The 55,050-nt window shown below is 56.6% G+C and carries 43 protein-coding genes, 1 other RNA gene, 3 pseudogenes and 1 other annotated feature; of the genes and pseudogenes, 20 read left to right on the top strand and 27 right to left on the bottom strand.

All coding sequences use genetic code 11. The features are described from left to right. Nucleotides 1-187 precede the first annotated feature (187 nt). From clpB to rluD, 3 genes are all read right to left on the bottom strand, one after another. Nucleotides 188-2,761, bottom strand: a complete 2,574-nt coding sequence (gene clpB / locus DW58_RS15915; RefSeq protein WP_024550525.1) for an ATP-dependent chaperone ClpB — start codon at nucleotides 2,759-2,761, stop codon at nucleotides 188-190. A 129-nt stretch (nucleotides 2,762-2,890) separates the two neighbouring features. Next, on the bottom strand, nucleotides 2,891-3,622 hold the full coding sequence (yfiH, locus tag DW58_RS15910) for a purine nucleoside phosphorylase YfiH (RefSeq protein WP_024562450.1): 732 nt from the start codon (nucleotides 3,620-3,622) through the stop codon (nucleotides 2,891-2,893). Further along, nucleotides 3,619-4,599: a 23S rRNA pseudouridine(1911/1915/1917) synthase RluD gene (rluD, locus tag DW58_RS15905; RefSeq protein ID WP_024549743.1), complete on the bottom strand. Its 981-nt coding sequence runs from the start codon at nucleotides 4,597-4,599 to the stop codon at nucleotides 3,619-3,621. Before rluD ends, yfiH begins: the two co-directional genes overlap by 4 nt. Before the next feature lie 153 nt (nucleotides 4,600-4,752). Here rluD and bamD point away from each other — a divergent pair, with 153 nt between their 5' ends. The 4 genes from bamD (at nucleotide 4,753) to pheA (ending at nucleotide 7,492) form a co-directional block, all read left to right on the top strand. Further along, on the top strand, nucleotides 4,753-5,484 hold the full coding sequence (bamD, locus tag DW58_RS15900; protein ID WP_024549742.1) for an outer membrane protein assembly factor BamD: 732 nt from the start codon (nucleotides 4,753-4,755) through the stop codon (nucleotides 5,482-5,484). Between the two features lie 258 nt (nucleotides 5,485-5,742). Further along, a complete protein-coding gene (gene raiA / locus DW58_RS15895) occupies nucleotides 5,743-6,084 on the top strand; it encodes a ribosome-associated translation inhibitor RaiA (RefSeq protein WP_024549741.1) in 342 nt (113 codons plus the stop codon). A 97-nt stretch (nucleotides 6,085-6,181) separates the two neighbouring features. Beyond that, nucleotides 6,182-6,307: a sequence feature (Phe leader region), on the top strand. Then, a complete protein-coding gene (gene pheL, locus DW58_RS21245; protein WP_121497579.1) occupies nucleotides 6,183-6,230 on the top strand; it encodes a pheA operon leader peptide PheL in 48 nt (15 codons plus the stop codon). It overlaps the preceding feature by 48 nt. Before the next feature lie 24 nt (nucleotides 6,308-6,331). After that, the gene (pheA, locus tag DW58_RS15890) at nucleotides 6,332-7,492 is read left to right on the top strand and encodes a bifunctional chorismate mutase/prephenate dehydratase (protein ID WP_024549740.1); all 1,161 of its coding nucleotides are present in this window, start codon (nucleotides 6,332-6,334) and stop codon (nucleotides 7,490-7,492) included. Here pheA and DW58_RS15885 read toward each other — a convergent pair. From DW58_RS15885 to aroF, 3 genes are all read right to left on the bottom strand, one after another. After that, nucleotides 7,489-8,361 carry an SMP-30/gluconolactonase/LRE family protein gene (locus tag DW58_RS15885; RefSeq protein WP_024549739.1) on the bottom strand — a complete coding sequence of 291 codons (873 nt, stop codon included), beginning with the start codon at nucleotides 8,359-8,361 and terminating at the stop codon, nucleotides 7,489-7,491. The genes pheA and DW58_RS15885 overlap by 4 nt on opposite strands. 72 nt (nucleotides 8,362-8,433) lie before the next feature. Continuing rightward, nucleotides 8,434-9,555 (bottom strand): bifunctional chorismate mutase/prephenate dehydrogenase, encoded by a 1,122-nt coding sequence (tyrA, locus tag DW58_RS15880; protein WP_024549738.1) that lies wholly within the window; start codon nucleotides 9,553-9,555, stop codon nucleotides 8,434-8,436. A gap of 9 nt (nucleotides 9,556-9,564) precedes the next feature. Beyond that, nucleotides 9,565-10,635 (bottom strand): 3-deoxy-7-phosphoheptulonate synthase AroF, encoded by a 1,071-nt coding sequence (gene aroF, locus DW58_RS15875; RefSeq protein ID WP_024549737.1) that lies wholly within the window; start codon nucleotides 10,633-10,635, stop codon nucleotides 9,565-9,567. Between the two features lie 274 nt (nucleotides 10,636-10,909). Here aroF and DW58_RS15870 point away from each other — a divergent pair, with 274 nt between their 5' ends. Next, the gene (locus tag DW58_RS15870) at nucleotides 10,910-11,287 is read left to right on the top strand and encodes a DUF2799 domain-containing protein (protein WP_024549736.1); all 378 of its coding nucleotides are present in this window, start codon (nucleotides 10,910-10,912) and stop codon (nucleotides 11,285-11,287) included. A gap of 21 nt (nucleotides 11,288-11,308) precedes the next feature. On the opposite strand, the gene DW58_RS15865 is transcribed toward DW58_RS15870, so the two are convergent. From DW58_RS15865 to ffh, 7 genes are all read right to left on the bottom strand, one after another. Then, a complete protein-coding gene (locus DW58_RS15865; RefSeq protein ID WP_024549735.1) occupies nucleotides 11,309-12,673 on the bottom strand; it encodes a PepSY-associated TM helix domain-containing protein in 1,365 nt (454 codons plus the stop codon). 60 nt (nucleotides 12,674-12,733) lie between these two features. Then, nucleotides 12,734-13,183, bottom strand: a complete 450-nt coding sequence (locus DW58_RS15860; RefSeq protein ID WP_024549734.1) for a DUF2946 domain-containing protein — start codon at nucleotides 13,181-13,183, stop codon at nucleotides 12,734-12,736. A 186-nt stretch (nucleotides 13,184-13,369) separates the two neighbouring features. Then, the gene (gene rplS / locus DW58_RS15855) at nucleotides 13,370-13,717 is read right to left on the bottom strand and encodes a 50S ribosomal protein L19 (protein ID WP_006178051.1); all 348 of its coding nucleotides are present in this window, start codon (nucleotides 13,715-13,717) and stop codon (nucleotides 13,370-13,372) included. Nucleotides 13,718-13,760: 43 nt separating this feature from the next. Further along, complete coding sequence (gene trmD / locus DW58_RS15850) at nucleotides 13,761-14,528, bottom strand: tRNA (guanosine(37)-N1)-methyltransferase TrmD (RefSeq protein ID WP_024549733.1); 768 nt, start codon at nucleotides 14,526-14,528, stop codon at nucleotides 13,761-13,763. 31 nt (nucleotides 14,529-14,559) lie between these two features. Further along, nucleotides 14,560-15,108, bottom strand: a complete 549-nt coding sequence (gene rimM / locus DW58_RS15845; RefSeq protein WP_024549732.1) for a ribosome maturation factor RimM — start codon at nucleotides 15,106-15,108, stop codon at nucleotides 14,560-14,562. An 18-nt stretch (nucleotides 15,109-15,126) separates the two neighbouring features. Next, the gene (gene rpsP / locus DW58_RS15840; RefSeq protein WP_024549731.1) at nucleotides 15,127-15,375 is read right to left on the bottom strand and encodes a 30S ribosomal protein S16; all 249 of its coding nucleotides are present in this window, start codon (nucleotides 15,373-15,375) and stop codon (nucleotides 15,127-15,129) included. A gap of 258 nt (nucleotides 15,376-15,633) precedes the next feature. Continuing rightward, nucleotides 15,634-16,995, bottom strand: a complete 1,362-nt coding sequence (ffh, locus tag DW58_RS15835) for a signal recognition particle protein (RefSeq protein WP_024549730.1) — start codon at nucleotides 16,993-16,995, stop codon at nucleotides 15,634-15,636. Between the two features lie 171 nt (nucleotides 16,996-17,166). Between ffh and DW58_RS15830 the strand changes: the two genes are divergently transcribed. Next, nucleotides 17,167-17,958, top strand: a complete 792-nt coding sequence (locus DW58_RS15830; protein WP_024549729.1) for a cytochrome C assembly family protein — start codon at nucleotides 17,167-17,169, stop codon at nucleotides 17,956-17,958. 25 nt (nucleotides 17,959-17,983) lie between these two features. Then, a complete protein-coding gene (locus DW58_RS15825) occupies nucleotides 17,984-19,270 on the top strand; it encodes an HlyC/CorC family transporter (protein WP_024549728.1) in 1,287 nt (428 codons plus the stop codon). A gap of 39 nt (nucleotides 19,271-19,309) precedes the next feature. Here DW58_RS15825 and grpE read toward each other — a convergent pair whose 3' ends face one another. Next, nucleotides 19,310-19,903, bottom strand: coding sequence for a nucleotide exchange factor GrpE (grpE, locus tag DW58_RS15820; protein WP_024549727.1), 594 nt, complete (start codon nucleotides 19,901-19,903; stop codon nucleotides 19,310-19,312). A 122-nt stretch (nucleotides 19,904-20,025) separates the two neighbouring features. Between grpE and nadK the strand changes: the two genes are divergently transcribed. The 3 genes from nadK (at nucleotide 20,026) to bamE (ending at nucleotide 23,226) form a co-directional block, all read left to right on the top strand. After that, a complete protein-coding gene (gene nadK, locus DW58_RS15815) occupies nucleotides 20,026-20,904 on the top strand; it encodes an NAD(+) kinase (RefSeq protein WP_024549726.1) in 879 nt (292 codons plus the stop codon). A gap of 86 nt (nucleotides 20,905-20,990) precedes the next feature. Beyond that, nucleotides 20,991-22,652, top strand: a complete 1,662-nt coding sequence (recN, locus tag DW58_RS15810; RefSeq protein WP_024549725.1) for a DNA repair protein RecN — start codon at nucleotides 20,991-20,993, stop codon at nucleotides 22,650-22,652. A 232-nt stretch (nucleotides 22,653-22,884) separates the two neighbouring features. Further along, nucleotides 22,885-23,226 (top strand): outer membrane protein assembly factor BamE, encoded by a 342-nt coding sequence (gene bamE / locus DW58_RS15805; protein ID WP_024550736.1) that lies wholly within the window; start codon nucleotides 22,885-22,887, stop codon nucleotides 23,224-23,226. Nucleotides 23,227-23,364: 138 nt separating this feature from the next. Here the strand turns inward: bamE and DW58_RS15800 are convergent, their stop codons facing one another. Together DW58_RS15800 and DW58_RS15795 are read right to left on the bottom strand one after the other, a co-directional pair. After that, nucleotides 23,365-23,658 carry an RnfH family protein gene (locus DW58_RS15800; RefSeq protein WP_024550735.1) on the bottom strand — a complete coding sequence of 98 codons (294 nt, stop codon included), beginning with the start codon at nucleotides 23,656-23,658 and terminating at the stop codon, nucleotides 23,365-23,367. Continuing rightward, nucleotides 23,648-24,085, bottom strand: a complete 438-nt coding sequence (locus DW58_RS15795; RefSeq protein ID WP_024550734.1) for a type II toxin-antitoxin system RatA family toxin — start codon at nucleotides 24,083-24,085, stop codon at nucleotides 23,648-23,650. Before DW58_RS15795 ends, DW58_RS15800 begins: the two co-directional genes overlap by 11 nt. 152 nt (nucleotides 24,086-24,237) lie before the next feature. On the opposite strand from DW58_RS15795, the gene smpB reads away from it, so the two are divergent. Further along, nucleotides 24,238-24,720, top strand: a complete 483-nt coding sequence (gene smpB, locus DW58_RS15790) for an SsrA-binding protein SmpB (protein WP_024550733.1) — start codon at nucleotides 24,238-24,240, stop codon at nucleotides 24,718-24,720. A 109-nt stretch (nucleotides 24,721-24,829) separates the two neighbouring features. Here the strand turns inward: smpB and DW58_RS15785 are convergent, their stop codons facing one another. The 4 genes from DW58_RS15785 to DW58_RS15770 all read right to left on the bottom strand — a co-directional run bounded on the left by DW58_RS15785 (nucleotide 24,830) and on the right by DW58_RS15770 (nucleotide 41,876). Then, the gene (locus DW58_RS15785; protein WP_024550732.1) at nucleotides 24,830-25,999 is read right to left on the bottom strand and encodes an HlyD family efflux transporter periplasmic adaptor subunit; all 1,170 of its coding nucleotides are present in this window, start codon (nucleotides 25,997-25,999) and stop codon (nucleotides 24,830-24,832) included. 11 nt (nucleotides 26,000-26,010) lie between these two features. Beyond that, nucleotides 26,011-28,146: a type I secretion system permease/ATPase gene (locus DW58_RS15780; RefSeq protein ID WP_024562472.1), complete on the bottom strand. Its 2,136-nt coding sequence runs from the start codon at nucleotides 28,144-28,146 to the stop codon at nucleotides 26,011-26,013. Nucleotides 28,147-28,173: 27 nt separating this feature from the next. After that, nucleotides 28,174-29,478, bottom strand: a complete 1,305-nt coding sequence (locus DW58_RS15775) for a TolC family outer membrane protein (protein ID WP_051195595.1) — start codon at nucleotides 29,476-29,478, stop codon at nucleotides 28,174-28,176. Between the two features lie 170 nt (nucleotides 29,479-29,648). Beyond that, complete coding sequence (locus DW58_RS15770) at nucleotides 29,649-41,876, bottom strand: Ig-like domain-containing protein (RefSeq protein WP_029593084.1); 12,228 nt, start codon at nucleotides 41,874-41,876, stop codon at nucleotides 29,649-29,651. 612 nt (nucleotides 41,877-42,488) lie between these two features. Between DW58_RS15770 and ssrA the strand changes: the two genes are divergently transcribed. Together ssrA and DW58_RS20335 are read left to right on the top strand one after the other, a co-directional pair. Continuing rightward, nucleotides 42,489-42,851: a transfer-messenger RNA gene (gene ssrA / locus DW58_RS20340) on the top strand. A gap of 241 nt (nucleotides 42,852-43,092) precedes the next feature. Continuing rightward, a pseudogene (locus DW58_RS20335) lies at nucleotides 43,093-44,188 on the top strand (tyrosine-type recombinase/integrase). A gap of 36 nt (nucleotides 44,189-44,224) precedes the next feature. On the opposite strand, the gene DW58_RS15760 reads toward DW58_RS20335, so the two are convergent. Further along, a complete protein-coding gene (locus DW58_RS15760; protein ID WP_024550554.1) occupies nucleotides 44,225-46,498 on the bottom strand; it encodes a hypothetical protein in 2,274 nt (757 codons plus the stop codon). A 394-nt stretch (nucleotides 46,499-46,892) separates the two neighbouring features. Continuing rightward, nucleotides 46,893-47,079 (bottom strand): annotated as a pseudogene (locus DW58_RS20705) (phage polarity suppression protein); the annotation flags it as partial. 426 nt (nucleotides 47,080-47,505) lie between these two features. Here DW58_RS20705 and DW58_RS15755 point away from each other — a divergent pair. Then, complete coding sequence (locus tag DW58_RS15755; protein ID WP_024550553.1) at nucleotides 47,506-48,432, top strand: DUF3289 family protein; 927 nt, start codon at nucleotides 47,506-47,508, stop codon at nucleotides 48,430-48,432. Further along, entirely contained in the window at nucleotides 48,425-48,817 is a 393-nt protein-coding gene (locus tag DW58_RS15750; protein WP_024550552.1) for a DUF943 family protein, read from the top strand. The genes DW58_RS15755 and DW58_RS15750 overlap by 8 nt, the downstream gene beginning before the upstream one ends. Nucleotides 48,818-48,907: 90 nt before the next feature. Here the strand turns inward: DW58_RS15750 and DW58_RS15745 are convergent, their stop codons facing one another. After that, nucleotides 48,908-49,156, bottom strand: a complete 249-nt coding sequence (locus DW58_RS15745) for a helix-turn-helix domain-containing protein (protein WP_024550551.1) — start codon at nucleotides 49,154-49,156, stop codon at nucleotides 48,908-48,910. A gap of 107 nt (nucleotides 49,157-49,263) precedes the next feature. Between DW58_RS15745 and DW58_RS15740 the strand changes: the two genes are divergently transcribed. After that, the gene (locus DW58_RS15740) at nucleotides 49,264-49,533 is read left to right on the top strand and encodes a helix-turn-helix domain-containing protein (protein WP_024550550.1); all 270 of its coding nucleotides are present in this window, start codon (nucleotides 49,264-49,266) and stop codon (nucleotides 49,531-49,533) included. Between the two features lie 152 nt (nucleotides 49,534-49,685). Here the strand turns inward: DW58_RS15740 and DW58_RS21445 are convergent. Beyond that, a pseudogene (locus DW58_RS21445) lies at nucleotides 49,686-49,832 on the bottom strand (oxidoreductase); the annotation flags it as partial. Between the two features lie 555 nt (nucleotides 49,833-50,387). Here DW58_RS21445 and DW58_RS21550 point away from each other — a divergent pair. The 3 genes from DW58_RS21550 to DW58_RS15730 all read left to right on the top strand — a co-directional run bounded on the left by DW58_RS21550 (nucleotide 50,388) and on the right by DW58_RS15730 (nucleotide 51,424). Next, a complete protein-coding gene (locus DW58_RS21550) occupies nucleotides 50,388-50,471 on the top strand; it encodes a DUF3289 family protein (protein ID WP_071789306.1) in 84 nt (27 codons plus the stop codon). Further along, nucleotides 50,471-50,926: a DUF943 family protein gene (locus DW58_RS15735; protein ID WP_051195593.1), complete on the top strand. Its 456-nt coding sequence runs from the start codon at nucleotides 50,471-50,473 to the stop codon at nucleotides 50,924-50,926. Before DW58_RS21550 ends, DW58_RS15735 begins: the two co-directional genes overlap by 1 nt. A gap of 96 nt (nucleotides 50,927-51,022) precedes the next feature. After that, nucleotides 51,023-51,424: a DUF943 family protein gene (locus tag DW58_RS15730; protein ID WP_024550548.1), complete on the top strand. Its 402-nt coding sequence runs from the start codon at nucleotides 51,023-51,025 to the stop codon at nucleotides 51,422-51,424. A gap of 114 nt (nucleotides 51,425-51,538) precedes the next feature. Here DW58_RS15730 and DW58_RS15725 read toward each other — a convergent pair whose 3' ends face one another. Both DW58_RS15725 and DW58_RS15720 read right to left on the bottom strand, forming a co-directional pair. Further along, the gene (locus DW58_RS15725; protein ID WP_024550547.1) at nucleotides 51,539-52,429 is read right to left on the bottom strand and encodes an oxidoreductase; all 891 of its coding nucleotides are present in this window, start codon (nucleotides 52,427-52,429) and stop codon (nucleotides 51,539-51,541) included. Between the two features lie 200 nt (nucleotides 52,430-52,629). Continuing rightward, nucleotides 52,630-53,637 carry a saccharopine dehydrogenase gene (locus DW58_RS15720; RefSeq protein WP_024550546.1) on the bottom strand — a complete coding sequence of 336 codons (1,008 nt, stop codon included), beginning with the start codon at nucleotides 53,635-53,637 and terminating at the stop codon, nucleotides 52,630-52,632. Between the two features lie 119 nt (nucleotides 53,638-53,756). Here DW58_RS15720 and DW58_RS15715 point away from each other — a divergent pair, with 119 nt between their 5' ends. Next, nucleotides 53,757-54,362, top strand: coding sequence for a TetR/AcrR family transcriptional regulator (locus tag DW58_RS15715; RefSeq protein WP_024550545.1), 606 nt, complete (start codon nucleotides 53,757-53,759; stop codon nucleotides 54,360-54,362). Between the two features lie 156 nt (nucleotides 54,363-54,518). Here the strand turns inward: DW58_RS15715 and DW58_RS15710 are convergent, their stop codons facing one another. Continuing rightward, nucleotides 54,519-54,977: a DUF943 family protein gene (locus DW58_RS15710; protein WP_024550544.1), complete on the bottom strand. Its 459-nt coding sequence runs from the start codon at nucleotides 54,975-54,977 to the stop codon at nucleotides 54,519-54,521. Between the last annotated feature and the right edge of the window lie 73 nt (nucleotides 54,978-55,050).

Raw genomic sequence — 55,050 nt, 5'->3', positions numbered from 1 at the left:
TGGCCTGTAAGCCGTTGTTCCGTGTCAGTGGAGGCGCATTATAGGGAGTTTTCGGAGGCTGACAAGAGGAAATCACAAATAATTTTTCAGTTGCTCACTTTCCAGGCGTAACGCTGAAAAATGCTACTTTCCAGCCTGGAAAAGATACAAAAACGAGCCCCGCAGGGCTCGTTTTGTCATTTCACGGTTATTGCATGGCAACAATCTGCCCGTCGTTCACCACCAGCTGTACCGTTTTCCCCGGAACCAGCTCGCCAGACAGGATCTGCTGCGCCAGCGGGTTTTCAATCTGCTGCTGAATAGCACGCTTCAACGGCCGCGCACCGTATACCGGGTCGTAACCATTTTCGCCAAGCAGCTTGAGCGCCTCATCAGAGATGGACACGCTGTAGCCCCGCTCTTCCAGACGTTTATACAACCGCTGCAGCTGGATCTGCGCAATAGAAGCAATGTGCGCCTGACCAAGCGGGTGGAACACCACGACTTCATCAATACGGTTGATGAATTCCGGACGGAAGTTCTGGCTTACCACACCCAGCACCAGATCCTTCATGTCGGCGTAGTCCAGCGCGCCAAAGCGTTCCTGAATCAGATCGGAACCCAGGTTTGAGGTCATGATCACCACGGTATTGCGGAAATCGACCGTTCTCCCCTGTCCGTCCGTCAGGCGGCCATCGTCCAGCACCTGCAGCAGGATGTTAAACACGTCCGGATGGGCTTTCTCGACTTCATCGAGCAGGATGACGGAATAAGGACGACGGCGAACCGCTTCCGTTAAATAGCCACCCTCTTCGTAGCCGACGTATCCCGGAGGCGCACCCACCAGCCGTGACACGGAGTGTTTCTCCATAAACTCCGACATATCGATACGCACCATGGCGTCGTCGCTGTCGAACATGAAGTTTGCCAGCGTTTTGCACAGCTCGGTTTTACCTACCCCGGTCGGGCCGAGGAACAGGAATGAACCAATCGGACGGTTCGGGTCAGAGAGGCCAGCACGGCTACGACGGATCGCATTGGATACCGCCTCGACGGCTTCATCCTGACCGATAACGCGGCTGTGAAGATCCTGCTCCATGCGCAGTAGTTTTTCACGTTCGCCCTCCAGCATGCGCGACACCGGAATACCGGTCCAGCGCGCCAGCACTTCTGCGATCTCAGCGTCAGTTACGCGGTTACGCAGCAGACGCATAGTTTTACCTTCGGACTGCGAGGCGGCTTCCAGCTGTTTTTCCAGTTCCGGAATTTTGCCGTACTGCAGCTCGGACATCCGCGCCAGGTCACCTACGCGCCGTGCCTGCTCGATAGCGATTTTCGCCTGTTCGAGTTCGGCTTTCAGCGTCTGGGTACCAGAGAGTGACGCTTTTTCCGCTTTCCACTCTTCTTCTAACTCAGAATACTGACGCTCTTTATCAGACAGCTCGTCGTTGAGCATCTCAAGACGTTTGATACTGGCGTCGTCAGACTCTTTCATCAGGGCCTGCTGTTCCAGCTTGAGCTGAATGATTCGGCGCTCAAGGCGATCCAGCTCTTCAGGCTTAGAGTCGATCTGCATACGAATGCTGGATGCCGCTTCGTCAATCAGGTCGATGGCTTTGTCCGGCAGCTGACGATCGGAGATATAACGATGCGACAGCATGGCGGCGGCAACAATCGCCGGGTCGGTGATCTGCACATGGTGATGCAGCTCATAGCGCTCTTTCAGGCCGCGCAGAATCGCGATGGTGTCTTCGACAGACGGCTCATCGACCAGCACTTTCTGGAAGCGACGCTCCAGGGCAGCATCTTTTTCAATGTACTGACGGTACTCATCGAGGGTGGTCGCCCCTACGCAGTGCAGTTCCCCGCGAGCAAGCGCCGGTTTTAACATGTTCCCGGCATCCATCGCGCCATCGGCTTTCCCAGCGCCCACCATGGTATGCAGCTCATCAATAAACAGGATGACGTTGCCTTCCTGCTTAGAGAGATCGTTCAGTACGCCTTTCAGACGCTCTTCGAACTCACCGCGGTATTTCGCCCCGGCCACCAGCGCGCCCATATCGAGAGCCAGTACGCGACGACCTTTCAGCCCTTCCGGTACTTCCCCGTTGATGATGCGCTGGGCGAGACCTTCCACAATCGCAGTTTTACCCACGCCAGGTTCACCGATCAGCACCGGGTTATTTTTGGTACGCCGTTGCAGTACCTGAATAGTGCGGCGAATCTCTTCATCACGGCCAATCACCGGGTCGAGTTTGCCCTGCTCGGCACGCTCGGTCAGATCGATGGTGTATTTTTTCAGTGCCTGCCGCTGATCTTCAGCGCCCTGGTCGTTCACGCTATCCCCTCCCCTCATCTGTTCAATTGCCTGCGTGATGTTGGCGGTGGTGGCCCCTGCGGATTTCAGAAGGTCGGTCAGGGTGCCGCGTGATTCAAGCGCCGCCAGAACAAACAGTTCGGACGAAATAAAATTGTCGCCGCGTTTTTGCGCCAGCTTGTCGCACAGGTTAAGGACGCGGACCAGGTCCTGCGACGGCTGAACGTCGCCGCCTGTGCCTTCCACCTGAGGTAAACGGCTGAGCGCCTGCTCAACAGCAGTACGCAGCTGGCCGGCATTGATGCCGGCTGACGTTAATAAAGGACGTACCGAACCGCCTTCCTGATTAAGCAGGGCGCTCATAAGATGAAGTGGTTCGATGAATTGGTTGTCTTGCCCCAGCGCGAGAGACTGAGCGTCGGCAAGAGCAAGCTGGAATTTGTTGGTAAGACGATCCAGACGCATAACTCCTCCCATAACAGGTCAAAATTGCTACTGGAGATTAAATGAGGTCATCCCTCGATTATTCAAGGTTTGAGACCTGAATTATGTGTACGGGGAGTTACCCGTACTGGATCGTCTTGATTCTCTAGGTTATATCAGCCAAATGAAACTTGCCAGGCGGCCTGTGGTTCTGTCCCGGCGCCAGGAGAAAAATTCATCCGGCTCGCTGTAGGTGCAGCGGTCGCCGCCGTAAAGCTGCGTGACGCCGACATTGCCCAGACGCTGACGCGCCAGCTCGAAGAGATTGGCCATGTACTTCTCGCCCTTCGGCACAAACGCGCTCACGGCTTGTGCATCACGCGCCATAAAGGCCTCACGCACTTCTGCGCCCACCTCGAAGGCAGTTGGGCCAATGGCAGGGCCCATCCAGGCGATGATATTTTCCGGGGCGTCGCTAAAGCTGGCAACCGTCTCTTCGAGTACGCCATCGCACAGCCCGCGCCAGCCAGCATGGGCAGCGGCGACTTCGGTGCCGGCTTTATTACAAAACAGCACCGGTAAACAATCCGCCGTCATGACGGCGCAGACAGTCCTGCGCTGATTGGTCCAGGCGGCATCGGCGCGCTTAGACGCCGGCAGTTCGCCGGTCAGCTTCAGAATGTCGTGGCCATGAACCTGCTCCAGCCATACCGGCTGCTGCGGAAAGCCCGCCGCCTGATAGAAGCGCGCACGGTTTTCATCGACATCCCCCTGATTGTCACCGCAGTGCGCCCCTAGATTCAGTGAGTCATAGGGTGCCTGGCTTACGCCGCCGATCCGCGTTGAGCTGCAGGCGCGAACGCCCGGCGGTAAAGGCCATTGCGGAACAATCAGTTTGGTCATAGCCAGTCCACGCTCTCTTTATGCTCTTCGTAATCGGCGCGCAGCGCGTCGATCAGTTCCACCATGTCCTGCGGGATAGGGGCATTCCACTCCATCAGGATACCGCTGATAGGGTGATAGAGCCGCAGCATCGTGGCGTGCAATGCCTGACGATCGAACTTACGCAGCGCCTGAATAAAGGCTTCGGACGCCCCCTTCGGTGGACGCGGACGGCCACCGTAGAGCTGATCGCCCACCAGCGGGTGGGTAATGTGCGCCATGTGAACGCGGATCTGGTGCGTGCGACCGGTTTCCAGACGCAGACGCAGGCGGGTATGGATACGGAAATGCTCCATAATCCGATAGTGCGTCACCGCCGGTTTACCCATCGGGTGTACGGACATATGGGTGCGCTTCGTCGGATGGCGGCTGATAGGCTGCTCCACCGTGCCACCGGCCGTCATATGGCCAATCGCTACCGCTTCATACTCACGGGTAATCTCGCGCAGCTGCAGCGCCTCTACCAGACGCGTTTGCGCCGGGACGGTTTTCGCCACCACCATCAGCCCCGTGGTGTCTTTATCGAGACGGTGGACGATACCGGCACGCGGGACGTCTACGATCGGCGGATAGTAGTGCAGCAGCGCGTTAAGCACGGTGCCATCCGGGTTACCGGCGCCAGGGTGCACCACCAGGTCACGCGGTTTGTTGATAACGATAATGTCGTCATCTTCGTAGACGATATTCAGCGGAATATCCTGGGGCTCGAAGCGTGCGTCCTCTTCGATTTCGGCATTAATGGCGACACGCTCGCCGCCGAAGACTTTCTCCTTTGGCGTGCTGCTGACGACGCCGTTTACCAGTACGCACTGGCCAAGGATCCACTCTTTTATGCGTGAGCGTGAATAATCAGGGAACAATTCGGCCAAAGCCTGATCTAAGCGTTGACCGAGTTGATTCTCGGACACCGTTGCGGTGAGTTGTACTCGTTGTGCCATATACAGCTTCTTCGTTAACGTTGGGTTTTACGGCTTAGCCGTATAATATGTGCCTTGAAGTATGACGGGCATAGTGTGCTATTGTAGCTGGTCTTAATCGGGAGCAGGAACAGGTAAGTCTCCCGGAAACATTCTGAGGAAAGTCAAAACGTCATGACGCGCATGAAATATTTGTTGGCAGCCGCCACGTTGAGCCTGGCTTTGGCGGGCTGCTCCGGTTCTAAGGACGAGGTTCCTGATAATCCGCCCTCTGAAATCTACGCGACTGCTCAGCAAAAACTCCAGGACGGTAACTGGAAAGCAGCAATAACGCAACTGGAAGCGTTGGATAACCGCTATCCGTTTGGGCCGTACTCGCAGCAGGTGCAGCTGGATCTGATCTACGCATACTACAAAAATGCCGATCTGCCGCTGGCTCAGGCCGCCATTGACCGCTTTATGCGCTTGAATCCGACTCACCCGAATATCGATTATGTCATCTACATGCGTGGTCTGACTAACATGGCGCTGGACGATAGCGCCCTGCAGGGCTTCTTCGGCGTGGACCGCAGCGACCGCGATCCGCAGCGCGCGCGTGAAGCCTTCAACGACTTCTCAAAACTGGTTCGCGGCTACCCGAACAGCCAGTACGCTACCGATGCCTCCAAACGCCTGGTGTTCCTGAAAGATCGTCTGGCGAAGTATGAGCTGTCGGTCGCGCAGTATTATACCGACCGTGGCGCGTGGGTGGCGGTGACCAACCGTGTAGAAGGCATGCTGCGCAACTACCCGGATACCCAGGCAACGCGTGATGGCCTGGTGCTTATGGAAAACGCCTACCGCGAGCTGCAATTGAATGCGCAGGCGGACAAAGTGGCGAAGATTATTGCCGCTAACCCAAGCTGAATGACGTTCTGATATGCAAACGGCAGCCAGTGGCTGCCGTTTTTTTATGCGTGTTGTACGTCGCTGCACTCAGCGCAACCCATCAACTATGGCCTGCTTTTGCATAAGGCTCAAGGGATATCTGCCCTCTTACTGTCCTGACTCACAAAAAGATTTCATTGACAAAAAGTGACGAAAAATCGTGATTTCAATCACGCATTTTGACATTTTTGGCGTTATGCTGAAGTTACCAAGACGGAAAGACGAGAGGTAACATTTATGACAATGAACATTACCAGCAAGCAAATGGACATCACTCCGGCAATTCGCCAACATGTCGCAGACCGTCTCGCCAAGCTCGAAAAATGGCAAACTCAGCTTATCAACCCGCATATCATTCTCTCTAAAGAACCGCAGGGCTTTGTGGCCGATGCGACTATCAGCACGCCGAACGGGCAGCTGGTCGCCAGCGCCAAACATGATGATATGTACGTCGCCATCAATGAGCTGATCACTAAACTGGAGCGCCAGCTTAATAAAGTTCAGCATAAGGGCGAAGCTCGCCGGGCTACCGGCTCCGTGAAAGACGTGAGCTACGCTGAGGAAGAAGAGGAAGAATAATCCCCCCTCTTTCTACAACGCGCCTACGGGCGCGTTTTTTATTGACACCATCAAAAGCCTGCGGGTACTTTATCTTCTCTATCCAACCGGAAGTCCCAATGAAACTACTACCGTTTTTCTTCGCATTCTTTTTTACCTTCCCCTGAATGGGAGGCGAGTCGTCATGTGATAAAGAATGCGAAGACGAACATCAAAGCCTCCCAGACCGGGAGGCTTTTTTATTGATAACAAGAAAAAAGGTGGCGTTATGACAACGGAAAACCCGTTACTGGCCCTGCGTGAGAAAATCAGCGCGCTGGACGAAAAACTATTGATGCTGCTGGCTGAACGCCGTCAGCTCGCCGTTGAAGTCGGTAAAGCGAAACTGACCACCCATCGCCCGGTGCGCGATATCGATCGCGAGCGCGACCTGCTGGACCGCCTGATTCAGCTCGGCCAGAAGCAGCATCTGGATGCGCACTACATCACCCGCCTGTTTCAGCTGATCATTGAAGATTCAGTTCTGACGCAGCAGGCGCTGCTCCAGCAGCACCTAAACAAAACCAATCCTCATTCCGCGCGCGTTGCGTTCCTGGGCCCGAAAGGCTCCTATTCGCATCTGGCGGCACGTCAGTACGCGGCGCGCCACTTCGATGCCTTTATCGAGAGCGGCTGCGCGAAGTTTCAGGATATTTTCCAGCAGGTGGAGACCGGCCAGGCGGATTACGCGGTGGTGCCTATCGAAAACACCAGCTCCGGCGCCATCAACGACGTTTACGATCTGCTGCAGCACACCAGCCTGTCGATTGTCAGCGAGCTGACAATCCCGATTGACCACTGCGTACTGGTCGCTACCTCTACTACGCTGGATGACATCACCACGGTCTACAGCCACCCGCAGCCGTTCCAGCAGTGCAGCCAGTTTATTAATCGCTACCCGCACTGGAAAATTGAATACTGCGAAAGCACCTCCGCCGCGATGGAAAAAGTGGCTGAAGCAAATTCGCCGCACGTTGCGGCACTCGGCAACGAGGCGGGCGGTGGGCTGTACGGCCTGCAGGTGCTGGAGCGCAATCTGGCGAACCAGACCCAGAACATCACCCGGTTTATCGTTCTGGCCCGCAAAGCCATCGACGTTTCCGATCAGGTTCCGGCCAAAACCACCCTGCTGATGGCTACCGGCCAACAGGCGGGCGCGCTGGTGGAAGCGCTGCTGGTGCTGCGCAACCACAATCTGATCATGACCAAACTGGAGTCACGTCCGATCAACGGCAACCCGTGGGAAGAGATGTTTTATCTCGATATCCAGGCCAACCTGGAGTCCACCAGCATGCAGGCCGCCCTGCGCGAACTGACGGCCATTACCCGCTCCCTGAAAGTGCTGGGCTGTTACCCGAGCGAAAACGTGGTGCCGGTCGACCCGGCTTAAGCCTCGCGAAACGGCGGCTTCTTCATCCCTGCTACTGCCACCGGCAGGGTGAAGATGGCACCGGAGAGCGGCCGGGCTTTCAGCTCCTCTTCATCCATGTTTTCCCGCGTGGTGGTGATATACAGCGTTTTCATATCCTTGCCACCAAAACACACCATTGTCGGGCAGCGTACCGGCAGCGTGTAGCTCTCCAGCTCCTCGCCCTGCGGCGAAAAGCGCGCCACGCGATAGCCATCAAACAGCGCGCTCCAGTAGCAGCCCTCCTCATCCATGGCTGCACCGTCCGGGCTTCCCTCGCCCTCGTCAAAGGCTTTGAACAGCGTACGCGCCCCTGGCTCGCCGTCTTCATTAAGCGGCGTGCGCCAGATAACGCTATTGGGCGTATCGGAGGTATACATCCAGCGCCCGTCAGGGCTGAAGGCCAGGCCGTTCGCACCGAGAATGTCGCACTGGATAACGTGCGGGGTCAGATCGTTGTCGACCCGCACCAGCAGGGCGCCGTTATAGTCACCCGGCCCCCAGAAGGTGCCGGCGTAGAAGCGCCCGCGGTGATCGGTACCGCCGTCGTTAAAGCGCGCCAGCGCCGGGTTGCTCGGGTTATCGCACACTTTTTTCACCAGCGTACCCTGCTCATCCGCGAGCCAGATGGCGTTACGCATCGCGACGATAAAGCCCCCCTCTTCGCGCAGCGCAAAGCAGCCTACCTCTTCCGGGAAACGCAGCACGCGGTGCTCACCGCTTTCCGGATGGAAGCGATGAATCTCGCCTTCAAGAATATCGGCCCACCAGAGCGCCTGCTCTTCTTCCTGCCACACCGGGCACTCCGGCAGATGGCCGGTGTAATCAAATAACGGTTGAGGTTCAGCCATGTTCACGCTCCTGTTACGAAAAAAAAGCCAGCGGGATAACCCACTGGCTTTTCAGTATATCTCGCCTCAGCATTACTGCCGGATATCGTTCGCCTGATGCAGCAGGGAGCGGCTTTCGCTCTGGAAACGCGTCGCGTAGTCGCCAAACCAGTGTTCAACTTTGCGAAAGCTGCTGATGAACGCCTGCTTGTCACTCTGCTCCAGCAGCGCGATAGCCTCGCCGAAACGCGTGTAGTAACGCTTAATCAGCGCCAGGTTGTCGCCGGACGACATAATAATGTCGGCGTAAAGCTGTGGATCCTGGGCAAACAGTCGGCCCACCATCGCCAGCTCAAGGCGGTAGATCGGTGATGAGAGCGCCAGCAGCTGTTCAAGCTGCACGTTTTCTTCTGCCAGATGCAGGCCATAGGCAAAGGTGGCGAAGTGGCGCAGCGCCTGAATAAACGCCATATTCTGATCGTGCTCGACCGCGCTGATGCGGTGCAGCCGTGCGCCCCATACCTGAATCTGCTCCAGCAGCCACTGATAGGCCTGGGGCTCGCGTCCGTCGCAGTAAACCACCACCTGTTTCGCCAGGCTGCCGCTGTCCGGACCGAACATCGGGTGTAACCCCAGCACCGGCCCGCTGTGCGCGTTCAGCATCGCCTGCAACGGCCCGCTTTTCACCGACGCCAGATCCACCAGAATACAGTCAGACGGCAGCGGAGGCAGCGCGGCGATAACCTCTTCGGTCACATGAATCGGCACGCTGACAATCACCATGCCCGCATCCTGCAACAGCGCAGGCGCGTTATCCCAGTCGGCTTTTTCGAGGATACGCACCTGATAGCCCGACAGCGTCAGCATCTTCTCGAACAGCCGCCCCATCTGGCCGCCGCCGCCGACGATCACCACCGGGCGCAGCGACGGATGCAGGGTTTTGAAGCCTTTATCGTTCTCGCTGGAGTAGGATTCACGCATCACGCGGCGCAGCACGTCTTCAATCAGATCCGGCGGTACACCGAGCTTTTCGGCCTCGGCACGCCGGGATGCCAGCATCGACGCCTCGCGTTCCGGGACGTAAATCGGCAACCCATGCTGGCTTTTCACCTCGCCCACTTCTGCTACCAGCGCCAGCCGTTTCGCCAGCAGATCCAGCAGCGCCTTATCCACGTCGTCAATTTGATCGCGCAGGGCGGTCAGTTCTGCAACCATGTTTGCCTCTTATGCGCCACGCGCCGACAGCGCGTTTTTAAGATCCTGATGAAGCTCGCTCAACAACGCTTCGGTGGTTTCCCAACTAATGCAGGCATCGGTCACCGACACGCCGTACTTCATGGCGCTGCGCGGCTGCTCGGAAGACTGGTTGCCCTCATGCAGATGGCTTTCAATCATCAGCCCGATAATCGAGCGGTTGCCGTCCTTGATCTGGGCGACCACCGATTCGGCTACCGCAGGCTGACGGCGGTAATCTTTATTGGAGTTGCCGTGGCTGCAATCCACCATCAGCGCCGGGCGCAGGCCCGCCTGCTGCATCTCCTGCTCGCACTGTGCGACGTCTGCCGGACTGTAGTTTGGTGCTTTGCCGCCGCGCAGGATCACGTGCCCATCCGGGTTACCCTGCGTTTGCAGCAGGCAGACCTGGCCTGCCTGGTTGATGCCGACAAAGCGGTGCGGCATCGCCGCGGCGCGCATGGCGTTGATTGCCGTAGCAAGGCTGCCGTCAGTACCGTTTTTGAAGCCAACCGGCATCGACAGGCCAGACGCCATTTCACGGTGGGTCTGGGATTCGGTGGTGCGTGCGCCAATAGCAGACCAGCTAAAGAGATCGCCCAGGTACTGCGGGCTGTTCGGATCGAGCGCTTCGGTCGCCAGCGGCAGACCCATGTTCACCAGCTCCACCAGCAGCTGACGGGCAATTTTCAGCCCGGCTTCCACATCAAACGAGCCATCCATGTGCGGATCGTTAATCAGCCCTTTCCAGCCCACGGTGGTACGTGGCTTTTCAAAATAGACGCGCATTACAAGGTAGAGACTATCGCTGACCTGTTCAGACAGGGTTTTAAAACGACGAGCATATTCAATCGCAGCTTCGGGATCGTGGATCGAGCAGGGTCCACATACCACCAGCAGACGCGGATCGCGACCGGCAATAATATTGGAAATGGTCTGGCGCGACTCCGCGATCTGCGCCTGCTGCGCGTCGCTGAGCGGGAATTCGGCTTTAAGCTGCTCGGGGGTGATCAGAATATGTTCGTCGGCGATATGTACGTTGTTCAGCGCGTCTTTTTGCATGATGGCGATCCTCGGTCTGCTCGTTTGCGATAGTCATTCCTTACGGAAGAAACCTCACAATATCATACGTGGTAAACATTTCAATCCAAAATACGTACACTTATATTTACACAGCATTCTTTAAATGCTGATTTGGCATATAATTCGGTTTAATTCGTAAAGATAAATGTACATAACACTGCGATGACGCCGTTGTGTAGCGCACCGCTGGGTAAAGTCCGGTGGGATTACTATCCTGTAAGTAACAATGAAAAAACAGCAAGGAAACGCACGTATGCCCCGTATTCTGGTTTTCGCTCTGCTTTTCGCCCTTGCCGGGTGTCAGCTTGACTCCACGGCGCACGCCCCGACCCCAGGCAAGACCAACTGGCAGCAGGTTGGTTTTGAAGATGCGGTATCCGGTGCGGTCGCCAAAGACAGCAGCACGCTGGCCGCCAACTATAACGCGGTAAAACCGAACCGGGAGGCTTATCTGAAAGGCTACGCCAGCGGCCAGCAGAAAATCTGCCGCCCTGACTTTTTGTACACCTGGGGCGTGAACGGCAAACTGTTCCCGGCCAGCTGTGATGCCGTTGACCAGGCGACGCAGCTGCGCGCCGCGTGGCAACGCGGGATGGATCAGGGCGCACATGACGCCCTGATCAACCGCTAGCGCGCCGGATGGTGCGTACGCTTAGTGGGAAGGGGCGTGCGTTGTCCGGCCGCTACGCCAGCGCACTACGTCGATGATAAAGAACAGCACCATGCTGATGCCCATCACCGGCAGAGCAATCCCCAGCGCAACGGCAATAACGAGCGTCAGAACTTTACCGCCCGCGCCCAGCCCCTGCCATGCTTCGGTCAGGGTCTGCGCCGGGCTGGTCGTTGCTCCGGCAGGACGCCTCATCCACCACATCCGATAACCCGCCACGATCGTTACGCACAGCGCCAGGCCGAACGCGATCAGCAGCAACTGATTCGGCAGACCGAACAGCACGCCCATATGCAGATCGACACCCCAGCGGGTCAACTTCGCCATCAGCGGGAAGGTGGCAAAGTTCACTTTATCCACCACCTGCAGGGAATCGCCGTCTACCGCCACCGCATCGACCTGCGTTGGCCAGCGACGGTCAATCTCCGTTACCGTCCACGCCTTGCCTGCTTCGCGCGGCGGGCGGATCTCCAGCATGCCGGCATTGATACCTGCCTGACGCGCGGCGGCCAGCACACCATCGAACTGCGTCGCTTCGATGTGCAGCGCTGGCATCGTCATGTGGTCATGGTCCATGCGGTGCTCCGCGTGAGGGTTGTGCTCCTCGGCAGAACTGCCGTGCAGCGCCGTGTTGACCTGAGGGGTAAGCCAGCCAAACGCGCTGCGTAATGTATCCACGTTCCCCCCTGCCCACTGCGACCAGGTGAGACCGGTAGCCGAAAACAGCAGCATGCCGGCCAGCAGCACCCAGCCTAGGGTCGCGTGCAGGCGACGCGTGTTCTGAAAGCGGTTCTTTATCACCCGACGCGGGCGCGTCATCCACCACAGCACAATTCCGCCCAGCGCCGCGACCCACATCCAGGAGGCAGCCAGCTCGCTGTAGAGGCGACCCGGATCGCCCAGCAGCAGCGAGCGGTGCAGATAGTCAATCCACTGACGCAGCGGCAGGATACCGCTGGTGCCATACACCGTCATATCGCCGCGCACCTCGAGCGTTATCGGGTCGATAAAAATTGCCCGGTTCTCTGACGCGTCCAGGGTGGGATCGGCGTACATCACGCGCGTGGTCTCCCCCGCGCTGGCCGCCGGACGAACCGCATGCAGACGCAGATGCCCGCCGGTGACCTGTTGCGCCACGTCGATCTGCTCCGCCAGCGGGTGCGGCTCACCACGGGCATCGCTGAACAGCGCCCGACCGTAGATAAGGTTTTCCAGCTGGGGCGTTGCCACGTACAGGGTGCCGGAAAGCGCGGCGATGAAAATAAACGGGCCGACAAACAGGCCAATATAAAAATGAAAGCGTCGCAGCAGGGTTAACCACGCCTGACGCGAAGTGCAGATAGCCATACTTTTTCTCTTCACGAATGAACGTTAACGCGTCGCGCCAGGGCGCAACGATTTTAGGGGTTAGCAGAGTGAAAAAGCAGACGGACGCGGCGGCGCGCGGGTATGAGGATAAAGCCAGGGAATGAACAGCCAGATCGAGAGGGTCGGCGCCACGGGCGCGATGCGCTGTAGCCGCAGCGAGCCGCCCAGCATCACGACCGCCAGCGTCAGCAGACCTGGCATATGGGTAAGCAGCACGCAATATCCGCAGGCTCCCGCGTGCTCCATCAGCATCAGGGCATCCTGATGCTGCTGACTGAGCGTTGGCTGCTGCGTGGCGTGATGGCCCATGCCCTCATGATGCACGTGCTGCTCCGGCATCATCATGCCGGGCATATCGTGGTGCATCATCTGCACCGGGGAGTGGGAGGCCAGCTGAAGCGTTATGGACACCAGCGGCGCGAACACGATAAGCAGCATGGCGAAAAGCGCCAGCCGTGCTGCTTTGAGTGTCGATTTACGCGGCGTCATGGTGTCTTACCGATCCGGAAAAGAAGGCGTGTCGGCATTGTAACGGATTTGTTGGCGCAGGGTTATGGCGGATTGAACGCGGACGGCGTTTTTTACACTGGGCTTTACCGGCGAACCAGAAGCCCGAGCATAAAAAAAGCCTGGCAAATGCCAGGCTTTTTCATTGGGATGTCGCGAAAGCGAATCTTAGTTAAGACGCTCTTTGATACGAGCAGACTTACCGGTGCGCTCACGCAGGTAGTACAGTTTAGCTTTACGTACAGCACCACGACGTTTAACAGCAATGCTGTCAACTACCGGAGAGTGAGTCTGGAAGACACGCTCAACGCCTTCGCCGTTGGAGATTTTGCGAACAGTGAATGCAGAGTGCAGACCGCGGTTACGAATAGCGATAACCACGCCCTCGAATGCCTGCAGACGTTTTTTGGAACCTTCAACAACCCATACTTTCACTTCCACGGTATCACCCGGACGGAAGGAAGGTACGTCCTGCTTCATCTGCTCTTGTTCAATTTGCTTGATAATGTTGCTCATAATTTAATCTCTTATCCTGGGTAAACTGATTATCGGGCGCGTTCTACGCTTGCCCGTCATGTTTATGTTGCTGTTGTGCGTGTTCTTTTTTGAACTCCGCCAGCAACTTTGCTTGCTCTTCAGTCAGAGCCAGGTTTTCCAGAAGTTCAGGTCTTCTAAGCCAGGTTCGGCCCAGTTGCTGTTTCAGACGCCAGCGGCGAATCTCAGCATGGTTGCCCGACAACAACACCGCCGGTACTTCCATCCCCTCTAACACTTCAGGACGGGTATAGTGAGGACAATCGAGCAATCCATCCGCAAACGAATCTTCGGTTGCGGAAGCTTCGTGGCCCAGTACGCCCGGAATAAACCGGGAAACCGAGTCAATCAGCGTCATTGCCGGTAGCTCACCACCGCTGAGTACGTAATCGCCGATTGACCATTCTTCGTCAATTTCGGTTTGGATTACGCGCTCATCTATCCCTTCGTAACGGCCGCAGACCAGAATTAACTTCTGATGTGCCGCCAGTTCACTGACGCCCGCTTGATCAAGCTTGCGTCCCTGAGGTGAAAGATAGACCACCTTCGCGCCTTCGCCAGCAGCGGCTTTCGCTGCATGAATGGCATCCCGTAAAGGTTGCACCATCATCAGCATCCCCGGTCCGCCGCCGTAAGGACGTTCGTCCACGGTACGGTGCCGATCGTGAGCGAAATCGCGAGGACTCCAGCTCTGGATGCTTAGCAGGCCATTTTTAACTGCCCGGCCAGTTACCCCGTAATCGGTAATTGCGCGGAACATCTCAGGAAACAGGCTGATTATGCCAATCCACATAGTGCCGTTTCTTACCGTATTATCCGGAGGTTCAAAAACCAGGATCCCAATCTACTTCAATGGTTTGAGTAGCGAGATCGACTTTCTTGATAACCTGCCCATCGAGGAACGGAACCAGCCGCTCCTTGATACCAAACGCATCTTTCAGGTTTGCCTTGATGACGAGAACGTCATTCGACCCGGTTTCCATCATATCGACGACTTTACCGAGGCTGTACCCTTCCGTTGTGACTACCTGGCAACCGATAAGGTCTTTCCAGTAGTAGTCGCCCGCGTCCAGGTCCGGCAACTGCGAGGAATCAACCATAATTTCGCAATTATTAAGCTGATTCGCGGCATCACGGTCATCAATGCCTTTCAGCTTGATAACGATGTCCTGATTGTGGTGACGCCAGCTTTCCAGCTCGACGGTTTCCCACTTACCGGCCTTCTGGATAAACCAGGGCTGGTAATCAAAAATGCTTTCGGCGTCTTCAGTGGAGGAAAACACTCTGAGCCAACCACGGATACCGTAGGTGGAGCCCATTTTTCCCAATACGATTGGGTCAACAGGAACCTGCGCGGCGAGTTGCTTGCTCATCATGACCACCGTGACAGATTAAGCTGCTTTCTGTGCTGCTTTGATCAGCGTTGCAACGCGATCGGAGATAGTTGCGCCCTGGCCAACCCAGTGAGCGATACGATCCAGATCCAGGCGGGTGCCTTCTTCTTTCTCGTTTGCCAGCGGGTTAAAGAAGCCAACGCGCTCAATGAAGCGACCGTTGCGTGCATTACGGCTATCAGTAACGACAACCTGGTAGAACGGACGCTTTTTAGCGCCGTGACGAGCTAAACGAATAGTTACCATAACATCCTCTTGTGTGAATAAAACACCGGGCCCCATCGAGGAACGGAGCCCGGTGTCATATTAAAAGCCCGAAAATTTTACTGATTTCTGGGGAAAAAGCAATCTACATATAGCAACAGAGGACAATCAGGCGTCTATCGTTGCAGCCAGTTTCGTCACGGCGTGCGCGCAGGAAGCGGAGCGTACACGTAGTACGTGAGCATTCCGAGCACACCCCGGGGCGAAAATGGCAAATAAGATAGCCTGATTTTTCTCTGTTTAGCGGCCAGGGAAGCCTGGCGGCATCATCCCTTTCATCCCACGCATCATCTTCGCCATCCCGCCCTTCTTCATCTTCTTCATCATGCGCTGCATGTCGTCGAACTGTTTCAGAAGGCGGTTAACGTCCTGCACCTGCATACCGCAGCCCATGGCGATGCGGCGTTTGCGGGAGCCTTTGATGATTTCCGGCTTCGCGCGCTCTTTCAGGGTCATGGAGTTGATGATCGCTTCCATGCGCACCAGCACTTTGTCATCCATCTGGGATTTGACGTTGTCCGGGATCTGCCCCATGCCCGGCAGCTTGCCCATCAGGCTCGCCATGCCGCCCATGTTTTTCATCTGCTTGAGCTGATCAAGGAAGTCATTGAGGTCGAAGCCGTCACCTTTTTTCAGCTTGGTCGCCAGCTTTTCAGCCTGCGCGCGGTCAACCTTGCTTTCGATATCTTCGATGAGCGACAGCACGTCGCCCATGCCGAGAATACGCGACGCGATACGATCCGGGTGGAACGGCTCCAGCGCCTCGGTTTTCTCGCCGACGCCGAGGAATTTAATCGGCTTGCCGGTGATGTTGCGAATCGAGAGCGCCGCACCGCCGCGGGCGTCGCCGTCCACTTTGGTCAGCACCACGCCGGTCAGCGGCAGCGCTTCGTTGAAGGCTTTCGCGGTATTCGCGGCGTCCTGACCGGTCATGGCGTCAACCACAAACAGGGTTTCTACCGGCTTAATCGCGGCATGAACCTGTTTGATCTCGTCCATCATCGCTTCGTCTACGTGCAGACGACCGGCGGTATCCACCAGCAGCACGTCGTAGAACTTCAGCTTCGCTTCTTTCAGCGCCGCGTTAACGATGTCGATCGGCTTCTGGCCAACGTCAGACGGGAAGAAATCGACCCCCACCTGCTGCGCCAGGGTTTCCAGCTGCTTGATGGCCGCCGGGCGGTAAACGTCCGCCGACACCACCATGACTTTTTTCTTGTGCTTCTCGCGCAGGAACTTACCCAGCTTACCGACGCTGGTGGTTTTACCGGCACCCTGCAGGCCCGCCATCAGCACCACGGCCGGCGGCTGTGCGGCCAGGTTGAGGCTCTGGTTCTCCTCACCCATCGCGCTGACCAGCTCGCTGCGCACGATTTTGACGAACTCCTGACCTGGCGTCAGGCTTTTATTCACTTCATGACCAACCGCTTTCTCTTTTACGCGGTTGATGAAATCACGCACGACCGGCAGCGCAACGTCCGCTTCGAGCAGCGCCATGCGCACTTCGCGCAGCGTCTCTTTGATGTTGTCTTCGGTTAAGCGCCCGCGGCCGCTGATGTTGCGCAGCGAGCGCGACAAACGATCGGTTAAATTATCAAACATGGTGTCTTTGCCTGAGGTTGTCACTTAAGGCCGCCGCAGCGACATCTGGAGAATAATGGGCCGGAGTATAACATGAAGCCGCTGTTATGCGATGTAAGCAACGGTTGGAGCACGCCGCGCCTGGCGCTATACTGCTTCTCTTTCTCAATTGCCAACCATCGACACTACACTATGCCTGTTTTTGCACTGCTCGCGCTCGTTGCCTACTCCATCAGCCTGGCGCTGATCGTCCCCGGCCTGCTGACAAAGAACAGTTCATGGCGCCGTATGGCAATCCTGTCGGCGGTTATTGCGCTTATCTGTCACGGCGTGGCGCTGGAAGCCCGTATCTTCCCGGACAACGACAGCGGCCAGAACCTGAGCCTGCTGAACGTCGGCTCGCTGGTGAGCCTGATGATATGCGCCGTGATGACCTTCGTCGCGTCGCACAATCGCGGCTGGCTGCTGCTGCCTATCGTCTACTCGTTTGCCCTGATTAACCTCGCCCTCGCCGCGTTTGTGCCGAATGAGTACATCACGCATCTGGAAAACGCCCCGGGCATGATGGTGCATATCGGGCTGTCGCTATTCTCCTACGCCACGCTGATCATCGCCGCACTGTATGCTCTGCAGCTGGCGTGGATTGACTATCAGCTCAAAAACAAGCGGCTGATGTTTACCAGCGAAATGCCGCCGCTGATGGGTATAGAGCGCAAAATGTTCCACATTACGCAGGTCGGTGTGGTATTGCTGACCCTGACGCTCTGCACCGGGCTGTTCTACATGCATAATCTGTTCAGTTCAGAAAATATCGACAAGGCCGTGCTCTCCATCATCGCCTGGTTTGTCTATATTGTTCTGCTCTGGGGCCACTATCATGAAGGCTGGCGCGGCCGCCGGGTGGTCTGGTTCAACGTCGCAGGAGCCCTGCTACTGACGCTGGCCTATTTTGGCAGCCGCATCATTCAGGACGTTATTCGCTAGCCCTCACTCTTCACAGGACGCACTTTTGGAACACATCTCAACCACCACGCTGATTATCTCGCTGATCGTCATGGTGGTGGTCTCGGCTTACTTCTCCGGTTCCGAAACCGGCATGATGACCCTCAACCGCTATCGACTGCGCCATATGGCGAAACAGGGCAACCGCGCCGCCCGTCGCGTCGAAAAGCTGCTGCGTAAGCCGGATCGCCTTATCAGCCTGGTTCTGATCGGCAACAACCTCGTCAATATTCTCGCCTCCGCTATCGCCACCATCGTGGGCATGCGGCTCTACGGCAATGCCGGCGTCGCCATCGCCACCGGTATCCTCACCTTTGTGGTGCTGGTGTTTGCGGAAGTACTGCCGAAAACCATCGCCGCGCTCTATCCGGAAAAGGTCGCCTTCCCCAGCAGCGTCCTGCTCGGCCCGCTGCAAATTCTGATGATGCCGCTGGTCTGGCTGCTCAATACTGTGACGCGCCTGCTGATGCGGCTTGGCGGCATTAAAGTGGACAACGTGGTTAGCACCGCCCTAAGCCAGGACGAACTGCGCACGCTGGTGAACGAGTCGCGCTCGAAAATTTCACGGCGCAATCAGGACATGCTGCTATCGGTGCTCGATCTGGAAAAGGTCAGCGTTAACGACATCATGGTGCCACGCAACGAGATTGTCGGGATTGATATCAACGACGACTGGAAATCCATCGTGCGTCAGCTTACCCACTCGCCGCACGGACGCATCGTGCTGTACCGCGATTCACTGAATGATGCGATCGGTATGCTGCGCATGCGCGAGGCCTGGCGCCTGATGACCGAGCGAAACGAGTTCGCGAAAGAGACCATGCTGCGCGCCGCGGATGAAATTTATTACATCCCGGAAGGGACGCCGCTCAGCGTGCAGCTGGTGAAATTCCAGCGCAATAAGAAAAAAGTCGGGCTGGTGGTCAACGAGTATGGCGATATTCAGGGACTGGTAACCGTAGAGGACATTCTCGAAGAGATCGTCGGCGATTTCACCACCTCAATGTCGCCGGGGCTGGCGGAGGAAGTGGTGCCGCAGAATGATGGTTCGGTGCTGATTGAAGGCACGGCGAATATTCGTGAAATCAATAAAGCCTTTAACTGGCATCTGCCGGAGGACGACGCGCGTACGGTGAACGGGATGCTGCTGGAGGCGTTAGAGGAGTTTCCGCAGGCCGGCGCGCGGGTGCGCATCAACCAGTACGACATCGATATTCTCGACGTGCAGGACAATATGATTAAGCAGGTGAAGGTTATGCCGGTGACGTCGCTGCGCGAGAGCGTAGCGGAGTGAGTACTCCCCTCTCCCGCAGGAGAGGGGAACGCGAGGCGCTTACGCCTTCGCTTTTGCGACCGTCACCATCGCGGCGCGAATGGTACGGCCGTTGAGGGTGTAGCCTTTTTGCATCACGCCAAGCACGTGGTTTGGCGCAACCTCTTCAGACTCCACCATCGCGATAGCCTGATGCACGTTCGGATCGAGCGCCACGTTGGTTTCATCGATGACTTCCACACCGAACTTACGCACCACGTCCAGCATCGACTTCAGGGTCAGTTCGATCCCTTCCACCATCGGTGCCATCTCCGCGTTGGACTTGTCCGCCACTTCCAGCGCACGATCGAGGCTATCGATCACCGGCAGCAGTTCGTTGACGAACTTCTCAAGGGCAAACTTGTGCGCCTTTTCGATGTCCTGCTCGGTGCGGCGACGCAGGTTTTCCATCTCCGCTTTGATACGCAGCACGCCATCGCGCTCACGGTTCTGCGCTTCGGCAAGCTGCGCTTCAAGCACGGCAATCTGCTCATCGCGCGGATCCACCTGTGCATCGGACTCGACAGCTTCAATGGCTTCTGACGTTTCCGGCTGATCCTTAATGATTTCTTCCGGGGCTTGCCCCTCAGGCGTTTTCTGTTCTTTACTACTCATGAAATTCTCCGCGTTTTTTCGCATTCATCTCGCTGACCTGGATTATTATGGGGATCAGTTTCCGGGATTCAAGGGAAGCTGACGTTTTGCCTACATCAATCTGCACAAGGACCACCAGGAAAATGAATAATCATTTCAAGTGTATCGGTATCGTCGGTCATCCACGCCACCCTACCGCGCTCACCACACATGAAATGCTCTGGCGCTGGCTCCATGATCAGGGGTATGACGTCATCGTCGAGCAGCAAATTGCCCATGAACTTAAATTAAAGCAGGTTAAAACCGGAACCCTGGCAGAAATTGGTCAGCACGCCGATCTGGCGGTGGTGGTTGGCGGTGACGGCAACATGCTGGGCGCGGCGCGCACCCTGGCCCGCTACGATATCAAAGTCATCGGCATCAACCGCGGCAACCTCGGCTTTCTGACGGATCTCGACCCGGATAACGCCCAGCAGCAGCTTGCCGACGTGCTGGAAGGGCACTACATCGCCGAGCAGCGTTTTTTACTGGAAGCGCAGGTGTGTCAGCAGGATTGCCAGACCCGCATCAGCACCGCCATTAATGAAGTGGTGCTGCACCCGGGAAAAGTGGCGCACATGATTGAATTTGAAGTCTATATTGACGAGAAATTCGCCTTTTCCCAGCGCTCAGACGGCCTGATCATCTCCACGCCAACCGGCTCCACCGCGTATTCGCTGTCGGCCGGCGGCCCGATCCTCACCCCGTCGCTGGATGCCATTACCCTGGTGCCGATGTTTCCGCATACCCTGTCCGCGCGCCCGCTGGTGATTAACAGCAGCAGCACCATTCGCCTGCGCTTTTCACACCGCCGCAGCGACCTTGAGATAAGCTGCGACAGCCAGATTGCGCTCCCCATCCAGGAGGGCGAAGACGTTCTCATCCGCCGCTGCGACTACCATCTCAATCTTATCCACCCGAAAGATTATAATTATTTCAATACGTTAAGCTCAAAGCTTGGCTGGTCGAAAAAATTGTTCTGATTTCGTGCGAAGCCGCTTTACTGTATAAAAAACCAGATTATACTGTACGAAAATACAGTCATGTTAGTTTATACAGGAAGACGGCTATGCTGGCACAACTGACCATCAGCAATTTCGCTATCGTTCGCGAGCTTGAAGTCGATTTTCACGCCGGGATGACAGCCATCACCGGTGAAACCGGTGCGGGTAAATCTATTGCGATTGATGCACTCGGCCTGTGCCTGGGTGGTCGTGCCGACGCCGACATGGTGCGTCCCGGCGCCGGGCGTGCCGATCTCTGCGCCCGCTTTTCCCTGAAAGACACGCCTGCCGCCCTGCGCTGGCTTGAACAGAATCAGCTGGATGACGGACGTGAATGCTTACTTCGCCGCGTTATCAGCAGCGATGGTCGCTCACGCGGGTTCATCAACGGCACCGCCGTGCCCCTGTCCCAGCTGCGCGAACTGGGTCAGTTGCTGATCCAGATCCACGGCCAGCACGCCCATCAGTTGCTGCTTAAGCCCGACCATCAAAAAGCCCTGCTCGACGGCTATGCTGGTGAGCACACGCTTACTCAGCAAATGGCCGCCGCCTACCGCGAATGGCACCAGAGCTGCCGCGCACTGGCACAGCATCAGCAGCTCAGCCAGGAGCGCGCCGCCCGCGCGGAACTGCTTGCCTACCAGTTAAAAGAACTGAACGAATTCAACCCGCTGCCGGGCGAGTTTGAGCAGATCGACGAGGAGTATAAGCGCCTGGCGAACAGCGGCCAGCTGCTGTCCACCAGCCAGCAGGCGCTTAACGCGCTGGCCGATGGGGAAGACAGCAACGTGCAGAGCCAGCTCTACAGCGTACGCAACCTGGTGACCGAGCTTGTCGGCATGGACGACAAACTTTCAGGCGTCCTGACCATGCTTGAGGAAGCGGCTATTCAGATCAGCGAAGCGAGCGATGAGCTGCGTCACTACTGTGAGCGTCTTGATCTCGACCCTAACCGCCTCTATGAGCTGGAACAGCGCCTGTCACGCCAGATTACCCTGGCCCGTAAACACCATATTGCTCCGGAAGCGCTGCCGGCCTTCCACGCCGCGCTGCTCGATGAGCAGCAGCAGATGGATAATCAATCTGACACGCTGGAAGCCTTAACCCAGGCGGTGTCGGTTCAGCATCAGCAGGCGCTGGCGATTGCCGGTCAGCTGCATGCCGCCCGCGTGAAATACGCCGCGGAGCTGAGCGAACTCATCACCGACAGCATCCATTCGCTCTCCATGCCGCATGGTCAGCTGCTGATTCAGGTTGAGTTTGACGAGCATCACCTCACGGCGGAAGGCGCTGACCGTATCGATTTCCGCGTCAGCACCAACCCGGGGCAGCCGCTTCAGGCGCTCTCTAAAGTTGCCTCCGGCGGTGAGCTTTCCCGTATCGCGCTGGCGATTCAGGTGATTACCGCCCGTAAAATGGAAACCCCGGCGCTTATCTTCGATGAAGTGGACGTGGGGATCAGCGGGCCGACCGCCGCCGTGGTGGGCCGCCTGCTGCGCCAGCTGGGCGAATCGACTCAGGTCATGTGCGTGACGCACCTGCCGCAGGTAGCGGGCTGTGGTCATCAGCACTTCTTCGTCAGCAAAGAAACCGATGGCGCAATGACCGAAACCCATATGCAGCCGCTCGACAAACGAGCGCGCCTGCAGGAGCTGGCACGCCTGCTGGGCGGCAGTGAAGTGACGCGTAATACGCTCGCCAACGCCAAAGAGCTGTTGGCGGCATAATTGTTAAGTCCCGACGGAACGGGTGGGGCGCCCCACCCGCAACCCGTACAAAAATAGAGCGGTCAGGTCGAATAAATGTCATATGGGCACAAATTTGCTCAACTTTTTTCGACTAACAGGGTCATAGTGGAGCGGCTTAGGTTTCAAACTGCCTGAAGGTTTATTATCATCGGTATATTACGATTACGAATGCGCCGCGTTCTGTTCGGGCCCCAAAAGGAATCAAATCACTATGCGCTGTAAAACGCTGACTGCTGTCGCAGCGGTTCTTCTGATGTTAACCGCTGGCTGTTCCACTCTGGAGCGAGTGGTTTACCGCCCCGACATTAACCAGGGCAACTACCTGGCACCTACCGACGTGTCCAAAGTGCGTGTGGGCATGACCCAACAGCAGGTTGCTTACGCTCTGGGTACCCCGATGATGTCCGACCCGTTCGGAACCAACACCTGGTTCTATGTGTTCCGCCAGCAGCCAGGCCATGAAGGCGTAACGCAGCAGACGCTGACCCTCACCTTCAACAGCAGCGGTGTGCTGACCAACATCGACAACAAGCCGCAGCTCTCCCGGCAGTAAGCCGGTCAGGATCAAAAAAAGGTGCCTTCTGGCACCTTTTTTATTGGCAAATGCGTGGAGAATTTTTTATGGGCGAAATGCATGGCGAACCGCGGTAAGTTCCTCACTGCCAGCCCTGAACACGGGCTATCGCCGTAACTAAGGCTTTTTCGCCGCCCGCTCCGCGCGCTGCCGACGCAGCTCTTTCGGGTCGGCAATCAGCGGGCGGTAGATCTCTACGCGGTCGCCGTCATGCACTTCGTCATGCAGTTTGGCCGGTCGGCTGTATATGCCCACCTTATTCTTCTTCAGGTCGATATCAGGGCGCAGCTCCAGCAGCCCGGAGGCAACAATCGCCTCCTCAAGCGTGGCGCCCTCGGCAAGGGTAACCTTACGCAGATACTGCTTTTCAGGCAGCGCGTAGGCCACTTCCACCACGATATCAGCCGGCACTGTAGACCTCTTTCGCCCTGACGGTGAACGCGTTCACCATATTCGCCGCCAGCTCTTTGAAGATGCGGCCAAACGCCAGTTCGATAAGCTTGTTGGTAAACTCAAAATCAAGCTGGAACTCAATACGGCAGGCGTCCGGGCTGAGCGGCGTAAATTTCCAGCCGCCCATCAGTTTTTTGAAGGGGCCATCAACCAGATGCATCAAAATGCTTTGATTGCTGGTTAGCGTATTCCGGGTTGTGAACGTCTTGCTGATCCCCGCCTTTGAGACTTCCACCGCAGCGGTCATCTGGTTGGGGCTGGATTCCAGCACGCGGCTTCCTACACAGCCGGGGATGAACTCCGGGTAGGACTTCACGTCGTTCACTAACTGATACATCTGCTCGGCGCTGTAGGGCACTAAAGCAGTTCGACTAATCTGCGGCATAGCATTTCCTGGGATTCATGGGACGTATAAATAATAACATTTATCATCGACTAAAGAAAAACGCTAAGCCGGAAGTCATGCTAAGATAACCCTTTCCATCCCATCGGATGGGGTGTCTTTGAACGACCGAATTACGTATACTGAGCGCCATTATGACGAAGAAAAAAGCAAACAAATCAGGCTCAGCCACCATCGCGCTCAACAAGCGCGCTCGCCATGAATACTTTATCGAAGAAGAGTTTGAAGCGGGTCTTGCCCTGCAAGGATGGGAGGTTAAATCCCTGCGCGCCGGAAAGGCGAACATCAGCGATAGCTACGTCACTCTGATTGAGGGCGAGGCTTATCTGTTTGGGTCCAACTTCACGCCGCTCAACGTCGCGTCCACCCATGTGGTGTGCGACCCTACCCGTTCACGTAAGCTGCTGCTGAACCAGCGCGAGCTGGATAACCTCTACGGTCTGGTCAAGCGCGACGGCTACACCGTGGTAGCGCTGTCGCTGTACTGGAAAAACGCCTGGTGCAAGGTCAAAATCGGCGTGGCGAAGGGTAAGAAACAGCACGACAAACGCTCGGATCTCAAAGAGCGCGAGTGGCAGCTCGATAAAGCCCGCATTATGAAAAACGCCGGGCGCTAAGCCTGCGCCACAAGGCGGGTATGCCACGCGTACCCGCCCTGCTCCTGCTTTATCTCATCGGACGCCGTTCAGATGAGCACGCCCCAGATTATCCAACGCACTCTCTGCTTTAACGCTCACGCAGCGCCTCTTTCACCTTGTTCAACGGTTTAATCAGGTAATCCAGCACCGTTTTCTGACCGGTCTTAATCTCCACGTTGGCGACCATCCCCGGCAGAATGGGGAAGGTTTTTCCGGCGCGGTTCTGCAGTTCGGCCTTTTTGGTGCGCACGTAAACGCGGTAGTAGAACTGATCGCGCTTCACCTCATCCTGAAGGGTATCCGGCGACACCACCTCGACCGTGCCGTCAAGGTTGCCATAAATAGAGGAGTCGTAGGCAGTGACCTTCACTGTCGCTGGCAAACCGGGCCGAATATAGGCGATATCGCGCGGGTTGATGCGCGTCTCCACCAGCAGCTGATCCTCCAGCGGCACAATCTCCATCAGCTTGCCGCCGGGCTGTACCACGCCGCCTACCGTTGTGACCTGCACATCCTTGACGATGCCGCGCACCGGCGAGTAGAGCGAGGCGCGGGTCACCTGATCCTCTTTACCCGCCATCACCTGAAGCTGTGCGTCGAGATCGGCATTATTCTTTACCTGCTCCTCGCGGGCACGCACCGCAAACTGGTTCCGCGCCTCGTCAATTTTCCCCTTCAGCTCCGCCGCCTGGCGCTGCAGGCGAATCACCTCCACCTCGCTGGCCGCGCCTTTAGCCACCAGCGGCTGGGTCATGCGCAGCTCCGACATCACCAGCTGCCAGGTCTTTTGCAGGTTGGCGACGGTTTCGTTCAGGGTGCGGCGGCGGGATTCATACAGCTGCCGTTCGCGGGCCACCAGATCCGGTTCACGCATCGACTCGGCGCTAAAGCGCAACGGCTCGCCGGTCAGCTCTGAGCGCAGGCGCTCGCTTGAGGCACGCAGGGCGCGCACCCGCGCCGCCGCCTCACCGAAGTTAGAGGCAAAGCGGGTAGGATCGAGCCGGGCCAGCAGCTGGCCGCGCTCGACAATATCCCCTTCGTTGACCATCAGCGCGTTCACGATCCCGCCGTCGAGACTCTCAATCACCTGCGCGTGGGTGGAGGGCGTAATCTTCCCGGTGCCCACCGTTACCTCATCCAGGGTGGCGAACCACGCCCAGACGAAAAACACCACCAGCCCCACCAGCGTCAGCCAGATTACCGAGGAGTAAAACCGCCCCTGGCGCGCCAGATCCTCCTGCATTGTCAGTTGACTCATTGCGCGCTCCTTCAGGCCACCGAGGCCACGTTGCTGTTACGTTGGGCCTGATTGATCAGCTGATCCCGTGGACCGTCGGCGATCACCTTCCCGTTCTCCATGACCACAATGCGATCCACCAGATTGAGCAGCGCCGGGCGGTGCGTCACCAGCACCAGCGTGCGGCCCGTCAGCCACTGGTGCAGCTGGCGAATCACCTGGGCTTCGAGCTGTTCGTCCATTGAGGCGGTTGGTTCGTCGAGCAGGACGATCTGCGGATTACGCACGATCAGCCGGCTGAGCAGCACCATCTGCCGCTGGCCGCCGGACAGCCCGCGCCCGCCTTCGTTAATCAGGCGATCGAGGCTCGCGGCATCCTGCTGCACCATGCTGAGCGCCCCGCTGATGCGCAGCGCCTGCAGCAGTTCGGCTTCGGTGGCGTTCGGATGGCCCAGCATCAGGTTCTGGCGCAGGGTGCCGAAGAACAGACGCGAATCCTGGGAGAGGAAGCCCACCTGACGGCGCACATCGCGCGGATCGATATGCGCCAGGTCGACGCCGTCGATAATCACTTTGCCCTTGGTGGCGATCGACTGCCCGGCCAGCAGGCGCAGCAGCGTTGATTTGCCAGCCCCGACCTTGCCGAGGATCGCCACGCGCTCGCCGGGTTTGATCTCAAGCGCCGGGATCTGAATCGCCTGATCGCCCTTCTCTTCGTCGTAGCTGTACTGCACCTGCTGGCACTGGTAGTGCCCGGCCAACACCGGGCAGTGGGCCATTTTCTTCTGGTTGTCGGTATCGAGCGGCTTTTTGAGCAGTTCGTTGAGTCCGCTCATCGCCGTTTTGGCGTGCTGCCAGCGGGAGAAGACCATGGTTAACTGCATCAGCGGCGCGATGGTACGCGACGACAGCAGGCTACAGGCCACCAGCGTACCGGTGGTGATCTGCCCGTCCATCACCAGATAGCAGCCGAACACCAGCATACTGGCGTAGGTGAGCTGCTGAACCGTGGAGGCCCAGCCGCTAAGGCGTGCGCCCCAGACGCGCTGCTTCATGCCAATGCTGGCCCCGACGCTGTGGGTGTGCTCCCACTGACGCTGGAAGTAGGGTTCTGCCTGCAGGGCTTTGATGTCCTCAATGCCCTCGATGGACTCCACCAGCACCGCGTTGCGAATGGCGCTCTCGCGCATCCCCTCCTTTGCCAGCTTCGCCATCGGCCACTGCACCAGAATGCCGGGGATGACGATCAGCGGAATGGCGATCAGCGGGATCGCCACCAGTTCGCCCCCTACCAGCGCCATGATGCCGAGAAACAGCAGCACAAAGGGAATGTCCATCGCGGCCCCAACCGTGGTGGAGGTGAGCAGCTCACGCACCTGGTCGATCTCACGCAGCTGCGACATAAAGGATCCGGTGGATTTCGGGCGGGCATCGTTCTTGATCGCCATTGCCCGGGCAAAAAACAGCGACGAGACGTTCAGATCGATGTGCTTGCCCATGATGTCCGACACGTGGGTGCGCGCCAGGCGAATGAAAAACTCCAGCAGCGCGGCGAGCACCACGCCGAAGAACAGCACCCACAGCGTCGGGAAGGACTGCGCCGGTATCACCCGGTCGTAGACCTGCATCGAGAACAAAATGCCGCCGAGGGCCAGCACGTTGCCAATGATTGAGGCCAGCGAGATCTCAAACAGCTTGCGGCCGGCATGGCGAAAGTGCCGCCAGAACCAGTGCGGCTCCCAGGGTTTGGTAAAGTCATCGATGCGCGCATCGCGCCCGCGCGCGGCGATGCCGAGCATCACCACGTCGTTTTTCACGCGCTCCAGCAGCGTGTCCAGCGCCTCTTCGCGCACCAGATCGCCGCCTTCGCTGAGCCAGTAGCTCACCACGCCGTCGCCGTCGAGGGCCTCCAGCAGCACCAGCCCGCCGCTCTCCAGCTCAACAATCACCGGCAGCGACTGGGCGCTCCAGCGCACGCTCTCCTTTGGCACGATGCGCATTTGCAGGCCCATCAGGCCGCTCATGCGATCGAGACGCTGGGAGAGGGGTAAATTTTCAAACCAGCGCATTTGCTGGCGTACAGCAGGGGCGTCGGCGGGCAAACCAAAGCGCCCCGCCGCCCTGACCATCGCGCTAATCCAGCTTTCAGTCTGCGGACGTTCTGACATCACGTACTCCTTTTCCCGGTGTCACGCTTACAGCGCGGGCAGGTCATCACCCGTAACGCGGGTACGTTCAATACCCAACATGTCGAGCAGGTTATCGGCGGCGGCGGCATAGCGCACCGCGGCATCCCAGGCGTCGTAGCGGGCAGTTATCGCCGAGCTGTCGGCCTGGAACACATCCTGTTCAATACTCAGTAAATCGTTCAGGCTGCGCTTGCTGAGGCGGTATTCGTCGCGGTAGACCCCGCGCGCGCTTTCGGCGCTGTTAAACTGCAGCTCCCCTGCCCGCTGACGCGCCTGCGCCCCGGTCAGGTCGGCCCACGCCGTGGCAGCGCGCTGGTTGATATCGAGCTTGCTGGCTTCCACCTCGGCGCGGGCGCTGGCCCGATCGCCTTCGGCGGCATCCACCCGCGCGCTCACTGCCCCGCCCTGATAGAGCGGCGCGTCCACCACCAGCTGCACCTGGTCATCCCAGTAGTTGCTGTTGTCGTTTTGATAGCGGGTGCGCCCCGCCTGCACTGAGAGCGTCGGCAGGTGCTGCGCCTGCGCCTGACGGATACGGTCTTCCGCCGCCATCTGTTTGGCCTGGGCGCTGCGTACTGCGCTGTTGCGCTCGTAGGGCAGCGTTTTCAGCGAGATGTTCTGACGCAGCAGATCTTCCGGCAGGTCCGGCAGCGTCTGGGCCACCACGCCGGTCAGCACGCTGAGCGATGCCTGGGCGGAGCGCATCTGGGCGCGGTACTGCTCATAGCTGGCGTTCATCCCGGCGATACGGGTCTGGGCCTGCAGCACGTCGGACTGCGAGCTTAAGCCCGCTTCAGCGCGCAGGTTTGCCATCTCCTGCACCGCTTTCAGCGAGTCGATGTTGCGTTTCGCCGCCTCAGTCAGCGCCTGATAGCGCTTCACCTGCAGATAGGCCTGAAGCGTCTCCATGCCGACATCGTTGAGGGTGCTGTAGAGCTGATAGCGATAAGCCTCGGAGAGGTTCTCCTGCTCATCGATACTGCCGCCGGTTTTACCGAAGTCGTAGATAAGCTGTTTGAGATTGACCCCGCCCGCGGCGTTGCTGTTGAGCGATCCGGCGGAGTCGGTACGGTGGTTGCGGCCAGCATTACCCTGGAGGGAAATTTGCGGGAACCAGGCGCTCTGCGCCTCATCAAGATTGGCATGCCCGACCTGAATCTGCGCCGAGGCCTGGGCGATTTTTGGATTACGTGCGAAGGCGCGCAGGATCGCCTCCTTTATTGAGAGCTGTGCCTGTAGCTGCTCTCCCGGTGGTGCCTGCCAGTCGAGGTTATCGACGCCAGACGCGTACGGGCTTAGCCCACCCGTCATCCCCAGCAGCGCCACGACCATCAGCGCTACCCGACCGGGTCTTACGTTTCTCATTGTTCCACCTTACCCCTGCCCGCACGCGGGCGACGTGGTGATATTGTTAATATTATCAATAGCATCAGCAACATGGCCTCCTCCCTGAGGCCGGTTGGCATAGCGCCTGTTCTGCACTACACCATGTTCACGTGCAGGCCGTGCTGGATCAGCACATCCCCGAGCGTGTTGCTCTGGCCGCTGTTGTGCCAGACATCGAACTGCACACCGTCCAGTTCGCGCTGACCACTCACCGCCCAGATATCCCCGTTTCCGTGCACCAGGTTGACCCGATCGCCGTCGACGCCTTTGATGACCAGGTCATCTTCAGGCCGATCGGTGATCGCCAGCGCGCCGTTGGCATCCAGCGTGATGCTGTTGGTCCCGGATTTCCCGAGGTCAACAATCTCAATGTGCTGAATTTTGCTGCCCAGCCCGATGAGGTCCAGCGTCAGGTTGACGCCGTCCAGTACCAGGGTGTCGGTGCCCGCCCCGCCGTCGATATGCGAGAAGTCCAGGCCGGAGAGGTGGATGGTGTCGCTGCCCGCGCTCCCTTCAACGCTATCACCGCTTTGCTGCTGCCCATTGGCCAGAGTGATGCTTACCCCTCCAATAGTGTAGGCATCATCCGCGGTTTGCGCGGCGGCAGCGTCAGTTTCTGTAGACGCGGCGGCGGTCGGTGCCAGGGTATGGCTGGTGCTCTCCTCGGTGTTGGTGGACTTGTGGGTCTCATCCGACGCCAGCAGCGAAAACGCGATTTCGTCTTCTGCTACCGCTGCCGCCATCATGGTGGCAGGCGGCGTGGTGGAAATGACTTGTCCGTTAAGCCCGACGTTAAGGTAACCGGTGTTACCTGCGGTGTCGGTGGCGTAGATATTCAGCACGCTGGTCAGGGAGAGCAGTTGCAGAATGTCCAGCCCGAGGCCCAGCGTCGTGCTCCAGTTACCGTTGGCATCGGTCAGCGCGGTGGTGTTTACCGTACCGTTGAGCAGCGAGAGATGAACGATGGAGTTCGGCGCCAGGTTGCGCGATCCACCGCTCAGGGTCAGCCCTTTGCTCAACAGCGTCAGCAGGTTGAGGCTCGCCAGCGCGTTGAACGACAGTTCAGGGGTGGTGAGCTTGACGGTGATGTCAGCGCTGGTGCTGTTGGTGTTGCCGACCTTATCGGTAACGGCGACACCCACCTTCAGCGCGCCGTTGGTCAGCCCCTGAAGAACGTTGCTCGCCACCGGCAGCGTCCAGGTGCCGTCCGGGTTCACCGTGGCGTTATAGGCAGTACCGCCCAGCGTCACCACCACTTTCGCGCCGTCGGCCACGCCGCCGGTGATGCGTCCGCTCAGGGTCTGGGTGGTGCCCGCTTCGCCCACGTTCAGGAAGCCATCGTTGCCGAACAGCGAAGTCAGCGAGATGGTTGGCAGACTGTGGGTGATCACGTTCACCAGCCCGCTGGTGGTGGCCGGGTTGCCTGCCGGGTTGGTCAGGCTGGCGTTCACCGTCAGCGTGCCGTCGAGCAGCGCGCTAAGGTCGGTTTTCGGCACCGACACCGACCAGTCGCCGTTCGCCCCTACCGTGGTCTGGTAGGTTTTACCGCCGAGGCTGATATTCACCAGCGATCCCACGGCGTTGGTACTGGTCCCGCTTATCACCTGGGCGCTCAGAATATCCGCCGCGCTCAGGCCGCCGTCGCCGAACAGCGAGTTAATCACCAGCGTCGGCACCTGCTGAATTGCCACCGCCAGGTTCTGGGTCGCGCTGGCGACGTTACCCGCTACGTCCTTCGCGGTCACGCCCACGGTCAGCGCGCCGTCCTGGAGAGACTGCAGGGTGGCGGTCGGCAGCGGCAGACGCCAGGTGCCGTCCGCGGCGACCGTGGTGTTGAAGGTCAGGCCGCCGAGCGTAATGGTCAACGCGGTGCCCGCCGCCAGGTTGCTGGTGGTCCCGCTCAGGATCTGCGGGCTGAGCAGGTCGCTCAGGCTCAGGTTGCCGTCACCAAACGGCGTGGCGAGCGTTACCTGCGGCACGGCGTTGATGATGGCGTTGACCAGCTGCGATCCGGTGCCGACGTTGCCGACATCGTCACGCACGCTGACGCTGACGTTCACCCCACCGTCGGTCAGCCCTTTCAGGGTTGCGGACGGGACGCTCACTGACCAGGTTCCGTTGGTGATGGTGCCGGTCAGGGTTTCCGTACCGATACGCAGCGTGACGGTCCCGTTCGCCAGGTTTGACACCCCGGAGATGGTCTGGGCAACGCCCGCTTCGGCCTGGCTCAGGTAGCCGTCACCGCCAAACAGCGAGGTAATGGCCACCGTAGGCAGGTTGGTCAGCCCGACTTTAATCGACGGCCCGGTGGTGGTGGAGGTATTGCCGTCCGGGGTCAACAGCGTAACGCTGGTTGCCAGGGTGCCGTCAGCCAGACCCCGCAGATCCGCTGGGTTAACGTTGATCGAGAAGGTGCCGTTCGCCGCCACCAGGCCCGTGAAGATCTTACCGCCGACGTTGACGTTAACGGTGGATCCGACCGGCGCATTGCCGACGGTACCGGTAATGGTCTGGGTCACCAGCGCATCCGCGGCGCTCAGCAGGCCGTCCCCGAATAGCGTCACGGCAGTGAGTACCGGACGCAGCAGATCCAGCGTCACGTTAGCCCCGGTCGAGGCGGTGTTGCCGTAGGTGTCCGAGGCGGTCACGGTCACGCCCACGTTGCCGCTGCCAACCCCTTCCAGGGCGGTGCGGATCGCTTCCGGCAGGGCAATTGACCATTTGCCGGTGTTATCCACGTTAGTGGTGAACGCATCAGTGTTGCCAATCTTAATGGTCAGGGTGCGCCCGTTGAGGCCGGTTGCGGTGCCGCTGATCACGCCATTGAGCAGTTCCGGAATGCTCAGGATGTTATCTCCGAACAGCGGGTTCAGGATAATGGACGGCTGTACGTTGGCCGCGACGGTGATATTCGTCCCGCCGGAGGTCACGTTGCCAAACTTATCGGTGACGTTCACGCCGAGGGCGATCTGTCCGTCCGGCAGCGTGCTGAGTAGCGTCGACGGCAGCGTTGCCGTCCACTGACCCAGCTCGTTTACCACAGCGTTGAAGGTACGCCCGGCAAGGGTGACCACGACGCTAGCGACGTTCTCCACATTAGTGAGGGTGCCAGTCACGGTCTGGTTCAGGCCGCTCTCTACCAGGTTAATGGCGTTATCGACCCCGACCAGCACATCGCCGACTACCGGCAGATCGGTCAGCGCCAGGCCGACATTGACGATCTTATTGGTGACGTTGCCGTTCGCGTCGGTCACGTTCACGTTGAGCTGCGCGGTATTCCCCACCAGCCCTTGCCACAGGTTCGGTGGCAGATCGATGCTGAAGCGTCCGTCCGGGCCAACCACCCCCACGGGGATGTTGATGTCGGTGCCGGCGAGGGTGACGCGTACCGTCGCCCCGCGTGAATCCCCGCTGACCTGCCCGGTCAGCGTCTGGGTCACCAGCGACTCGGCGACGTTAAGAATGCCGTCGCCGCCGAACAGATCGTCCACCAGCACGCCGAGGCCCTTGTTCAGCGCGACGTTCAGCCCGATGCTGTTGGTGGCGGTGTTGCCTGCCTCATCGGTAGTGGTGATGGCGATCACCTGCGGGCCATCGCTCAGAGTACCCAGCTGCAGAGTCGGGAAGGTGTGGGTCCAGTTGCCGTTGCTGTCAACGGTTGAGGTCCACTCCAGCGGCCCGACGCGTACCGTTACGGTGTTACCCGGCTCGCCGCGGCCCTGCACCAGCAGCCCGGTGGCCGCTTCGACGGTGTTCAGCACCGGCGGCAGACTGAGGGTATTCACCTCCAGCAGCGGTGCGTCGCGATCCACGTCCACGGTGCGCGAATCAAGCACGCTGGTGTTGCCCGCCGCGTCGGTCAGGCTTGCCGTCACTACGTTGTTACCCGACGGCAGCGCGGCTATATCTCCCTGCGGCACGGTGAGCGTCCAGCTGCCGTCGCCGGTGACGGCGGCGGTGTAGGTTCTACCGTTCAGGGTGACGGTCACCAGGCGTCCAACGTCCGCGGTGCTGGCGGTACCGCTCAGTACCAGCGGGGCGCTTGCTTCGGTGCCGTTGAGAATGTCATCCCCGGAGATTGTCCCAATGGTCACGGTAGGGAGGGTGGTATCGACCGTCACGTTAACCACTGGACTTTCCGTGCCGTCGTTGCCCGTCGCGATAACCTGGTACACCCCGTCCGTCGGGAACTCGGAGGCCGGAACGCTCAACGACCAGGTGCCGTTCGCGCCAATGGTGGCGGTGCCTGTCAGCGTGGTGCCGTTAATGGAAATCTGTATGACGTCACCGACGTTGTAACCCGTCGAGGTCCCGTTGATGGTAACGTTGCCCGAATTGAACTCGGCCGCGTTGATAATGTTGTCATCCGCCACGCTGAAGATGGTAGCGCTGACCGCAGGCGGAACAATATCGACCGTGACCGGGATCGCTGCCGATGCGCCGCTGTTCCCGGCCGTATCGGTGACCGTCGCCTGCACCGTGATGGCACCGTTGGTCAAGCCATCCATAAACTCCGGGGTCACGGTGTAAGACCAGCTGCCGTCTGCCTGCACAATGGCAGCATTGGTAAACGTTGTACCACCAATGATCAGGGTAATCGCCTGTCCCGGCGCCAGGCTGGTGCTGGTACCGTTAATGACCTGCGGCTGCTGGCTTTCCAGGAAATCTACCGTGCCGTCGCCAAACAGCGGGGTGGTAATCGTCAGGGTCGGCACATCGACAGCGACGTTCACCGGCACACTGGTGCTACCGGTGTTATCTGCGCCGTCTTCGATCGTGACCACAATGGTTTGCGCCCCACGGCCAACGCCAGCCCAGTCGGCTTCGCTCAGGGCGAGGCTCCATGTGCCGCTTTGCGCATCAACGACCGCGGTGAAGTTTTTACCGCCAATGTTAACCGTGACGGTAGATCCTTCCGGACGCGTGGAGACAAACGTACCGCTCAGCGTAGTGCCCGCCTCGGCCTCTGCGGCATTGACCGTACCGTTACCGAACACCGGCGTGGTGACCGCCACGGTTGGCGCCGTAAAGGCCACTTCAAACGGGATCGGCGTTTCGGTGCTGTTGCCGTACTGATCTTCTGCCCGCACGATGATCGAGTGTGGCGTTGACGGATCGAGGTTTTGCAATGAGCCTGCCGGGAGCTGCACGATCCAGGTGCCGTCCTGCGCCACGGTGGCCGGATAGGTTACGCCGTCCACGTCAATGGTGATGGTGACGGCCTGATCCGGGCCGGTGACCCCGGTGGTGCCAGTAATGGTTAACGGCCCGGCGGCTTCGGCAAGGTTCAACACGTTATCGCCGCCAAACAGATCGGGCGCGGTCGGCGTCGGCAGGTCGGTTTGTGGCGTAAATATCGGCGCCGGCGTGATCGGGGTAGTGTTCCCCGCCGCATCGGTTGCCACAATGGTGACGGTCTGGGGGGTGCCCACAGGCAAACCAGTGAATGCCGCAGGCGGCAGGGTAAGGCTCCACTCCCCGGTCGCCGGGTTCACGGTGGCAGGATAGTCTTCACCACCCAGCGTCACGGTGACGGTCTGGCCTTCGCCGGTCACCCCGGTGGAGCCGCGGATCACCTGCGGCGTATCGGCTTCGCTATTGTTCAGCACGCCATCACCAAACAGCGGTTGAACCGTCGGCGCGGGCAGATCGTTAACGATGGTCTCGAAGCTACCGCCGCCGGTCGAGGTGTTCCCCGCCACGTCGGTGACAATCACTTTCACCGGAATGGTGCCGTCCGGCAGCGCTTCCAGCGTGCCAGCCGGGACGTCAAGGCTCCAGCTACCGTCCGGGTTGATGGTGGCGTTTTGCAGTGGGCCGTTGTTGATGCTCACCTGCACGGTGCCCAATTGGGCCGCCGGCAGACCGGTGGTACCCCCAATCGTGCCGCCGGCGCTGGCCTCATCCGCGTTGAGGTAGCCATTGCCGAACGGCTGGGTCAGGGTGGCTTCCGGCGGCGCCTCGGTGCGCACAATGAAGGTCGCATCCGGGCTGGTCGTCTCATTGCCGGCTTTATCGGTCACGGTGACGGTCGCGGTCGTCTCACCCTGCGGCAGATCCTGCAGGACTGCCGGTGGGATCAGCACCGTCCAGTTACCGTCTGCATCAACGGTGCCGGTGATCGGCTCCTGACCCGGAATATTCACCACCACGGTCTGACCGCTCCCCGTTACGCCGGTGTTGCCGGTAAGGGTTTGTCCGGTCGCCGCATCGCTCTGGTTGATATAGCCATCGCCAAACAGCGTACCCGGCAGGGTGGCCGTCGGTTCTTCCAGCAGAATTTCGGTATTCACGCTGCCGCGCGCCGGGTTGCCGAACGCATCAGTAGCCTGCGCGACAATCTGGTACTGGCCGCTCGGGAACTGATTGAGCAGCGCGGAATCAATATTCGCCGTCCAGTCGCCGTTCGGGCCTACGGTGGCGTTGCCGATTGGTGTGGTACCGATAAAGAGCGTAATGACCGTGCCTGGGGCCAGCCCGACGGATGTCCCGGTGAGGGTGCCGCCCTCCGCCGCTTCGATGGCGTTAATGAGGCCGTCACCAAACACTGTCCCGAGGGTGATAGTCGGTAGATCCGGGCCGCTGACGTTCACCGGCACCGGTTCATTGGTAATGTTGCCCTGCGGATCGGTCACCCGCACGGTAAGGTCAGATTCACCCTGCGGCAGCGCCTGCAGGTCGGTCGCCGGAATGGTGACGCTCCATTCCCCCTGATCGTTCACCAGCGCCGGGATCTCCTTACCGTTGATCACCAGCACCACGGTGGATCCCGGTGTCGTGGTGCCGCTCAGCACCTGCTCGCTTGCCAACTCGCCGATGCTGATGTTGCCATCCTGCAGGAAGCCGGTGCTGGTATTGACGTCCACCACCGGCCCGGTCACGTCGATGACGATCGGCTGAACGTCGTTCGCCGGGTTGCCCGCCGCATCGCTGGCGGTCGCCACCACGTTGTAGTTGCTCAGGTTCAGGCCGGCGACATCGCCTTGCGGAACGGTGATGCTCCACTTACCGTCGGCGCCAATCGTGGCCGGATAGGTTTTATCGTTGAGGAACACGCTGACCAGGGTACCCGCCGGCAGGTTGGTGGAGACGCCGCTGATGGTCAGCGGCGCACCTTTTTCTGCGGCGTTGATGACGTTATCCACCGCCACGTTGTCGATGGAGAGCGTCGGCAGGCTGGCCGGTTTGGTGATAAAGGTGATGTTTCGCGTGGCGTCGTCAGTGTTACCCGCCACATCCGTCACGGTGACCTTCACCTGGCGCACGCCGTCCGGCATCGCGGCGAGATCGTCAACCGGTACGGTGATGCTCCAGAGGCCGCCCGCCTGTACCGTGGTGTTGTAGGTCTTGCCGTTAAGCTCCACCACAATTGGCCTGCCGACTTCGGCATTCTGCACGGTCCCGCCGATCTGCAGCGGATCGGTGATCTCCCCGGCGTTGACGAAGTTATCCCCGGCCACGGCGTTGAGGGTGATCTGCGGCGCATTGGCCGGAGAGGCATCCAGCGTAAAGCTGCCTTTGGTGGAGGAGGTGTTGCCTGCGGCATCGGTGGCGATAACGGTCAGGCTTGCCGGGCCATCCGGCATACCATTCAGCGCACCGGCCGGGAGCGTCACGCTCCAGGTACCGCCGGGCAGCACCAGCGCGTTGTAGGTCTGGCCGTTAACCTGCACCACCACATACTCGGGGCTATCGGCATTGTACGGCGTCGCGGTACCTGAAATGACCAGCGGGTTAGCCGCTTCACTGGCGTTGACGATCCTGTCATCCCCACCGATGGCGTCGATGGTTACCGCAGGCGGCGTTTTGTCGATGACCAGGCTACTGTTGAGCACGTTGTCGTTGCCGACCCGGTCAGTGGCGGTCACCACCACCGGTACGGTGCTGCCATCAGCCAGACCGCTCAGCACGCTGGACGGCACGTTCACCGTCCAGTTACCGTTCGCGTCCACCGTGGCGGTCAGGGTTTCGGTGCCAATCTGTACCGTCACCGTCTGGCCTGCACCGTTAACGCCGGTGCTGCCGCTCAGGGTGCCGCCGGCCTGCGCTTCGCTGCTGTTCACGATGCCGTCGGTAAACGGCGTGTTGAGCGTCGCCACCGGGAGGGTATCGGTGATAAGCGTGAAATCATGGGATTTGCTGACCGCCACGCCGTTGCCGTCCCGCGCTGAGACGGTGAGCGTGGCGGTGCCGTCGGCGATAGCGGTCGCGTCCGCGGCCGGAATGGTGACGCTCCAGCTGCCGTTGGTGACCTCCCCTTCATACTGCTTGCCGTTGAGGGTTACGGTGATCGGCGTCCCGTCCGGCAGGCCGGTGCTGCCGCCGTTAACCACCAGGCCGTTGGTGAGGTCGTCCACCCCAACGTTATCGTCCCCGGTAAGCGGCGCGATGGAGATCGCGCTGACGGTGGTATCCACGGTAAACGGACGGGTCGCGGTCGCGGTGTTGCCCGCCGCGTCGCTCACGCCCACCTGCAGGGAGTACGACCCGGTGGTCAGCCCGGCGACGGAGGTCTGCGGAATGGTGACCGACCATTTTCCGTCGGCCCCCACCACGCCCGTCCAGCTTTCCAGCCCGAGGGTCACGGTTACCGTCTGGCCCGCGCCGACGTTAAGCGCAGTACCGGTGATGTTGACCGCGCCATCGCGTTCGGCGGCGTCAATCACGTTATTCCCGGCCACCGGATCGATGGTCAGCAGCGGCTGTTTCTGCGGATCGATGCTGACGTTCACCGTGTGCGGGGTGGTAACGCTGTTACCCGCGGTATCGGTGACCGTCACGTTGAAGGTGTTTTCCCCGTTCGGCAGCGCCTTCAGGGTGGCGGACGGAATGGAGATAGACCACTCCCCGCCCGCACCGGTGACGGTCCCGGTCAGGGTCTGGCCGTTAATGGTGACGCTGACCGGGCTGCCGATTTCGGCCCCGCTGGCGACACCGCTCAGGGTTTGGGCGGTATTGGCTTCGCTCAGGTTCAGGTAGTCGTTTCCGGTAAACGGATTGATGGTGACCACCGGCGGGGTGACGTCCACAATCACGTTCACCACGGTCTGGCCCTGGTTACCCGCGGCGTCCCTGGCGACGATGGTCACCGGCACCGGCGAATCGCTGTTGGTGTAGTCGTCCAGCGCGCCGGAAGGCAGCGTGACGCTCCAGTTCCCGTTGCTGTCCACCACGCCGTTATAGGTATTGCCACCAAGCGTCACCGCCACGGTCTGGCCCGGCCCGGTTACGCCGGTCGTGCCGGTCAGTACCTGGTTGAGCAGGATTTCGCTGCCGTTGAGCGTGTTATCGCCGAACAGCGGATCGTTGCTCACCACCGGCACGTTATCGAGGATGACATTCAGCGTATGTTCTGCGGTGACGGTCCCGCCGTTTGCCGGTGCCGAGGCCTGAATGGTGACCGGGCCGTCGGGCAGGTTTTGCAGATCGGCAGGCTGGATGACAACCGACCAGTTGCCGCCCGCGTTCACTTGTGCCGTATAGGTCACACTGTTGATGACCACCGTCACCGTAGTGCCTTCCGCCAGCCCGGCGCTGGTGCCGTTCACGGTCAGCGGCTGGCCCGCTTCGGCACGGCCCAGATAGTCATCGCCCGCGACGATGCTAATCGCCACCCCGGAGGCGGCGGTGTCCACCGTTACGGTGTGCGACCCCGTGCGCGTCTGGCCCAGCGCATCGGTGACGCTCAGCTGCAGCGTGGCGTCCCCGGCGTTAAGCTGCTGCAGCACCGCCGCAGGAATGGTGATCGACCAGCTGCCGTCGCTGCCTACCACGCCATTCCAGGTATTGCCGTTCAGGGTCACTGTCACCAGGCTGCCTGCTTCGGCATTGGTGGTTCTCCCCTGCAACAGCTGATCGGTTTTCACTTCAGCGGCATCCAGTATGTTGTCTGCCGTGAAGCTATCGACGCTCACCGTCGGCAGCGCCGTTTTCACGGTAATGGTCTGCTGCACTTCGCGCACGTTGCCCGCCGCATCGGTCAGGTTCACCGTAACGGTGTTATCCCCGCCGGGCAGTTTTGTCAGATCCGCAGACGGAATAGCGATTTGCCAGTTCCCGTCGCTGCCCACCTGGGTGGTGTAGGTCTTGTTGTTGAGCGTGACGGTCACCGTCTGCCCGGCTTCGCTCATGGCGGAGATGCCGCTCAGTACCTGAGCCGTGGTGAGATCCTGGCCGCTCAGCTTGCCGTCGCCGCCCATCGGCAGCACCGCCAGTTCCGGCGGCAGGGTATCAACGGTTGTGGTCACCGGCAGGCTGGCGTTATTGCCCGCCGCATCCGAGACGTTAACCACCAGCGGCGCACTGCCCTGCGGCAGCTTTTGCAGATCGGCGGCGGGTACGGTCACTGACCAGGTGCCGTCGCTGTCCACGATGCCGGTATAGGTTTTGCCCCCCAGCACCACCGACACCTTCTGGCCGATGCCGCTGACCCCGGTGTTCCCGGTGATGACCTGGGCCGTGCCGGCTTCGGTGGCATTCAGCACCGCATCCCCGAACGGAGGTTCGATTTCCGGTTTTGGCAGCTGGTTAATGGCGACGTTAAGGATGTGCTGATCGGTCGCGGTCTGAGAGCCCAGGGTTACCGTCGCGGTGACTTCCCGCGGGCCGTCTTTGAGCTGCGCCAGATCCGCCACCGGGATCACGGCGCTCCAGTTGCCCGCCCCGTCGATAACCGCGTTGTAGCTTTTACCGTTGAGCTGCACCACGATGCTGACGCCCGGCCCAAAGACGGTTGAGACACCGCGGACCTCCAGCGGCTGGGTGACTTCCGTGGCGTTGAGGTAGTCGTCGGTGGCGATAATCGCGATGGCAATACTGGTTTCGCTCTGATCCACCGTGATGGGGGTATTTTTGGTGATGACGTTGTTTTGCTGATCCGGCACGCTGACGGTCAGGGTCTGGGTGCCGTTGGTAAGCGCCAGCAGGTCACCCGAGGGCACCGTGGTTTTCCAGCTGCCGTCGCCCTGTACGATGGCGTAGTAGGTATTACCGCCCAGGGTAATGGTCACCGTTTGACCGGCAGCGATGTTCTGGGTCTGACCGGAGAGGATCTGGTCGAGCTGGGTTTCCGCACCGTTCAGGGCGTTATCACCGGTCAGGGGATTGACGGTAATCGCCCCCTGGTTGAGGTTCACCGAGAAGTCGATTTTGCCGGTGGTGACGTTGCCCGCTTTATCGGTCACGGTGTAGGTGACGGTGTAGTCCCCGCCGTCGGCCAGCGCTTTCAGGTCGTTGAGCGGAATGCGCGACTGCCAGTTGCCCTCCTGGTCCACCACCGTGGTGTAGGTCTTGCCGTTCAGGGTGATGGTGACGCGGCTACCCACGTCGGCGGCGTCTGAGGTACCACGCACGATTTTATCGGCGTTAAGCTGGGTGGAGTCCAGCACGTTACCCGGCGCAAAGGCCGCCAGCTCCAGCGCGGGCGGCACCGTGTCGACGGTAAAGGAGTAATCTTTGCTGATGGTGCGCCCGTCATTGTCCACCATCACGATTTTTATCGCATTCAGGCCCTGCGGCAGTGAGCGGATCACCGCGGACGGCATGGTCACGCTCCACTCGCCGTTCGGCCCCACGGTAGTGGTCCAGGTGCGGCCACCCAGTACGAATGAGACGAGGCTACCGGCGTTGTCAGGATTGGTCAGCCCGCTCAGGGTCTGTGCCTGCAGACTTTCGATATTGTTGATGACGTTATCTGGCGTGATTGGATCAATGGTCAGCGTGGATGACGGAGGATTCGGGGGGGTGCCACCGCCGTTATCCCCGCCGCCATTATCGCCGCCTCCGTTGTTACCGCCGCCGGTATTCCCGCCGTCGTTGTTATCGTCCCCGCCGCCGCTGTTGCTGGCTGCGACAGCAATGCCGGCAACGCCCGCCGCAGCGGCAATGCCGCCCAGAATTCCCAGACCGGAGAGGCCGCTGGCGGACGCCAGGCCTTCCCCACCGATCAGCGCCCCCAGAGAGGTGTCGGCATAGGTCGGCACGATGACTTCAGCGGTGGCCGGGGCGGCCTCGCTGGCAAAAGGAAAGACAGCGTGGTGCGTGCCCAGGCTGTCTTCAAAAATCAGTTCGCTGTGTTGTCCATCCAGATCGAGACGGAAAAAGTTCTGATAGCGTACCGTGCTGCCGTCCTTCATATGGACAATCAGGTCGCCGCCCTGGCGCTCGTAGAAATTAACGACTTCCGGAGAAGCGTTAATTCTCACCACGCTTGATTGCGCGAGATTTACCACGCGATCAGCACTTTGAGAATACTGAGTAATGACGTCACCAGATTGTTTATTCAGAATATCCACGGATTCGGAAAGGTTATTTTGCAGGGCCATTAGGTTCATCCTCACGCTAAAACATTATTCAATTTAGACCTCTCCGCACCCGATAAAAGGCAGACGCATGGCAATGACGTCATGAAACGACATGACGCGCAGGAGGTGTTTGCCTTGCGGGGTTTATTTAACACAACTGGCTAATTTGATTGGTATTTTTGAATATTGCTCCCAGGGGTTATATTCTGGCGTTTCCCTTGTTAGTTATAATCAACGATCTTAAAACAGGCAATTAAAAACACTAAATATCAAAAATAGTGCGGCGAGTAACGATATATTGTCATTTATTCACACAGAGTTTAGCAGTGCTAAATAGTTAAATTACGGGCAGTGAATATATATCTCGATCACACTCTTATATTATTCAAACGAAGCGCCAGAATATATCCTGTATTCCGTGACGATATTTAACCGTCATTTCCATTAATACCGTTTTAATAAATTACATCGGGAATCATTACTTTTTTAATGATTCCCGATGCGGCATGGGATATCCGGCTGATTGCGCTCAGGTGGGCTGGATGATTTTTCGCCAGCGTTCACCCGCCGCAGACGCAGCGATATGGACTGGCATGTCGCCTCTCCTTTCTGCTATACTTCACGAACACTTTTGGGGCTGATTCTGGATTCGACGGGATTCGCGAAACCCAAGGTGCATGCCGAGGGGCGGTTGGCCTCGTAAAAAGCCGCAAAAAAATAGTCGCAAACGACGAAAACTACGCCCTAGCAGCTTAATAACCTGCTTAGAGCCCTCTCTCCCTAGCCTCCGCTCTTAGGACGGGGATCAAGAGAGGTCAAACCTAAAAGAGATCGCGTGGATACCCTGCCTGGGGTTGAAGCGTTAAAACTAATCAGGCTAGTCTGGTAGTGGCGTGTTTGTTCGCAGCTGCCAGGCGAATGTAAAGACAAACTAAGCATGTAGTACCGAGGATGTAGGAATTTCGGACGCGGGTTCAACTCCCGCCAGCTCCACCAAAATTCTTGGTTGATGGTCACCAGAGCCAGTCAACGAAGTCCTGAAAGCCCGCACGGCGCAAGCCTGGCGGGCTTTTTTGTACCTGTAGTTTGGGGGAGGCCGGTTGAATCCAGTGATTATTGTTATACGGTAGGATGCCCATCAAAAAACCTGTATTAGTTCATGTTGGAGCGCCCATAGTGGCCCGGATAACACGCCTCCTAGCCCCCTTACCACCACCGAATTCTGCGCGCTTAAGCGTTGGAGAATGATCTTATGCTCCATGATGGCGCAGGGCTTTTCCTGATAGTGAAACCAGTGGGGAAAAAACTCTGGCGTTTTCGCTATCATCATCCGGCAATAAGGCAGTCGGTGACTTCCCTGCTCTTGCGCTTGCTGATGCCCCAGGGTAAGAGCGGATTATGCTACCTTGCTAGCTGATGACATCGACCCACAAGTTCAGGCCGAAGTTAATGAAGATCAGCAACAGATGTCCTTAGACAGTATTTTTCGACAGTTGCAGTAGACTTGGTTCCAGTTCAAAAGCAAAAACGTTACCCCTGATGACACAAAAGACATTTGCTGCTTATTAGAGAAAGATAAGTTACCTCCGTTCGATGAGATCTCCGTTCAACACATCAAAGCCCATTCACTGTCTAAAGCGCTTGAGCTTATTAAAGCTCACGGGGCGAATGAGACTGAAGGTCGACTGGTGCAGCGCATCAACGAGATAATGATTTATGCGGTTAACACCGGCTTGATTGATGCCAACCCGGCGTTAGGTATTGGAATAGCTTTTGACAAACCCAAAAAGCAAAATATGCCGAAGCTGATGCATTCTTTAGTTATGTCAAATCTCTCTGTTCCGACTCGCTGTCTAGTCGAATGGCAACTCCTGACCCTTGTGCGCTATTCTGGGGCCTCCGGTGCTCGGTGGGCAGAGATTAATCTCGATTCAAGGCTCTGGACAATTCCGGTAGATCGGATGAAAGCTAAGTGTGAACACATTTTTCCTCTTTCACCTTAGGCTTTAGAGGTATTGGAGGTAATGAAGCCTATCAGTGCTTATCGGGAGCATGTTTTTCCCAGCAGGAATGAATCTAAACAACCAATGAATAGCCAGACAGCTAATGCGGCTTTGAAGCGTATCGGTTATGGTGGCAGATTGGTAGCACATGGCTTCGTTCAATTGCTAGTACTGCGATGAATGAATAGTGATTCAAAGCAGATGTAATTGAGGCAGCGCTAGCTCATTCAGATAAAAATGAAGTAAGAAATCATATAATCGCTCAACATACTTAAATAATAGAATACAATAGAATTGATGGATTGGTGGGGAAAGAAAGTTAAAATTTAGAGATTGGGACAATAGTCCCAATCTCATCTTATATCATCAAAAAACCAGAGAGGGATCACCATACAAAGCCAATTTGTTATAAGCAACATTATGGTCATCTAAGTTTTTGCCAACAACTAAGCAAAACTTTTTCCCCTGAATATCTATTGACTCATGCGCACATGCTTCAGAAAAGGATCGTGCATCTTTTTGGTTTTTATCGCAGTAAGCAAAATAACAAAATCCATAGTGGTCAAAAATTCCTGATGTATAGATAACTGAATTTACGTGCCCAGAAACCCTCCATTTTTTCCTCACGTTTCTTTTCATTTCATTAATCATTCCACTAATTATCGCCTGCTCATTCGGATGAATGTTACTTAATAATAGAGATAGTTCTAGCCATCGGTAGCTTTTTCTAACCTCAAGTTGATCAATAATATCCATGAAAATTTTTCTTACCTTTGGCTTTGGTTTGTCAATCCTTACTCCATTTTCCAAAGAAATATAATAGTCATCTATTTTCTGTGACATGGTGGTCAATATTAAATTAGTTTTTCCATCTGATTTTTCCAGACAAAAAAGAGTTTCCAAGTAAGTTCCAAGTAGATCTAACTCATCACCAAAGTAATTATATTCGCTCTCAATACGTTGCCGTGAACAAAGATAATGCAATACAAATGAAGGCTTATCCAGCACATCAATAATAGTTTCAAAATCGGCCAGACACATTGATGGACATGACTCCACTTCTTCAGCAAACCATCCACTATTTTTAATAGTTTGCATATTTGATTGCATGGCACCAAAAGTTTCGAGAGAGATAGAAACACGAACTACCTTTTTAATTTTCCTTAACCCCTCACCTAATTTTTTTGTCAGATCATCTTCGATCCCTAAGTTCTCATTCAAATAAAAAAGCCTATCTCTTAGCCGCTGAGACTGTATACATGGACTTACAATCAATTCATTTATATGTTTTTTTAAACGTTCTGGCGCTCCACGTAATGCTGGTTTAGATATCTTACCTGACTTGGCTTCAAAGATAATAGCGAACGAATCTATCAAAGTTAGCACATCCGTTTCGTATTGTTGTCCATCCAAAGACCATTTTAAATTATTATAGATTACTGCATCAGTAAATTTTGACTTAATAACTTCGTTTATTTTCCCTTCTAAATAGGTGCCTTTTCTATCAGACAATGCACCTTCTGAAAAAGAAGACACCAACTCATCAAATATAGGAATAATAAAACTAAAAAAAACTTGAGGTATGAAGCAATAGTATTCATCTTGTGTTTTTTTGATTAGCGGCTTATACCATACCGGGTTGTCAAGAGTTAAATACTCTCTGTTAAAACCAGCCAACTGCCCTCGTTCAAATGAAAATTGCGCATGGATATTATTTACTTCATCAAAAGCAATATTTGCACCGGAAGACACTTCTAAACCATTAAAAACAAATAATGAATCGTCATAACACATGTATTTTATAAGTAACGAATGAATCAAGGTTTCTTTGTTTGCATCATAAATACTTGCTCCGGAAATATCCATGAACTCACTTTCATCGATTTCATTCAATATATTATCGCGAAGACAATCAATCTCTAACTCATAATAAAACCGCAACCTTGATATTCTTTCATTTATTCTCTCCTCTATGGAGCATGTTAGATAATCAAAATACTTAATCACACTCTCCACACTAAAACCAAAATGTTCTCTAAGCTCATTATTAAAATAGCTATAAAGCTCTAAAGAAATTTTCTTAACTTGAGTGTAGTACCCCCAATTCCTAACTGCAGTAGTTTGACCCTGCATTAAAGCACGCATTAGAAAAGCACTTTTTTCTTCATCACTTCTGGACCTCAATCCGCTATCAAAACGTGTCAGCGTATTTGCTGAAAAAATATAATCCAAATTGCTTTTAATTTTATCATAAACTTCTTTCTTCACTATTGATTTGGAGTCAAGCTGTTCTTGTGGGAGTGTTAAAAACATAGCTTGAATATATTCGATGTAGTACTGAGGGATTTCAATTTCACTATCCTTTATAGATACACCCCTTTCCTCATCAATAACAGCGAGGGAAGTTGTCACGAAACTCGACAATAAACTCACAGGATTAACACCTTTAATTAACTCAACGAGTTCTTTTTTTAAAAGTGGCAATTTTTCCTTTGCAGATAAAGAAGTAGAGTCAACTATATGTTTTATTTGCTCTTCATTCATATCTCTAAAAGGGTTTACAATTTCCGCAAAATCACCTGTAGTACTAATTTGAAAAGGCTTTTGACTATTCAATCTCTTACTGTATTTACCACTCATCTCGTCACTCCTGCTCATAAAATTTAGTAACTTAGCTGCATACACCTTCATCTTCATCTTCACTTATGAAAACATGAATGAAACGCTTATATTGTAGCAACCACAATTCATACTGTATGTTACATAGTCCGGCATTTATAAAGCCATTGCCTTTCCTCAAAATGACTCACTGACATCACCAACTTAGAATAATCAACTTTAATTCTGGTGCGCGATACTTTCCCCGCCTCGCCTCTCCGCTTAACGGGGCGCTTTTAATGCAGGTCCATTAGCGGCATCAGGGCTTGCCAGCGCTGGCACTGGCGGGGGGTTTAGCGTCAGTAAACCATGCACCGTATGCATGCATAGCTTTTTGCGGGAAAAAGGCGGGATTTTCGGGAGAGGATTAACGGTTCTAATGCGCTGCCAGTTCTGCGCGCCGGTGAGTGTAATTCAGGTCCTGAGCGGGTGTGAATTTTTCACGATTATCATTGCGCGAAGCCTTGCCAGGCCTGACTCCAACTGCCGTTAAACTGTCACTACCCCGCGCCGAAGCACTATTTTTTAGCGGCTGTAAGCCAAACGCCTCGCGCTTGGTACAGGCAACGCCTTGGTTACGCTCAACGCCAACGAGAGTTTGCACACTAAAAAGAGGTGAGGATCACATCTTTCCCCCACCACTCCGCTCTTACTCACCTATCTTTTTTACTCTATATCCCTTTCCATAACATGACTGGAAAATTTTCCCGTTAGAAATAACCGCTTCTTATCTTAAAGCTCATTCTTTCGGTCTCATCTTCTCTTAGTAATAAGCATTACATATCGTCATAATAGAACCTTTGCATCCCAGCCCCAATAAAATATGTATACCACGTTATTTATACATTCAGATTCAGACGTGTAGCAAACCCACTGCAAATGATTAAAAATGCCTACCGAAAATCACTTGATAACTACAGGCATTCGTAATAACGCATGCCGAATATATTTTCATCAATAAGGGTTGTTAGTTATTACAAGGACACGTTATGGAGCGTAATAAGTTTATCCGCTACGGAAAGTCTTTAGGATTATGGAGAGATTCATGGCTTTACTCTACGCCAGAACCGCAAACAAATTTCCGGGATGACCCTATTTATATTAATTCAACAAGTGAACCCGTAACCGAGATAATCCCTGATGATGATTCACCACTGATTTTGCCGGTGTCTGTCTTCGAGACGGTGAAGCTAATGGATGATTTCAATGCTCCCGATATGCGCCACGGGGATCTCTCCAAAGCGACTCTGATCGATATATATGGCCTCAAGGACGTGTCCGCTCGCTGTAACGCTTACGACATGTCTCGCCTTAAGCAGAATGCGACCATTATGTTTGACGAGTTACGCAGTCTGTCGGATGACTTTTCATTTTACGGTCCGTACAAACATCTGATGCGTAGAATGATCGATCATATGCAGGCCAACACTGGCGCTACTTTCACCGACGACCTTTTCAATCAGGCAATGGCTAACCACCCCTTTATGTATGGTTCAAAGAGCCCTGTTACGTATCTTCAAGGCGCGCTAAAAGATAGTATCGACTGGAACAAAAAAAATTTTCCAGAGCGTAATGAAAAGAATCTATGGCAAGCTATTAGTCGTTCCACTTTACCAAAGTTCGATCACTGGTCCGACAAAATCAACGGACTAGGCATTAGCATTCATGACACCTGGGCTACGCATATTATGCTACAGGAACTCACTATCAAGGGAGACACCTTTAATGCGAAGGTTCATTTCCGGGTACAGGACCATTTTGGTCTTGATGCCGTTGACATAAGCGACGCCATTTTCAAAGAGATACGTATGTTCCGAATTTGGTTTGTTCTTCAGCGCTGGCAACATTTCGGGTATCGTCCTTTTATTACAGAACTCAATTTCACAAAAAATATTACAGGTACGCGCTATGGCTAAATGTCTCTGGGTTGTGTTAACGGCCCTCGTGATTTATGCCTTATGGTTATTTCAACCCGTCAAAATAATGGCAGTGCATAAAGAATATGGTGCGGCCACGGTGCTGGTCGAAAACTTCCCCCTCTGGCCATGGTGGCAGGAAGCATGGTTTAACTCACATCAAGCCGATTTAGAGAAGCGCTATGGCATCCCGGTTAGTAGACGCGACGGTTCATGGAGTATTTTCTTTATGGGCTGGCAAGGCGGCTATCGCAAAGACAGCGTTACCGATGAGGATTCAGATTTACTCTGCTTTGATGATATGAATACTGACGTGAACTGCATTCTTAAAGAACCGCTGCTTTGGGTGAGCAGAAATGCGTATGGGGAAGTTAACTATCGGTAAGCCAGGTGACTAAATTGGCGCTCGATTGAAAGTAGGAGCAGTGCCACACTTCTGGCGGCTGCTTATGTGCCCACCCGCCAGAAGTTTATGTCACCGAATCGATGTGACATCTTTCCCTAACTTCTCAATTATCCCTGCTGCGTCGATACCTAACATACGTGCCATGTGCACAAACTCAACAACGTCCAGTCGTCGTTCACCGTTTTCAATTTTCGCGATGAAAGATTGTGGCCTGGCTAAGGCATCAGCAAGTGCTGCTTGAGTAATTCCCCTTGCCTTTCTGGCTGATTTTAACTCTTTGATAACAAGCTGATACTCTTCTGAGTAGATGGAAGCCATATTCCAATTCCATAAAATATCCCAGAATCGAATATCAATGCGTTGCCTTTTTATCCCAAATTGGGATAATCACTCTTGTTACAACACGTGGTGAAAAGGAGAACACTATGATCCAACAAGACTGGCATCCCGCCGATATCATTGCCGCGCTGAAAAAACGTGGCACCAGCCTGGCGGCGCTGTCACGGGCGTCGGGGTTGGCGTCTTCTACGCTCAATAATGCGTTGAGCCGTTCGTGGCCTAAGGGTGAAAAGCTGATTGCCGAGGCGCTGAACGTACCGCCGCAGCTGATCTGGCCGAGTCGTTATTACGATGAGCAGGGCCAGTTTGTTGATCGTCAGCGGATGATAAGAAAACAGCCCGTCGTATGGCGTTGAGCCTAGCGGCGGTTATCAATGCCGTCAGGCCAGAACTACGAAGTCTGACGGCGTGAGTGCCTGGCAATCAGGTGTTCGTTCACAAGGCTTCACAGCCCTCAGCCAGCTCTGCGGTTAACAGCGCACAACCATAATCCCGGCCGAGGTCACCATCACCCCGGCCCTTCGCTGGCGGTGGCGAGCAGCGGTACCAGCACGTCGCTGATGGGCGTTAGAATTCCCTGCGCGCGGCCCTAACGCTCTATTACGCCGTTGCGGGTACCTCTCTGAAGCGTTTGGCTCGACTGCCGATCAACGAGTGATACAGGACGCCAACTGGATGGTCTGCTCGACGTCCTTTTGTAGCACGCGCACCATGGTGTTTTCTTCGTATAGTATCGTAATGGCAATAAGCCTGGTTTATATCGCATCGGGCGATTTCCAAAGGCGCTCAAGCAACGTATTCAGCAGACGAGACAGCTCATGGAACATATCGTTGATGACTGGTTAAGGCGGCTGTCGTCAGCACAGTCTCACCGATTAGAACTCATATTTATCTTGCTTTGATGCTGTGAAAACTATTGCAGCCTGCATCCGCAAAACGCCGCGGCAAAGGTAGAACCGAAATACCCAAGTCCTTATTAATTACCCAAAAGATGTATATCATTAAGTGATTCACTGGGGTTATGAATAAGCGTTTAATCGTGGACACCCATTATTAATACTCGTGATATTTCACAGTATTATCTGGTATAAACACCAATCTATTAGCAACATCTAATTTAAGTTATCATCTCGAGCAAAGCTCTTAATCTACTCTAGCTCTTCTCACCTGAGGCAACTCCGACGATATAATTGAGTTCAGTTGATTTGTTCTGCAACATTACAATAAATTTGCTTTCAAACCTTTCATGGCCAATATATCAACAACGATTGAAATTGCAGGGAGTCATCAGTGATGGTTAAGCCCATACTCTGTCGCCATGTATTGATAATACTTACTGCTATCGGAGTGTTATATACCCTCTTCATCTCCCTTCGCCCTGTTGAGGTGGTTGCGGTTTATCATGACAATAACTACATTGACGTGATAGTTAAACATTTCCCTTCAGACGACATGGATAAAATGACATGGTGGTTAGATCATAAAAAAACATTATCCAGTAAAGGAGCTATTCCTTTATCACCTTCTTTACATCACTACTCCATTACTTTCTGGGATTATGGACAGGGTTTTAAACCAAAAGATGATGATGCGCTTTGCTTTGCAGAAATAAAGTCGAGTGTAAACTGCATCGAGAAGAAGGCGCTTTTGATTGTCAGCAATGACAACGCCGGGAATGTTTATTTTACGGTAGATAATGCCCGTTATCGTCTGGACAATAGCAATATCATAAAAATCGAAGACTGGTAGATACCCGGATTAAGCATCTTACCAGTTCATCTCTTCAGCGCACGTAGAAATTAAGCGTTTTCTTTACCAGCGATAAGTAACTCACAAGGGATTACAGTGAACATTCTGACCAGACTGACATGGATCGTATGCGCCGCCTTACTGGCGTTCGTGGTCTGGCTGTTGCAACCTGTCAAAATTATGGACGTTCATAAACAAGACGGCATCACCACGGTACTGGTCGAAAACTTTCCCATCTGGCGCTGGTGGCAGAAAGCCTGGTTTACAACGCATCAGGCCGAATTAGAAAAACGCTATGGCATCCCGGTTAAAGAGCAGGATGGTTCATGGAGTATTTTCTTTATGGGCTGGCAAGACGGCTATCGCGAAGACAGCCGTACCGATGAGGATTCAGATTTACTCTGCTTTGATGATATGAATACTGACGTGAACTGCATACGTAAGGAACCACTGCTCTGGGTAAGCTATACGCCGCAAAAGAAGCTTCATTTCTGGTAATTAGCAGCACGGCACCATGACGTTTTCGTCGGTGCCTGCTTTGCTGCTCCTTTCTTGTTTATCCCCGTTCAGCATTAAATGATGCGGGAATACCTTACCTTCCCGCTCGCACCATCAACCCGGCCCTTCGCTGGCGGCGGCGAGCAGCGGTACCAGCACGTCGCTGATAGGTGTTGGGATCCCCTGCGCGCGGCCATAACGCTGTATGACGCCGTTGCGGATATCCCACTCAAGCGGGCGGTTCGCCTGCCGATCGGCGAGGATAGAGGTCCCCAAATCTGGCGGCGCGGCGTGAAAGCCGTCCACTATCTCCTGCACCACGTCATCACTCAACACCGCGCCGTGTGCCCGGGCAACGGCCAGACATTCTCGCAGATAGGCCAGCGCCAGCGTCGTGACGTCTTCCCGGGCGAACATCCCGGCGCGGCGATTCGCCAGCACCATTAGCCCGGCGACCGCATTCTGCAACAGCTTGCGCCATGCAACGGAGGTGAAATCCGGCGACAGCTCAACCGCGCAGCGCGTGCCGCTGAGCGCGTCGACGATGCGTGTGGCCTGTGGCGTATCCGGCAGCGTCAGGCGCGGTTTAGCGCGCAGCCATACCGAGGCGTCTGGCTCGCGCTGGGCCGGAAACCACACCACCGATGGCACCACCGCCGCGCCGTTGACATAGGGTGCCAGCTGGGCGGTCTGCTCAACGCCGTTTTGCAGCGCGCACACGACGGTGTTTTTATCGCACAGCGCCGCCAGCCAGTCAGCGCTGTCGGCAACCTGGGTGGTTTTCACGGCGATAAACACCAGATCGACGGGATGCGTGACGCCCGACGGGTCGCTCAGTACCGGGCCGGGCACCACAATCTCTCCGTCATCGTGACGCAGGATCAGCTGAGGGTGCGCGGTGCGCCCGCACAGGCGCGGTGTGCGGCCCACCTCATGCAGCGCGGCAGCCACGGTAGTGCCGATGGCGCCCGGGCCGATAAGCGCGATAGAAAGAGGGTCTGACATAGAGTGTCCTCCTGATGAGCTTACCCGCGATCGCCCTCCTCATGGGAGGCCAGCGTCTTCTCAGCGCGGCAGCGGGATAACGGATGGGATGCTTTGCAGCGAGCCTCACCTAATTAACGCATCCTGCATCAGAAAGCGAGCGGACGGGGCACAGAATGGGAGGAATAGCAGGCCCGCCAGCAGCGAGCCTGCCCAGGGGATTACAGTACCGCTAACGACAGGAGCTGCCCGCCGGTTTTCATCATGCGCGCCTTCCAGGTGTCGAAGTCAATCAGCTGATACGGGAAGTAAAGTCCCGGACGCTGGGCCGGTCGCCCGTCAAGGCCGAGCACGCGTTCGGTCAGCAGGGTTACGCCCGTAGCAGTAAGCGGTCGCTGTCCCTGGGGATGCACCACTGCCTGACGCAGGCGCAGCGGCTCTCTATCCAGCCCCTCCCCCTGCATGTCGATAATAATTTCCGTGGACATCCCCTCCCCGCGGCGGCGGGACGAGGTTATGCCGGTCGCGAGGTTGAACGCGATGTTCGGCGCTCCGGTGGCGTTCGCCAGCCCCATGATGTCGAACGGCGAGAAGGCGGTGGCCTCGACCGGCGTGCCGTCTACCGCGTGAAACCCTGCGCTGGCGTTTTCTCCGGCGCGCCAGTAGAACGCGCCGTCGCGGCGGGTGAGCGCGGCGGGCATGATTTCGCCGAGGCGCTTGAAGTCGTGCTCGGTGGCCGGGCCGGCGGCCTCCTGCTCATCCAGCAGCGCGCCGACGTTGATGGCATCAACGCGTCGGAACCGCTCGGCCAGTTTCACCGCGGGAATGGTCGCCGAGCCCACCAGCCAGTCGGCACCCAGCACCACCGCGCTGGCCTCAGGGCGATGCAGCCACGCCGCCATGTCCGGACCGATCTCCGCCGCGCCGGAGGAGATACTGACGTGGGGCACGCCGCGTGCCTGGGCGAACCGCACGCTTGCCAGGGTTTCATCCTTCACCAGCACAACCACGCCGCTGACCTGCCGATTGCCAAGGCCCAGGTCGTCGGTGGTCAGGTCGATCGCCACGCCTTCGGCATGCGCAATGCTGGCGGCTACCTCCTTCGCCTTTGCCTGGTTACGGCCACCGATAAGCAGCGGAAGCGTGGGATGTTCAGCGCGAAGATAGCGGGCAGCATACTGGCCTACGACGCCGGAGCCGCCGATCAAAAGCAGGGGTGCGTGTGTCATTGCGATACCTCTCACGGTTAGTTAAGATGACCTACACTTAGTAAGCTACACAAAGTAACTTACCATCAGTAGCTACTGTAGTTACTAATGGTAGGTTATGCAACAGGGAGCGCACGATCGTGAAAAACACACCGCAACATGAGGCCCCCTCATCGGGGCGTCTGACCCGCGCCGAGCGCCGGGAGCAGATGCTGGATATCGCTCTGACGATCATTCGCGAAGAGGGCGCTGACCGCTTGACGCTGGGCTATCTGGCGGCGCAGGCCGGCGTCTCCAAGCCCATTGCCTATGAACATTTTGGAACCCGGGCCGGGCTGCTTATCGCCATGTACCGGGCGCTCGATCAGCGTCAGTCTGCGGTGCTGCGTGACGCACTGAACAAAACCCCTCCTGGCCTGCGCGGGGCGGCGGATGTGCTTGCCGGGGCCTGGATGCACTGTTCTGCAGACGGCAGCGGGGAGTGGCATGCCATCGGCGCGGCGCTGGTCGGCAGTGAGGAGATGATCGGCGTACATAAGGAGCTTATCGGCGAGTACGTCAGGCTGTTCGCCGCGACGCTTGCCCCGTACAGCACGCTTGCGGAAGAGGAACTTCATCGCCGCTGCGTGGGGCTGATCGGCGCCGGGGAGGCGCTGTCGGTGTTGATGCTTGACGGCCAGTGCAGCGAGCAGGATGCGGCCCAGACGTTTTCGGCACTGATCCAGAGCGGGGTCGGGGCGGGCTAAATGACGCCCTGTGCGCTGCGCTTATTCCGCGGGACTCAGGCTTCATTCATTAGCCGGATAAGCGTAGCGCGGGTTAAAACCAGGATTATCGCCCGCTATTTTTTCTTCATGCGAGCCGGGCAGCGGCGAGAATGAGAAATATGCCGTGCCGCAGGGCTAGTTATCATCAGCCATGCGAATGAATTCCCCCGTCGCGTCCTGCACCCAGCGGCTGTCGCCCGCCTCAACATAAATTTTTTTGGTATTTCTGGCGCGCGAGATAGTCATTACCCCGTTTTTATCGATGCAGTTGCGCGGTTCAGGCATATCCTCAAAGCAGAGCCGGTCTTTACGGCCCTCCTCTTTATACCCGTCGGCAACATCCCAGACGCTGATATAAAAAACGCCGTCGCTGTCTTCCTGAGGAATACCATAGTGCGATTTCAGGTAGGTCTGATTTTCCTGCCACCACGCCAGCGCCCCGCGAGCGGTAAAGGGCGGGTTTTTCAGTAAAATACGTGCCGCATGCCCTTCAAGATGAACCGCTTTAATTTCGGGCGTGCTCAGGTTAATCCCGATCGTCAGACTCAGGGCAATGAAAATAAGAATGCCTGCACACGCGGCGCGCTGTTTCATTAGGTAAATCCTTATGGCCTGCTAACGTACCTGGAAAGTAAAATGCTGCTTGTGAATAGCGCCGTCCGGGAGC

Origin of the sequence: Siccibacter turicensis LMG 23730, from assembly GCF_000463155.2 — a bacterium.
GTDB classification, from domain to species: Bacteria; Pseudomonadota; Gammaproteobacteria; order Enterobacterales; family Enterobacteriaceae; genus Siccibacter; species Siccibacter turicensis.
This window is presented reverse-complemented; position numbering and strand designations above follow the sequence as displayed.

Coding starts and splice junctions, on each gene's coding strand:
- clpB (WP_024550525.1), bottom strand. CDS start 2,761: ATGCGTCTGGATCGTCTTACCAACAAATTCCAGCTTGCTCTTGCCGAC.
- yfiH (WP_024562450.1), bottom strand. CDS start 3,622: ATGACCAAACTGATTGTTCCGCAATGGCCTTTACCGCCGGGCGTTCGC.
- rluD (WP_024549743.1), bottom strand. CDS start 4,599: ATGGCACAACGAGTACAACTCACCGCAACGGTGTCCGAGAATCAACTC.
- bamD (WP_024549742.1), top strand. CDS start 4,753: ATGACGCGCATGAAATATTTGTTGGCAGCCGCCACGTTGAGCCTGGCT.
- raiA (WP_024549741.1), top strand. CDS start 5,743: ATGACAATGAACATTACCAGCAAGCAAATGGACATCACTCCGGCAATT.
- pheA (WP_024549740.1), top strand. CDS start 6,332: ATGACAACGGAAAACCCGTTACTGGCCCTGCGTGAGAAAATCAGCGCG.
- DW58_RS15885 (WP_024549739.1), bottom strand. CDS start 8,361: ATGGCTGAACCTCAACCGTTATTTGATTACACCGGCCATCTGCCGGAG.
- tyrA (WP_024549738.1), bottom strand. CDS start 9,555: ATGGTTGCAGAACTGACCGCCCTGCGCGATCAAATTGACGACGTGGAT.
- aroF (WP_024549737.1), bottom strand. CDS start 10,635: ATGCAAAAAGACGCGCTGAACAACGTACATATCGCCGACGAACATATT.
- DW58_RS15870 (WP_024549736.1), top strand. CDS start 10,910: ATGCCCCGTATTCTGGTTTTCGCTCTGCTTTTCGCCCTTGCCGGGTGT.
- DW58_RS15865 (WP_024549735.1), bottom strand. CDS start 12,673: ATGGCTATCTGCACTTCGCGTCAGGCGTGGTTAACCCTGCTGCGACGC.
- DW58_RS15860 (WP_024549734.1), bottom strand. CDS start 13,183: ATGACGCCGCGTAAATCGACACTCAAAGCAGCACGGCTGGCGCTTTTC.
- rplS (WP_006178051.1), bottom strand. CDS start 13,717: ATGAGCAACATTATCAAGCAAATTGAACAAGAGCAGATGAAGCAGGAC.
- trmD (WP_024549733.1), bottom strand. CDS start 14,528: ATGTGGATTGGCATAATCAGCCTGTTTCCTGAGATGTTCCGCGCAATT.
- rimM (WP_024549732.1), bottom strand. CDS start 15,108: ATGAGCAAGCAACTCGCCGCGCAGGTTCCTGTTGACCCAATCGTATTG.
- rpsP (WP_024549731.1), bottom strand. CDS start 15,375: ATGGTAACTATTCGTTTAGCTCGTCACGGCGCTAAAAAGCGTCCGTTC.
- ffh (WP_024549730.1), bottom strand. CDS start 16,995: ATGTTTGATAATTTAACCGATCGTTTGTCGCGCTCGCTGCGCAACATC.
- DW58_RS15830 (WP_024549729.1), top strand. CDS start 17,167: ATGCCTGTTTTTGCACTGCTCGCGCTCGTTGCCTACTCCATCAGCCTG.
- grpE (WP_024549727.1), bottom strand. CDS start 19,903: ATGAGTAGTAAAGAACAGAAAACGCCTGAGGGGCAAGCCCCGGAAGAA.
- nadK (WP_024549726.1), top strand. CDS start 20,026: ATGAATAATCATTTCAAGTGTATCGGTATCGTCGGTCATCCACGCCAC.
- recN (WP_024549725.1), top strand. CDS start 20,991: ATGCTGGCACAACTGACCATCAGCAATTTCGCTATCGTTCGCGAGCTT.
- bamE (WP_024550736.1), top strand. CDS start 22,885: ATGCGCTGTAAAACGCTGACTGCTGTCGCAGCGGTTCTTCTGATGTTA.
- DW58_RS15795 (WP_024550734.1), bottom strand. CDS start 24,085: ATGCCGCAGATTAGTCGAACTGCTTTAGTGCCCTACAGCGCCGAGCAG.
- smpB (WP_024550733.1), top strand. CDS start 24,238: ATGACGAAGAAAAAAGCAAACAAATCAGGCTCAGCCACCATCGCGCTC.
- DW58_RS15785 (WP_024550732.1), bottom strand. CDS start 25,999: ATGAGTCAACTGACAATGCAGGAGGATCTGGCGCGCCAGGGGCGGTTT.
- DW58_RS15780 (WP_024562472.1), bottom strand. CDS start 28,146: ATGTCAGAACGTCCGCAGACTGAAAGCTGGATTAGCGCGATGGTCAGG.
- DW58_RS15775 (WP_051195595.1), bottom strand. CDS start 29,478: ATGACGGGTGGGCTAAGCCCGTACGCGTCTGGCGTCGATAACCTCGAC.
- DW58_RS15770 (WP_029593084.1), bottom strand. CDS start 41,876: ATGGCCCTGCAAAATAACCTTTCCGAATCCGTGGATATTCTGAATAAA.
- DW58_RS15760 (WP_024550554.1), bottom strand. CDS start 46,498: ATGAGTGGTAAATACAGTAAGAGATTGAATAGTCAAAAGCCTTTTCAA.
- DW58_RS15755 (WP_024550553.1), top strand. CDS start 47,506: ATGGAGCGTAATAAGTTTATCCGCTACGGAAAGTCTTTAGGATTATGG.
- DW58_RS15750 (WP_024550552.1), top strand. CDS start 48,425: ATGGCTAAATGTCTCTGGGTTGTGTTAACGGCCCTCGTGATTTATGCC.
- DW58_RS15745 (WP_024550551.1), bottom strand. CDS start 49,156: ATGGCTTCCATCTACTCAGAAGAGTATCAGCTTGTTATCAAAGAGTTA.
- DW58_RS15740 (WP_024550550.1), top strand. CDS start 49,264: ATGATCCAACAAGACTGGCATCCCGCCGATATCATTGCCGCGCTGAAA.
- DW58_RS15735 (WP_051195593.1), top strand. CDS start 50,471: ATGGTTAAGCCCATACTCTGTCGCCATGTATTGATAATACTTACTGCT.
- DW58_RS15725 (WP_024550547.1), bottom strand. CDS start 52,429: ATGTCAGACCCTCTTTCTATCGCGCTTATCGGCCCGGGCGCCATCGGC.
- DW58_RS15720 (WP_024550546.1), bottom strand. CDS start 53,637: ATGACACACGCACCCCTGCTTTTGATCGGCGGCTCCGGCGTCGTAGGC.
- DW58_RS15710 (WP_024550544.1), bottom strand. CDS start 54,977: ATGAAACAGCGCGCCGCGTGTGCAGGCATTCTTATTTTCATTGCCCTG.